Source organism: Nitratidesulfovibrio termitidis HI1 (assembly GCF_000504305.1).
Classification (GTDB): domain Bacteria; phylum Desulfobacterota; class Desulfovibrionia; order Desulfovibrionales; family Desulfovibrionaceae; genus Cupidesulfovibrio; species Cupidesulfovibrio termitidis.
Window position 1 is genome coordinate 1,763,806 of sequence record NZ_KI632512.1, and the last position, 57,671, is coordinate 1,821,476.

General features: G+C 67.6%; 50 protein-coding genes (2 of these 50 only partly in view). 26 read left to right on the forward strand and 24 right to left on the reverse strand.

The features are described from left to right. From DESTE_RS07205 to rplU, 7 genes are all read right to left on the reverse strand, one after another. Positions 1-1,049: the 5' portion of a PAS domain S-box protein gene (locus DESTE_RS07205; protein WP_035066462.1), read on the reverse strand. The gene continues 178 nt to the left of window position 1, outside the view; only the first 1,049 of its 1,227 coding nucleotides appear in the window; it begins with the start codon at positions 1,047-1,049; its stop codon lies beyond the left edge, outside the window. Further along, a complete protein-coding gene (locus DESTE_RS07210) occupies positions 1,018-2,370 on the reverse strand; it encodes a PAS domain-containing sensor histidine kinase (protein WP_035066464.1) in 1,353 nt (450 codons plus the stop codon). The genes DESTE_RS07205 and DESTE_RS07210 overlap by 32 nt, the downstream gene beginning before the upstream one ends. Positions 2,371-2,725: 355 nt before the next feature. Further along, on the reverse strand, positions 2,726-3,571 hold the full coding sequence (gene thiD / locus DESTE_RS07215) for a bifunctional hydroxymethylpyrimidine kinase/phosphomethylpyrimidine kinase (protein WP_035066466.1): 846 nt from the start codon (positions 3,569-3,571) through the stop codon (positions 2,726-2,728). Positions 3,572-3,825: 254 nt separating this feature from the next. Next, positions 3,826-5,013, reverse strand: a complete 1,188-nt coding sequence (gene proB, locus DESTE_RS07220; protein ID WP_051384360.1) for a glutamate 5-kinase — start codon at positions 5,011-5,013, stop codon at positions 3,826-3,828. 47 nt (positions 5,014-5,060) lie between these two features. Further along, the gene (gene obgE, locus DESTE_RS07225; protein ID WP_035069924.1) at positions 5,061-6,167 is read right to left on the reverse strand and encodes a GTPase ObgE; all 1,107 of its coding nucleotides are present in this window, start codon (positions 6,165-6,167) and stop codon (positions 5,061-5,063) included. Positions 6,168-6,645: 478 nt separating this feature from the next. After that, on the reverse strand, positions 6,646-6,915 hold the full coding sequence (gene rpmA / locus DESTE_RS07230; RefSeq protein WP_035066468.1) for a 50S ribosomal protein L27: 270 nt from the start codon (positions 6,913-6,915) through the stop codon (positions 6,646-6,648). A gap of 18 nt (positions 6,916-6,933) precedes the next feature. Further along, positions 6,934-7,242, reverse strand: a complete 309-nt coding sequence (rplU, locus tag DESTE_RS07235) for a 50S ribosomal protein L21 (protein ID WP_035066470.1) — start codon at positions 7,240-7,242, stop codon at positions 6,934-6,936. 815 nt (positions 7,243-8,057) lie between these two features. Here rplU and rfbA point away from each other — a divergent pair. Continuing rightward, complete coding sequence (gene rfbA, locus DESTE_RS07240) at positions 8,058-8,936, forward strand: glucose-1-phosphate thymidylyltransferase RfbA (protein WP_035066472.1); 879 nt, start codon at positions 8,058-8,060, stop codon at positions 8,934-8,936. 218 nt (positions 8,937-9,154) lie between these two features. Here the strand turns inward: rfbA and DESTE_RS18205 are convergent, their stop codons facing one another. After that, entirely contained in the window at positions 9,155-9,295 is a 141-nt protein-coding gene (locus tag DESTE_RS18205) for a hypothetical protein (RefSeq protein ID WP_198015339.1), read from the reverse strand. Positions 9,296-9,702: 407 nt separating this feature from the next. Here DESTE_RS18205 and rlmD point away from each other — a divergent pair, with 407 nt between their 5' ends. Further along, positions 9,703-11,136: a 23S rRNA (uracil(1939)-C(5))-methyltransferase RlmD gene (gene rlmD / locus DESTE_RS07245; RefSeq protein ID WP_035066474.1), complete on the forward strand. Its 1,434-nt coding sequence runs from the start codon at positions 9,703-9,705 to the stop codon at positions 11,134-11,136. Positions 11,137-11,311: 175 nt separating this feature from the next. Here the strand turns inward: rlmD and DESTE_RS07250 are convergent, their stop codons facing one another. After that, the gene (locus DESTE_RS07250; RefSeq protein WP_425411686.1) at positions 11,312-11,755 is read right to left on the reverse strand and encodes a cytochrome c family protein; all 444 of its coding nucleotides are present in this window, start codon (positions 11,753-11,755) and stop codon (positions 11,312-11,314) included. Between the two features lie 450 nt (positions 11,756-12,205). Then, entirely contained in the window at positions 12,206-12,667 is a 462-nt protein-coding gene (locus DESTE_RS07255) for a pyridoxamine 5'-phosphate oxidase family protein (protein WP_035066476.1), read from the reverse strand. Positions 12,668-12,934: 267 nt separating this feature from the next. Between DESTE_RS07255 and DESTE_RS07260 the strand changes: the two genes are divergently transcribed. The 10 genes from DESTE_RS07260 to DESTE_RS07305 all read left to right on the forward strand — a co-directional run bounded on the left by DESTE_RS07260 (position 12,935) and on the right by DESTE_RS07305 (position 19,835). Further along, positions 12,935-13,210, forward strand: coding sequence for an AtpZ/AtpI family protein (locus DESTE_RS07260; RefSeq protein WP_035066478.1), 276 nt, complete (start codon positions 12,935-12,937; stop codon positions 13,208-13,210). Beyond that, complete coding sequence (locus DESTE_RS07265; protein WP_035066480.1) at positions 13,182-13,616, forward strand: ATP synthase subunit I; 435 nt, start codon at positions 13,182-13,184, stop codon at positions 13,614-13,616. Before DESTE_RS07260 ends, DESTE_RS07265 begins: the two co-directional genes overlap by 29 nt. Before the next feature lie 3 nt (positions 13,617-13,619). After that, the gene (atpB, locus tag DESTE_RS07270) at positions 13,620-14,321 is read left to right on the forward strand and encodes a F0F1 ATP synthase subunit A (RefSeq protein ID WP_035066482.1); all 702 of its coding nucleotides are present in this window, start codon (positions 13,620-13,622) and stop codon (positions 14,319-14,321) included. Positions 14,322-14,461: 140 nt separating this feature from the next. Then, the gene (locus tag DESTE_RS07275; protein ID WP_007523853.1) at positions 14,462-14,791 is read left to right on the forward strand and encodes an ATP synthase F0 subunit C; all 330 of its coding nucleotides are present in this window, start codon (positions 14,462-14,464) and stop codon (positions 14,789-14,791) included. Between the two features lie 64 nt (positions 14,792-14,855). Next, positions 14,856-15,551: a redox-sensing transcriptional repressor Rex gene (locus DESTE_RS07280; protein WP_084559548.1), complete on the forward strand. Its 696-nt coding sequence runs from the start codon at positions 14,856-14,858 to the stop codon at positions 15,549-15,551. Positions 15,552-15,874: 323 nt separating this feature from the next. Further along, a complete protein-coding gene (locus DESTE_RS07285; RefSeq protein ID WP_051384361.1) occupies positions 15,875-16,762 on the forward strand; it encodes an SAM hydrolase/SAM-dependent halogenase family protein in 888 nt (295 codons plus the stop codon). Further along, positions 16,759-17,514: an adenosylcobinamide-GDP ribazoletransferase gene (locus DESTE_RS07290; protein WP_084559396.1), complete on the forward strand. Its 756-nt coding sequence runs from the start codon at positions 16,759-16,761 to the stop codon at positions 17,512-17,514. Before DESTE_RS07285 ends, DESTE_RS07290 begins: the two co-directional genes overlap by 4 nt. Positions 17,515-17,674: 160 nt before the next feature. After that, positions 17,675-18,115, forward strand: coding sequence for a flagellar export protein FliJ (gene fliJ, locus DESTE_RS07295; protein ID WP_035066486.1), 441 nt, complete (start codon positions 17,675-17,677; stop codon positions 18,113-18,115). Then, on the forward strand, positions 18,072-18,998 hold the full coding sequence (locus DESTE_RS07300; RefSeq protein WP_035066489.1) for a MotE family protein: 927 nt from the start codon (positions 18,072-18,074) through the stop codon (positions 18,996-18,998). Before fliJ ends, DESTE_RS07300 begins: the two co-directional genes overlap by 44 nt. Before the next feature lie 3 nt (positions 18,999-19,001). Next, entirely contained in the window at positions 19,002-19,835 is an 834-nt protein-coding gene (locus DESTE_RS07305) for a tRNA pseudouridine synthase A (RefSeq protein WP_035066490.1), read from the forward strand. A 103-nt stretch (positions 19,836-19,938) separates the two neighbouring features. Here DESTE_RS07305 and fliM read toward each other — a convergent pair whose 3' ends face one another. Together fliM and DESTE_RS07315 are read right to left on the reverse strand one after the other, a co-directional pair. Beyond that, entirely contained in the window at positions 19,939-20,919 is a 981-nt protein-coding gene (gene fliM, locus DESTE_RS07310; protein ID WP_035066492.1) for a flagellar motor switch protein FliM, read from the reverse strand. Positions 20,920-21,161: 242 nt separating this feature from the next. Continuing rightward, entirely contained in the window at positions 21,162-21,629 is a 468-nt protein-coding gene (locus DESTE_RS07315) for a hypothetical protein (protein WP_035066494.1), read from the reverse strand. Positions 21,630-21,959: 330 nt separating this feature from the next. Here DESTE_RS07315 and DESTE_RS07320 point away from each other — a divergent pair, with 330 nt between their 5' ends. From DESTE_RS07320 to DESTE_RS07340, 5 genes are all read left to right on the forward strand, one after another. Continuing rightward, positions 21,960-23,924, forward strand: a complete 1,965-nt coding sequence (locus tag DESTE_RS07320) for an ASKHA domain-containing protein (RefSeq protein WP_051384362.1) — start codon at positions 21,960-21,962, stop codon at positions 23,922-23,924. Positions 23,925-24,373: 449 nt separating this feature from the next. After that, complete coding sequence (locus tag DESTE_RS07325) at positions 24,374-27,265, forward strand: small ribosomal subunit Rsm22 family protein (protein WP_035066496.1); 2,892 nt, start codon at positions 24,374-24,376, stop codon at positions 27,263-27,265. A gap of 182 nt (positions 27,266-27,447) precedes the next feature. Then, a complete protein-coding gene (gene lipB, locus DESTE_RS07330; RefSeq protein ID WP_035066498.1) occupies positions 27,448-28,104 on the forward strand; it encodes a lipoyl(octanoyl) transferase LipB in 657 nt (218 codons plus the stop codon). Further along, positions 28,034-28,954, forward strand: coding sequence for a lipoyl synthase (lipA, locus tag DESTE_RS07335; RefSeq protein WP_035066500.1), 921 nt, complete (start codon positions 28,034-28,036; stop codon positions 28,952-28,954). The genes lipB and lipA overlap by 71 nt, the downstream gene beginning before the upstream one ends. A 208-nt stretch (positions 28,955-29,162) precedes the next feature. After that, the gene (locus DESTE_RS07340) at positions 29,163-30,758 is read left to right on the forward strand and encodes a sensor domain-containing diguanylate cyclase (RefSeq protein ID WP_051384363.1); all 1,596 of its coding nucleotides are present in this window, start codon (positions 29,163-29,165) and stop codon (positions 30,756-30,758) included. Between the two features lie 18 nt (positions 30,759-30,776). Here DESTE_RS07340 and DESTE_RS07345 read toward each other — a convergent pair whose 3' ends face one another. From DESTE_RS07345 to recD2, 3 genes are all read right to left on the reverse strand, one after another. Beyond that, positions 30,777-32,153, reverse strand: a complete 1,377-nt coding sequence (locus DESTE_RS07345; RefSeq protein WP_035066502.1) for a MiaB/RimO family radical SAM methylthiotransferase — start codon at positions 32,151-32,153, stop codon at positions 30,777-30,779. A 51-nt stretch (positions 32,154-32,204) separates the two neighbouring features. After that, a complete protein-coding gene (locus DESTE_RS07350; RefSeq protein ID WP_245590768.1) occupies positions 32,205-33,677 on the reverse strand; it encodes an NlpC/P60 family N-terminal domain-containing protein in 1,473 nt (490 codons plus the stop codon). A gap of 233 nt (positions 33,678-33,910) precedes the next feature. Then, entirely contained in the window at positions 33,911-36,097 is a 2,187-nt protein-coding gene (recD2, locus tag DESTE_RS07355; RefSeq protein WP_035069933.1) for an SF1B family DNA helicase RecD2, read from the reverse strand. 753 nt (positions 36,098-36,850) lie between these two features. Here recD2 and DESTE_RS07360 point away from each other — a divergent pair. Genes DESTE_RS07360 through DESTE_RS07370 form a run of 3 tightly spaced genes read left to right on the forward strand, consistent with a single transcriptional unit; the run spans position 36,851 to position 40,006 of the window. Beyond that, entirely contained in the window at positions 36,851-37,327 is a 477-nt protein-coding gene (locus tag DESTE_RS07360) for a FecR family protein (RefSeq protein ID WP_051384365.1), read from the forward strand. A 9-nt stretch (positions 37,328-37,336) separates the two neighbouring features. Beyond that, positions 37,337-37,921 (forward strand): OmpA family protein, encoded by a 585-nt coding sequence (locus DESTE_RS07365; RefSeq protein ID WP_035066504.1) that lies wholly within the window; start codon positions 37,337-37,339, stop codon positions 37,919-37,921. A 21-nt stretch (positions 37,922-37,942) separates the two neighbouring features. Continuing rightward, complete coding sequence (locus DESTE_RS07370; protein ID WP_035066506.1) at positions 37,943-40,006, forward strand: CHASE2 domain-containing protein; 2,064 nt, start codon at positions 37,943-37,945, stop codon at positions 40,004-40,006. 229 nt (positions 40,007-40,235) lie between these two features. On the opposite strand, the gene aroC is transcribed toward DESTE_RS07370, so the two are convergent. The 3 genes from aroC to aroL all read right to left on the reverse strand — a co-directional run bounded on the left by aroC (position 40,236) and on the right by aroL (position 42,497). Next, positions 40,236-41,297: a chorismate synthase gene (aroC, locus tag DESTE_RS07375; RefSeq protein WP_035066508.1), complete on the reverse strand. Its 1,062-nt coding sequence runs from the start codon at positions 41,295-41,297 to the stop codon at positions 40,236-40,238. A gap of 67 nt (positions 41,298-41,364) precedes the next feature. Beyond that, entirely contained in the window at positions 41,365-41,787 is a 423-nt protein-coding gene (locus tag DESTE_RS07380; RefSeq protein ID WP_012612540.1) for a universal stress protein, read from the reverse strand. 176 nt (positions 41,788-41,963) lie between these two features. Continuing rightward, the gene (gene aroL, locus DESTE_RS07385; protein WP_035066510.1) at positions 41,964-42,497 is read right to left on the reverse strand and encodes a shikimate kinase AroL; all 534 of its coding nucleotides are present in this window, start codon (positions 42,495-42,497) and stop codon (positions 41,964-41,966) included. A 443-nt stretch (positions 42,498-42,940) separates the two neighbouring features. Between aroL and DESTE_RS07390 the strand changes: the two genes are divergently transcribed. The 4 genes from DESTE_RS07390 (at position 42,941) to DESTE_RS07405 (ending at position 47,625) form a co-directional block, all read left to right on the forward strand. Next, positions 42,941-44,125 (forward strand): aminotransferase class I/II-fold pyridoxal phosphate-dependent enzyme, encoded by a 1,185-nt coding sequence (locus DESTE_RS07390; RefSeq protein WP_035066512.1) that lies wholly within the window; start codon positions 42,941-42,943, stop codon positions 44,123-44,125. A 31-nt stretch (positions 44,126-44,156) separates the two neighbouring features. Then, positions 44,157-45,455, forward strand: a complete 1,299-nt coding sequence (locus DESTE_RS07395; RefSeq protein WP_198015384.1) for a homoserine dehydrogenase — start codon at positions 44,157-44,159, stop codon at positions 45,453-45,455. A 430-nt stretch (positions 45,456-45,885) separates the two neighbouring features. Beyond that, positions 45,886-47,166: an alkaline phosphatase family protein gene (locus DESTE_RS07400; protein ID WP_035066513.1), complete on the forward strand. Its 1,281-nt coding sequence runs from the start codon at positions 45,886-45,888 to the stop codon at positions 47,164-47,166. 147 nt (positions 47,167-47,313) lie between these two features. After that, positions 47,314-47,625, forward strand: coding sequence for an Ada metal-binding domain-containing protein (locus DESTE_RS07405; protein WP_035066515.1), 312 nt, complete (start codon positions 47,314-47,316; stop codon positions 47,623-47,625). 24 nt (positions 47,626-47,649) lie between these two features. Here DESTE_RS07405 and DESTE_RS07410 read toward each other — a convergent pair whose 3' ends face one another. From DESTE_RS07410 to mltA, 5 genes are all read right to left on the reverse strand, one after another. Continuing rightward, entirely contained in the window at positions 47,650-48,087 is a 438-nt protein-coding gene (locus DESTE_RS07410) for an HMA2 domain-containing protein (RefSeq protein WP_035066517.1), read from the reverse strand. 51 nt (positions 48,088-48,138) lie between these two features. Then, positions 48,139-51,171, reverse strand: coding sequence for a heavy metal translocating P-type ATPase (locus DESTE_RS07415; RefSeq protein ID WP_035066519.1), 3,033 nt, complete (start codon positions 51,169-51,171; stop codon positions 48,139-48,141). Between the two features lie 65 nt (positions 51,172-51,236). Beyond that, complete coding sequence (locus DESTE_RS07420; RefSeq protein WP_035066520.1) at positions 51,237-51,515, reverse strand: hypothetical protein; 279 nt, start codon at positions 51,513-51,515, stop codon at positions 51,237-51,239. 1,122 nt (positions 51,516-52,637) lie between these two features. Then, positions 52,638-54,260: a sensor histidine kinase gene (locus tag DESTE_RS07425; protein WP_035066523.1), complete on the reverse strand. Its 1,623-nt coding sequence runs from the start codon at positions 54,258-54,260 to the stop codon at positions 52,638-52,640. A gap of 58 nt (positions 54,261-54,318) precedes the next feature. Then, positions 54,319-55,566 carry a murein transglycosylase A gene (gene mltA, locus DESTE_RS07430; protein WP_035066525.1) on the reverse strand — a complete coding sequence of 416 codons (1,248 nt, stop codon included), beginning with the start codon at positions 55,564-55,566 and terminating at the stop codon, positions 54,319-54,321. A 186-nt stretch (positions 55,567-55,752) separates the two neighbouring features. Here mltA and DESTE_RS07435 point away from each other — a divergent pair, with 186 nt between their 5' ends. Both DESTE_RS07435 and DESTE_RS07440 read left to right on the forward strand, forming a co-directional pair. Further along, positions 55,753-56,163 carry an acyl-CoA thioesterase gene (locus DESTE_RS07435; RefSeq protein WP_035066527.1) on the forward strand — a complete coding sequence of 137 codons (411 nt, stop codon included), beginning with the start codon at positions 55,753-55,755 and terminating at the stop codon, positions 56,161-56,163. 110 nt (positions 56,164-56,273) lie between these two features. Beyond that, on the forward strand, positions 56,274-57,095 hold the full coding sequence (locus DESTE_RS07440; protein ID WP_035066529.1) for an amidohydrolase family protein: 822 nt from the start codon (positions 56,274-56,276) through the stop codon (positions 57,093-57,095). Between the two features lie 97 nt (positions 57,096-57,192). On the opposite strand, the gene DESTE_RS07445 is transcribed toward DESTE_RS07440, so the two are convergent. Further along, positions 57,193-57,671 carry the 3' portion of a WcbI family polysaccharide biosynthesis putative acetyltransferase gene (locus DESTE_RS07445; RefSeq protein ID WP_035066531.1) on the reverse strand. It continues 475 nt past the right edge of the window, so 479 of the gene's 954 nt are visible here — the last part of the coding sequence; its start codon lies beyond the right edge, outside the window; its stop codon occupies positions 57,193-57,195.

The window sequence follows — 57,671 nt, forward strand, 5'->3', positions numbered from 1 at the left end:
CCGGACTGGTGCCCGCCTTCTCGCAGGAAGCGGTCGAGGGGCGTGGGGCCGCCGTCTTCGGACACGCAATCCGGGCAGCGCACCATGACGGCGCCGTCTACCTGCTCCGCCGTATCCGCCGGAATCGCCGCATCCACATGCCCCGGTCCGCACATCTGCCGCACCCACGAGGCGTTGGCCATGATCACGTTGCGCTCCAGGTCCAGCAGCACCACATGGTCGGGCATGGCGTCGATGGTGCTGCGCAGGATGCCGAGGGTGGTGCGCCAACGCTGCTCCGCCTCGATGCGGGCGGTGACGTCGACCACGATGCCCTCGTAGTGCCGCAGTTCGCCCGCCCAGTCGTGCACGGCGGTGCAATGCTCCGACACCCACAGCAGATCCCCGTCGCGCCCGTACACCTGCGAGACGAAACCCGTCACCGTGCCTTCGGCGCGCAGGCGGGCCAGCAGTTCCTGCCGCCGGCCCGGGGCCTCGTAGATCTGCGCGTCCATGGAGCGCACGCCCGAAACCAGCTCGCCCGGCCCGGACCAGCCCAGCATTTCGGCAAAGGCGCGGTTGGACACCAGGTACCGCCCTTCCGGGTCGGCCATGTAGATGCCCACCACGGCGTTGTCGAAGATGGAACGGTAGCGCTGCTCGCTGTCGCGCAACCGGGCATGCAGGCGGGTGTGATGGCGCACGATGCGCAGGTTCATGCGCAGGGCGTCGCCGGTGACCGGCTTGGACATGAAGCCAAGCGCGCCGCTGCCCGCCACCTGTTCCATGAGCTCGTGGTCCGTGGCCTCGGTGGCGCCGGTGACCAGAATGACCGGAATGTCGAAGTCGGCGGTGATGGCGCGGGTGGCCTCCACGCCGTTCATGTCTCCGGCCAGCCAGATGTCCATGAGCACGGCGTCGGGCCGTTCGTCGCGGGCCAGACGCACGGCCTCCTCGCCCATGGCGGCGGGGCCGATCACCACGTGTCCCTCGCGGACCAGCAGCCCGCACAGCAGGGCCGCTCCGACGGCATCGTCCTCAGCGACCAGCACGCGCAACGGCTGCGTCATCGCTCCCCCATGCGGTTGCGTCGCGCCCGCGCGCTTCGCTGTTGTCGTTCCACAACGGCCCCTCGCCGGGGGCTTGCCCCTGCTCGCGCGCCCATGTGGGCGCACGGTTCGGAGCGCCGGCGCGGATGTCGCCGGGCCCTGCACACGCGCCGGGCGCATCGGGAACATCTGTTACCGTGCCGTTGAAGGCGTTGCGCGGCAGGCGGACCCGGAATTCCGTCCAGCCCGACGGCGAGGTTTCAAAGCCCACCCGCCCCTTCAGGTAGTTCTGCGTCAGCAGGCGGATGCTGTAGGTGCCAAGCCCGCGCCCCGCCCCCTTGGTGGAAAACGAACGTTGAAATATCTGGCGCTGCACGTCGGGCCGGATGTAGCCGGGGTTGCGCACCCGAAAGGTGACGCACTCGCCGTCGCAATCACAGGCAAGCAGCACCTCGCCCTGCTCGGGGGTGGCTTCCAGGGCGTTCTTGACCAGGTTGCCCAGCACCCGGCCCAGCAGCGTGGAATCCGTGACCATGGCCGTGTCCGCGGCACAGGACAACACGGTAAGGGCACGGCCCCGCGCGGTGTCGTGCCCGGTGTACAGGTTGGCCACGTCGCGCAGCAGTTCCACCCCGTCCACCGGGTGCGGGTCCACCGGCAACTCGTCGGTCTCGGCGGCCAGCAGCAGTTTCTGGGTGACGATCTCTTCCACCAGCGCGTTGGAAAAGCGGTGCAGCAGCATGGTGTCGCCGCGCAGGTCCAGGGGCACTTCTTCCAGGATCATCTGGGCCAGGTTGCGCAACCCGCCCGCCGTGTTCAGGATGTCGTGGAAAAAGATGCGTTCCAGCGCGCGACGCCGCTTTTCGTGGCTGATGTCGTTGATCGCGAAGATGACGAACCGCTCGCCGTCCCGCTCGAACGGGGTGGCGCAGACCTTCAGGTCGTAGGCCAGCACGTCGTCGCCCTTGCGCTGGGTGATGCGGCATTCCTCCACCCGGCGCTCGTCGCCCAGGGCGCACAGCACCGCCTTTACCGCGCCACACTCGCGGCACCCGTCCGCCGTGCCGCAACCGCCGGGGCCTTCGCAGGCGTTCTCGCAGTGGAACAGCTCGCCGGGGCGCAGCCCCAGCAGGTTGGCGCCGTCGGACAGGGACAGCAGTTCCAGCAGGTTGCGGTTGACGAAAACGATCTGGCGGTGCCGGTTCAGGATCAGCACGATGTCCGTCACCGAATCGAGCAGGCTGACCAGGGTGGGGTCGCGGAACAGCCCGGCCTGGCGCAGCAGGTCGGCGTCGGGTGAACGCTCTGCGGGGGCGTGGAACGTGGGCAGGGGCGGGGTCATGCGTCGTCCTGTGGGCGTTCGGGGTGGCGCCGGGGGCGGGCGAGATGGCGCGCGGGGGGTCCGGACATGATCGAGGAGCGAGGCCAGGCGAGGCTTGCTGGCCGTGCGCGGGCCGGAAGCACCGTGAGAGCCTACCCCAGGTCCATGATATTTCCAAGTCGGCAGGCAGGACTGGCGGCGGCAGGAAACGGAGCAAGCCCGCGCGCGACCGGATGCGAGCCCGACTGAAGGATGCTGCCCCCCGGACAACGCAAAGGGCCGCCCAAGGGCGGCCCGGATACGGCAAACAGTTCTGACTCGCCTTTCGCAAAAAACGGAGACCGATAAGGGGGGGAGGGGGAGGCCGCAAGGCCAGCTAGAACTCGCGCAGGGTCAGCGGCGCGGCATGGTTGGGCGGGCCGAAGCCCCGGCCCGGGGTGTAGCTTTCGCGCAGGCACAGGTTCAGGTAGCGCTGGGCGCGCTGCACGGCGGGCAACAGTTCCATGCCGAGGCCGAGGCAGGTGGCGATGGCGGCGGACAGGGTGCAGCCGGTGCCATGGTTGTTGGGGGTATCCACGCGCGGCTGCGAAAGCGCGACGATGTCCGGCTGACCATCCGCGCCACCGGGCAGGCCCAGCCAGTCGATCAGGTCGCCGCTGCCCTCGAAGTGGCCGCCCTTCAGCAGCACGGCCTTCGGCCCCATGTCCAGGATACGGCGCACCGCCTCGCGGGCGTCGCTTTCCGTGGCGATGTCCATGCCCGCCAGCATTTCCGCCTCGGGCCGGTTGGGGGTCAGCAGATCGGCCAGGGGCAGGATGCGGCGCACCAGGGCTTGCACGGCGTCCTCGCGCAGCAGGCGGTGCCCGCTCTGGCTCACGGACACCGGGTCCACCACCAACGGAAAGTTCTTGCGGGCGTCCAGCACGTCGGCCACGGCCTCGATGATGGGCGCGGAGAACAGCATGCCCGTCTTGGCCCCGGCCACGGGAAAGCCGTCCAGCACGGTGGACAGTTGCAGGGCCACGAACTCCGCGTCCGGGGCGTGGATGCCGGTAACGCCAAGGCCGTTCTGCGCCGTGAGCGCGGTGATGACGCTCATGCCGAAACCGCCGAGGGCGGTCATGGCCTTGATGTCAGCCTGGATGCCCGCGCCGCCGCCGGAATCGGACCCGGCGATGGTCAGGATGCAGGGGGGCGTGGCGTGTTGTGCGTGTACGGTCATGCGGGGTTCCTCGTCGACAGGGCGAACAAACCGAAACATACCGTTATTCCGGGATAAAGTTCACGCCTTACAATGCATTTGCTGTTAATGTACCCGGCGCTGGCTTCACACTACAACGGGCTGTGCCCAAATTAGGATTTTTGTTCGTTGGCGAGGAAAACGAGCCGGCCATGAGGGAGTATACTCTTATCGTATTCGACCGACATGGCAGGCAAAGTTTGACGAAGCCAACGGGCAAAAGGACAATTTGGGCCCTACACCACGGCGTCCAGCAGCAAGTTATCGCGATGGATAACTTCCGGATAATGCGCGTCGCCCAGGATGGCCGCCACCTCGTGGCGCTTGTGCCCCATGATGCGCCGCAGTTCCGCCGCAGCATAGTTGGAAAGCCCCACCCCGATGACGGTGCCGTCCTGCGCGGCCACGCGCACCAGCGCGCCGGAGCCGAAGCCCCCTTCCACGCCGCACACCCCGCCGGGCAACAGACTTTTGCCGCCCTGCAGCAGGGCGCGGGCAGCGCCCTCGTCCACGGTGACGGTGCCGGCCGGGTCCGACTGGTAGGCCAGCCAGTACTTGCGGCGCGAAACGGTGCGGGCGTCCGCGCGCACCCAGGTGCCGATGGCTTCGCCCGCGAAGGCGCGGGCCAGCACGTCGGGTTCGCGCCCCGGCACGATGAGCGTGGGCACGCCGATCTGCGCGGCGCGCCGCGCGGACAACAGCTTGGAGTACATGCCCCCGGTGCCCACGGACGTCTTGCCGCCGCACAGTCCGTCCAGGTCCAGCCCGTGCACGTCGTCGATGCAGTCCATGACGCAGGCGTCCGGGTTGTCCTGGGGGTTTTCGGCAAACACGCCGCCCGCCGAGGTCAGGTTCACGAACAGGTCGGCTTCCACGATGTTCAGCAACAGGCTGGCCAGGCAGTCGTTGTCGCCGAACTTCAGGTCGTGCACGGCCACGGTGTCGTTCTCGTTGACCACGGGGATGGCCCCCCAGTCGAGCAGCGCGGCAAAGGTGTTGCGGGCGTTCAGAAAGCGGTTGCGGCTCTTCAGGTCGTCGCGGGTCAGCAGCACCTGCGCCGATATGCGCCCGCGCCGGGCAAAGGCTTCATCATAATGATGCATCAGGCGGCTCTGCCCGATGGCCGATGCCGCCTGACGGTGGGGCATGCCCGCGATCTCGCAGCAGCTGCGCAGCACGCCGCGCCCAGCCGCCACCGCGCCGGAAGACACCAGCACCACGCGCCGTCCGCCTTCCTGCACGGCGGAAAGCTGGTCCGCCAGCGATTCCACCATGGCCAGGTCCAGCCCTTCGCCGGTGGTCAGCACCGCGCTGCCCACCTTGACCACGACGCAACGCGCCTCCGCCAGCGCCCTGCGCCGTTCGGATTGCCAGTCGCCCGCCGTATCCGCCTGATCCCGCCTTGTCTCGTTCCGTCCGGACATGCCGTCGCTCCGTTGGGATGCGGGTGCGCCGCCAGCTTGCGCCGGGGCTATTCGCGCACCCAGATCACCTCGATGTCGCTTTCTTCCTCGTCGAATTCCTCGGTCTCGCGCAGGCGCACCAGGGCTTCATGGATGTCCAGTTCGTCACGCATGCGCCACATTTCGGCCACCACGTCCTCCACCCCTTCGCCGGTCAGCGCGGACATGAAGTGCACGGTGCGGCCATCGGCCTCGGCGCGGTCGCGCAGGGCCTGCACATCTTCGGGGTCGCGCAGGTCGATCTTGTTGACCACCTGCAACTGCACGCGCTGCCCAAGGTCGGAATCGAAGCGCACCAGTTCCTCGTTGATGAGATCGAAGCCGCTCCACGGCCCTTCGGGGCTGTCCAGCGACACGTCTTCCACGCTCAGGATGTGCACCAGAAACCGGGTGCGCTCCACATGCTTCAGGAAGCGGTGGCCAAGGCCCTGCCCGGTGTGCGCCCCCTCGATGAGGCCGGGAATGTCCGCGATGACCAGTCGCTGTTCGGGGTCGGCATCGTCGATCATCACGCCCAGGTTGGGGGTCAGCGTGGTGAACGGATAGGCCGCGATCTTGGGACGGGCCGCCGACACCTTGGAGATGAACGTGGACTTGCCCGCGTTGGGCAGGCCCAGCAGGCCCGCGTCGGCCAGGATCTTCAGCTCCAGCCGCAGCGAGCGGACCTCTCCGGCTTCGCCCTTCTGGGCAAAGCGCGGGGCGCGGTTGGTGGACGACTTGAAGTGCTCGTTGCCCTTGCCGCCGCGCCCGCCCTGCGCCACCACGAAGACGGTCTCCGGGTCGGAAAGGTCGCACAGCAGGGTTTCGCCGTCGTCGGTCACCTCGTAGATCTGGGTGCCCACGGGCAATTCCACCGTCAGGTCGTCGCCCTTGCGGCCGTAGCACTGGCTGCCCATGCCGCCCTGCCCGTTCTGCGCCTCGTAGGTGCGTTGCAGGCGGAAGTCGTAGAGCGACAACAACCGGTTGGAGGCGCGCAGAATGACGCTGCCGCCGTCGCCGCCGTCGCCCCCGTCGGGGCCGCCGCGCGGCACGAACTTTTCGCGGCGGAACGAAACGCAGCCGTTGCCGCCGTTGCCCGCGCGAACCGTAATGGTGGCTTCGTCGACGAAGCGCATGATGATGCCTGCCTTGAATACGGTGAATATGCGATGGATACGGCGCGCGGAATGTCCGCAGCGCCGGGGCAAAGCCGGAAGTGACCGGCCTGCCTGGATGCGACCGACGCAATGAACGCGACGGTCACCGAAAAAACCATGTCGAGCCAGCGCCCCGGCGGGTCTGCCCGCCTTTCGTGTCGGCATCTGCCTGGCAGGGCCTGACTGGCCCGATTGCTCTGGCCGATTGCTCTGGCCGATTGTCCGGATGACGGGTCTGGCCTGACAAGGCTGGCGAGGGGTCTGCAAGACGAAGCTGACAGACTGCCTGCATGCCGGGCACTGCCAGTGCAACGGAGCAACTGGGCGACGGGGCCGACCAGCCTGCCCTGTGCACTACACGAGGCCGTCAGCCAGAGCAAACACGAAAGGGGCGGAAGAACGCTACGCGACTTCCGCCCCGGAAATGCAAGCCGTGGACGTGTATGTGCGGCCTGGCCTACGCCTGGGCGGGCACCACGTGCACGCGGGTCTGGACCTTCTTCTTGCGGGTGTACTTTTCGTACTTCACGGTGCCCTCGACGGTGGCGAACAGGGTGTAGTCCCTGCCCATGCCCACGTTGTCGCCGGGGTGCACGCGGGTGCCCAGCTGACGAACCAGAATGTTGCCGGCCAGAACCTGCTCGCCGCCGAAGCGCTTCACGCCGCGGCGTTGTCCGGCGCTGTCGCGACCGTTGCGAGAGCTGCCGCCTGCTTTTTTATGTGCCATGACGTGTTCTCCTTGGCGCTAGGCCTGGATGGCCTTGATCTTCAGGGCCGTAAAGTCCTGACGGTGGCCCTGCTTCTTGCGGGAGTCGTTGCGGCGCCACTTCTTGAACACGATGAGCTTTTCGCCGCGACCGTGTTCGACCACCTCGGCGGTGACCTTCGCGCCTTCCACATAGGGAGCGCCGACGGAAAACGCGCCGCCGCCCAGCATCAGAACCTTATCGATGACAATTTCGCTGCCGGCTTCGGCCTCGAGCTTCTCGACGAAGATCTTGCCGCCTTCTTCGACGCGGAACTGTTTGCCACCCGTTTCAATAATCGCGTACATTAGTAACCTCCATGACGAGAGAGGGCTGACTTATCCTCATTCGGGGCAGGAAGTCAACCCCGGATTGCCACCCTGTGCGGCCGCGCCCCGGGAATATTCGTAAAATTCCGTCCGGGCGGCCACCAGCGGGCCGCATCCGTGCGCGAACGCGGGTCTTTTTTCCGCGCCACGCTCCCCGGCATGCGGGGCCGATGTCGATAGCACACGCCCACCCGGCCCGCAAGGTCGGGATTTCCCTCCGCCAGCAACGGTCACCGTGCCGCGCCCGTATTAGATTTTTCCCTTTCGTCAACGATACCGCGCGTCAGCAACCACTTACAGCCCGGCACGGCCAGCCCCCGTTAAATTTCTAACAGACGCTCCATGGTTCCGGGGATATACCTCTTCTCGAGTGTGTCTCGTCTCGCGTCCGGGGGGAACCCCGCACCAAGGCCCTCCCCCAAGGCTGTTCCCCCCGGACCACCAAAAAGCGCGAGCACACCGCAAAGCCCCCGGCGGGGCAACCAGACGGCACAGCCGTCTTTTTTTTGCCATGTCGGCGCACGCCGTCTTTCTTGTCGTTTCACCCGCCCCGCCTTTCGTGATGCCCGAACGCGAATGCGCCCGGTTCGCCAGACACGCTGGTAGCCCAGGGCCTCCATCTTGCCCGCACCTCGGCTGCACAGACAGATCCGGGGCGTTCGCCAAGCCCGCGTGGGCCAGCGCATCTTCTTCCCCCACCAGCCCCCGCCCCGCCCCCTTCCCTTCCCGCCCCGTCCCGGCTACCATGCCGCACTGCCGTGCCCTGCACGGCACCATCCTTCAAAGAGGTCGGCATGAAAGGCATCATTCTCGCCGGGGGTTCCGGCACGCGGCTCTATCCCATCACCATGGGCGTCTCCAAGCAGCTCATGCCGGTGTACGACAAGCCCATGATCTACTATCCGCTGTCGGTGCTGATGCTGGCGGGCATCCGCGAGATATGCATCATCACCACCCCGGCGGACCAGCCGCGCTTTCGCGAACTGCTGGGCGACGGCGCCCAACTGGGCCTTTCGTTCACCTACATCGAGCAGCCCCGGCCCGAAGGGCTGGCCCAGGCCTTTCTGCTGGCACGCGACTTTCTGGCCGGGGAACCCAGCTGCCTGATCCTTGGCGACAACCTGTTCTACGGCGACCGGCTGCCATCATTGCTGCGGCAGTGCGCCAGGCTGGAGCACGGCGGCGTGGTGTTCGGCTACAAGGTGCGCGACCCGGAACGCTACGGCGTGGTGGAGTTCGACACGGCGTGCAAGGTCATCAGCATCGAGGAAAAGCCCGCCGAGCCCAGGTCGCGCTTTGCCGTCACCGGCCTCTACTTCTATGACGGACGCGCGCCGGAACTGGCCGCGCAACTCGCCCCCTCGCCGCGCGGCGAACTGGAAATCACCGATCTGAACAACCTGTACCTGCGCGAAGGCAGCCTGTCGGTGGAATTTCTGGGGCGCGGCGTGGCCTGGCTGGATACCGGCACCTTCGAATCGCTGCATCAGGCGGCCTCGTTCGTGCGGGCCGTGCAGGACCGGCAGGGGCTGAAGATCGCCTGCATAGAAGAAATCGCCTGGCGCAAGGGCTACATCGACGACGCCGCCCTGCGCACGCTGGCCGCCCCCATGCTGAAGAACGACTATGGCCGCTACCTGATGGACATCATGGAAGACCGCCTGCGGGTGTGACGGCGTGTGCCCGTTGGGGTGACATCGAACAGGCGACAACGGCCCGGCAACAGCGGCCCAGCGAAAACCGACCGCAGTGCACAAAAGGGCCGCCCTTGCGGACGGCCCTGCGAAAACTGGCGATGCGCGCGCGGCGCACCATGAAACCTGCGCCACCCCGGCGGGGATAGCGCACGGCGCTGAAGAAACCCGGCGGGCAAGCCCGCTCCCGGTTCCTTCTAATGATGCATGTGGTCGCCCTTGCCGATACGGTAGAAGGCGGTAGCCACGATGACGCAGAAGTAGATGGCGATCAGGCTGACGCCCAGGAAGCCCTGCGGGCTCGAGTGCATCGCGTTGTGAATCAGTTCGCTCAGCATGTCCGAACTCCTTGTGCGGCACGGCAGCGGCACGCGGCCGTGCAAGACGACCGCCCCGCACCGGGCGGGGATTGACGTGAACACTCCAGGTCCGCAGATTACTTGCCGCTTTTCCGGCAAATGTCAAGCGCGTCGTGAATTCCCGCACAAGGAACGTACGCCGCAAGCCCCACGCGCACTTGCCTCCCGCGTCGTCCCGCTGTACATGGCCCGGCCCTGCCCCCGGCAGGAATGATACCGGGCACCAGCAGATCCGACCGGAGTATCCCCCCGGCGAACACCGGCCCGCACATTCCGTTCATTCCACCCATCCCGGATGCCGTGCATCGCCGGGCGGGCCAAAACAACCCTGCACGCACGGGCGGCCACCCTGACCGCCACATCCCCAACATATCCATGGAGACACCATGTCCGATACCACTCCCCGCCCCGGCGACCTTCTGGAACTGACCGTGGAAGGCCTTGCCGCTGGCGGCCGCGCCGTGTGCCGCCACGAAGGCCGCGTCGTGTTCGTGGCGGGCGGCCTGCCCGGCCAGCGCGTGCGCGCCAAGCTGACAACGGTTAAGCGCCGCTTTGCCGAGGCCACGCTGGACGCCGTGCTGGAACCCTCGCCCGTGCAGTGTGCCCCGTTCTGCGCCCACTTCGGCGAGTGCGGCGGCTGCGCCTGGCAGGATCTGCCCTACACCGAGCAACTGCGCTGGAAGGAGCGCTTCGTGGTTGACGCGCTGGGGCGCATCGGCGGCCTGCGCGACGCCAACGTGCTGCCCATCCTGGCCTCCCCCGCCGAGCGCGGCTTTCGCAACAAGATGGAATTCGCCTTCAGCCAGGACCGCGACGGCCAGTTGCATCTGGGCCTGCGCCGCCGCGCCTCGCGCGCGGTGGTGGACATAACGGAGTGCCACCTGCAAACGCCGCTTACGGTGCGCATCGTCGAGGCTGTGCGCGACCTTGCGCGCGAAAGCGGTCTGCCGGGCTGGGACGACCGCAGACAGGACGGCTTCTGGCGCTTTCTGGTGGTGCGTGAACCGGAACTTGGCCGCGATGCCGGTACCGCCGCCCCGGCGGAAGGCGAAAGCCCGCAGGGCCGCCAGTGCATGATCCAGTGCATCACCGGGCGGCACCCCGGCGCGGCGCAGGCCGTGTCCCGCCTGGCCGAGGCGCTGCGCGCCCGCTTCCCCGAGGTGACCGGCGTGGTGCATTCGCTGCGCCTGGACCCGGAGCAGATCGCCTACGGCGAACGGGTGCTGGCCGTGGACGGCGAAGCCGTGCTGACCGAACGCCTGGGCGGCAACGACCTGCTGCTGGGCCCCGACTCGTTCTTCCAGACCAACACCGCCGCGGCGGGCCTGCTGTACGACGAGGCACGCCGCATGGCCGCCGCCGGGCCGGACGACACGGTGTGGGATCTGTACTCCGGCGTGGGGGCCATCGCCCTGCACCTGGCCCGCACTGCCGGGGCGGTGCGCGGCTTCGAGATCACGCCCGAGGCGGTCAACGACGCCCGCGCCAATGCCTCGCGCAACAACATCCTGAACTGTTCCTTCGTCTCCGGCGACGTGCGCGCCAGCCTGCGCCGCGAACGGCCCGGCGAGGGTGTGTCGCCGCGCGTCGTGGTCATGGACCCGCCCCGCGCGGGCCTGCACGAGGATGTGGTGGAAGCCGTGGCCGCCCACCAGCCCGAGCGCATCGTGTACGTTTCGTGCAATCCGGCCACCATGGCTCGCGACGTGGCGCTGTTCACGGCGCGCGGATATGCGCTGCAAGAGGCGCGTCCGGTCGACCTGTTCCCCCATTCGCCCCACGTGGAATGCGTGGCCCTGCTGACCCGCACAGGGGAGTAGCTCGTCAGGGCACGGGGCGCAGTGCCGGGAAAGCTCGGGCATGTGCCCCAGCGGCAACACCGGAACGGCGCGAACTGCCCCCGCAGAAAAAACCACCCCCGCAGGAAAACGACGCCCGCCGCATGGTCAGCACCATGCGGCGGGCGTTGTCGTTTGCTGCACCTGCGCAGAAAGCCTAGTGCGCGCCGCCGTGCAGCAACGGCTTGAAGTTGAAGCTGCGCACCCGCTGCTCGTTGTGGCAGACCACGCAGCCTTCCATGGTGGGCTTGTCGATGAGCGAAACGTCGCCCCCAGATTCCACGTGGGCGGAACCGGGACCGTGGCAGACCTCGCACCCCGCGTCGGCCAGGTGGGGGGTGGCCTCGAAGCTGACGAACCCGCCCGGCTTGCCGTAGCCGGTGGTGTGGCAGGCGTAGCAGCCCTGCACTTCTTCCTTGCTCAGCTTGGAGGCCATGACCTTCACGCTGTGGGCGGAGTTGGATTTCTTGGCGTACTTGCGAAAGGTGGCGTGCTGGTCGGCATGGCAGGGGGCGCAGGCGTCGGTGCCCACGTAGCTGCGCGCTTCGGCGGCCAACGCCGTGGAGGTCAGCCGACCGGCAATGGGCAATGCCAGCAGCACGGCCAGCAAGACCGCCGTCAGGACCGCCGTCAGAATCGCCGTCAGGGGCCCGGACGGAATCAGGGACGGACTTCTGGACAAGACCGGGAACGGGGACCGGGGCCGGACTGCAGCCAGTGCAGCCAGTGCGGCCAGTGTGACCGAGATGAAAGGACGGGCTGAAGGCAGGCTGGAATTCGGACGGCGGCACACAACGGCAGGCACGGTCAGGCGCATGGCATCCCCCCAATGGCAGGTCCGGCGGGTTGACGTAGTGTCGGGCACGACGCGCATGGCGCGCCGTGGCGCATTGGTACCGCGTTACAATCGAACAGTCCAGCCTTCATGAATATTTTCGCACGCCTTCGGGGCACACTCCTTCGGGCGGCACGCCTTCCGGGTGCACGATTCTGGCCGTGGCCCGCACACAGACGCTTGCGCCCCCCTTGCTCATCGTGCGCTATGCGGGCGCTATGCGTGGCGCGAGGCGGTCATCCTGTCCGGCACCAGCCGGAAAAACGCCGTGCGGCCCACGGCTTCCTCATTGACCGGGGCATCCGGGGCCTGCACGGCGGTCAGCAGGGCACGCACCGCCACAGACACGTCGGCGGGGTCGTGCAACTCTTCGGGCCGCCCCCAGGCAAGCACGCTCAGGAAGCGCATGGAGAACTTGCACCCCGTGCCGTCCGCCGGCCTGACCACCTCCGCATAGGGCACGAACGAACAGCAGACCGTTCCGCCGCTCCGCAGCAGTTCCACCTTGTGGCCCTTGCGCGATGAATGGAAATAGATGGCCCCGTCCGCCACCCCGAACGACAACGGCACGGCATACGGTTCTGCGCCGTCGCACAGCGCCATGGTCATCCACGGGCTGGCGGCCACGCCCGCCCATATTTCCGCAGTGTCGGTCACTTCCCTGTCCTTGTGGCGCATGGTACCCCCGGTAGGGCGCGACTTGATCAGGTTCTGATCTGGTCCTGATCTGGTTCTGAGCAGGACCGCCGCGCGCAGTTGAATTGTTCAGGCAATCAGCAAACATGTCCGGCACTTCGGTGGGGAATTTTTTCACGAACTCCGCCCCGTCGCGTTGACGCCCACCGTCGGCTGTGGTAGACACGACCCGACTTGTGAACGTTTGCACGAAGTGCCCCCGGCAACCGCTCTTTTCCGAATGGGCGCGAAAGCCACGGGACGGTGCCTATGTTCTTCAATAATTGGTTCAAAATCAACGACAAGAAATACCTCGACGCCATTTCCACCGCCGGGGTCATCGGGCTGCACATGGTGTCGGCCACGGTGGTCGGCCTGGCAATGGGCTGGTACCTTGATCGTTGGTTGGGAACGAAGCCGTGGCTCACCGGGGTGTTCCTGATTCTCGGCATTGTCGCCGGGTTCAAGAACGTCTGGCTTGACTCGCGGAGGCTGCTCAAGGCCCAGGACAAGGAAGATGCTGAAAGGTTTGGCCCGAAAGACTGATGAATGGCTGTGGCGCAAGGGGTTCCGCTCGTCGGAAATCCGCCTGCTGCTGCGCTGCCAGATTCTGGTTTCGGGGGCGTCCTTGCTTGTCGGGGTTGCGTGCGCGCCTCTCTGGGACTGGGGGTTGTGGTTCGGCGTGGGGGCCGCGCTATCGACCTTCAATTTCTACGCCTTGGCCAAGTTCGTGCAGGGCATCGTTTTCATGCCGTACACGCGCGCCATGGCGGCCGGGCTCATGTTCAGATTCTACGGTCGGCTGCTGCTCACCGGTCTGGTCCTTTTCGGCCTGATCGTTTGGCTAAAGGTCTCTGTCTCCGCGCTGCTGGCGGGGCTGTCCACGTGCGTTCTCAGTATCGCCGCGTGGGGAATAGCCAGGGGCGCAGGACAAAAAGTGAAGGAGGCGTAGGGAATGGCTGGTGGATTGCCGCATCCGGTACTCTGGTCCACGCTGTTGCATGTGGATCAGGTCACCATCGGTGGAGCGACCGTCGAATTCAAGCATGTCTTCTACACGTGGTGTGCCATGGCCGTCCTGTTCAGCCTGGGCCTTGTGGTCCGCGGCGGGCTGAAACTGGTGCCCGGCGGCATACAGAACGTTTTCGAGGTGGTCATCGGGGGTCTTGAAGACTTCGTGGTGACCAACATCGGCGAGGATGGACGCAAGGTGTTTCCGCTGCTTGGCGGCATCTTCCTGTTCATTCTCTTCCAGAACCTGCTGGGGCTGGTCCCCGGCTGCGATGCGCCCACGGCCAACGTGAACACCAACGCGGCCATGGCCGTCTTCGTGTTCCTGTACTACAACTACCAGGGCATCAAGCGCTGGGGGCCGGGCTACATCAAGCATTTCATGGGTCCCATGTGGTGGCTCACGCCGCTGATGCTGCCGCTGGAACTCATCTCGCACACCGCGCGCCCGCTTTCGCTGACGCTGCGTCTGTTCGGGAACATCCGCGGTGAAGAAATCGTCATGGTGCTGTTCTTCCTGATGGCTCCCATCGTTGGCACCATTCCGGTGTACTTCCTGTTCCTGCTGGGCAAGGTCCTTCAGTCGTTCATCTTCTTCATGCTGACGATGATCTACCTGAAGGGCGCTTTCGAACACGCCCACTAGGGTCGGGCCTCATGGAGTCGCCGTCCGCGAAAAGCCGGAAAAAGACGGTTTTGCAGCAGGCGGATCAATGAGGGCTGAGCCTTAATCTCGAAGGGAATGGTCAACCGACCAAAACAACCATACGCAAAGAGGAGTTTGTCATGCGCAAGTTTCTGATGATCGCCCTGAACACCGTGGCCCTGATGTCCTTTGCCGCCCTTGCCTTCGCCGCCGATGGCAAGATGGACGCTGGCGCGCTTGGCCTGACCTGCCTCGCCGCCGCCATCGGCATGGCCATCGCCGCCGCCGGTTGCGGCCTCGGCCAGGGCATGGGCCTCAAGGCTGCCTGCGAAGGCACCGCGCGCAACCCCGAAGCGGGCGGCAAGATCATGGTTACCCTGATCCTGGGCCTGGCCTTCATCGAATCCCTCGCCATCTACGCCCTCGTGGTGAACCTGATCCTGCTCGTCGCCAACCCCTTCGTGGGCTAGTTCGCGAGCCTCGCTCCGACAGTACGGAAGGAGGCCGTTGCAAACGGCCTCCTTTTTCAGCATTATGGCGGTTCGCCGTACGACATCCGCCAAACGAGAGACCAATCAAGCCATGCAAACCCCCAAGAGCGAACACATTCCCCGCGCAACCATCCAGCGCCTTGCCGTATACGTGCAGGTGCTGGAAAACCTGCTGCGTGAAGGGACCGACGTCATCTCCTCCGAACCGTTGGCTAAGGCGTGCAACGTCAACGCATCGCAAATCCGCAAGGACCTTGCCTACTTCGGCGAGTTCGGCGTGCGTGGCGTGGGCTATTACGTCAAGAGCCTCATCGAATCCATCACCAGCGTTCTCGGAGTGAACCGTGAATGGAGCACCGTGCTTGTCGGGGTGGGCAACCTGGGCCGCGCGCTGCTGAACCACAAGGAATTCAAGCTGCGCGGCTTCCACATCGTGGGCGCCTTCGACTGCGACCCCTTCAAGATCGGCGAGGAAGTCTCCGGCCTTGAAGTGGTGTGCACCAAGCGGCTGAAGGAAAAGGTGGCCGACCTCGACGTGGAGATCGGCATCATCACCACCCCGCCGGAGCGCGCCCAGCGCGCCGCCAACCACCTTGTGGACGCGGGCATCAAGGGCATCCTCAACTTCGCGCCCGCGCGCATCACGGTGCCGGACGACGTGTTCGTGGAGTACGTGGACTTTTTCCACCACCTCTACGCGCTGTCGTTCAACATCACCTTCGACCGGGCCAACCGCTGATCCGCCAAGCTTCAATCACGCTCCGCAGCCGTTCACCGCTGCGCCATGGAACCCGCCTTCTGGCGGGTTCCGTAGTTGTGGCAGACACCAGCCAGGGAGAATGCCAGAGTGGCAGTGCTGGTGCGGACGGATGGGACTCGGCAAAGAAAACGGCGCCACAGCACGGAGATTCCTGCCTCCATGCCCCCCGCTTGTGGTCGTGCCCTGCCCGCGCTAGGGTACGACCATGCCGCCCGAAGGGTGTGCACTGGCGCGGTGCTCGATCCGCCAGCCTTGATGCCGCGCGCCAACCGTCCCGCCTCTCTCCAAAACACGGAGCGCCCATGGACACCCCCCATCGCCCATCCGCATCGGCCTGTCCCCCAACCGCAACGTCCACGTCGTCCACCCCCGGGTCCGTGTCCGGCAAACCCCGCGCCCATGCCCGCTGCTTCGCCCTGCTGACCGATTTCGGGCTGGACGACCCGTACGTGGGCCAGCTGAAAGGCGTACTGCACCGGCTGGCCCCCGCCGTGCCGGTCATCGACATTTCCCACGGGGTACCGCCCCACCGGGTGGAAACCGCCGCCTTCTTCCTTGCGGCCAGCCATCCGCACTTTCCTGCCGGGTCCATCTTCATCTGCGTGGTGGACCCCGGCGTGGGCACCCCGCGCGGCCTTGTCTCCATGGAAACCGGCGGACAGGTGATGCTGGCCCCGGACAACGGCCTGCTGCACCTGGCGGCGGAGGCCCGTCCCGACGCGGTGCTGCGCAAGCTGGACCCGGACCGCCTGCCCGACCCGCAAAGCGCCACCTTTCACGGGCGCGACGTGCTGGCCCCGCTGGCCGCGCGCCTGGCGGGCGGCGAATCCCTTGCCGCCTTCGGCGACCCGGTACTGCCCACGGATCTCGCCCGCCCCGCTTGGGCCGCACCCCGGCGCGAGTCCGACGGCGTGCATGCCGCCGTGCTGCACGCGGACCGCTTCGGCAACGTGGTGCTGAACCTCTCGCTGCGCGAATGGGACTGGCTGGCCGCCTGCCGTCTGCACCTGCCGGACGGCACCCTGATCGACATCGCCCGCGCCGCCACCTACGCGGGCATTCCCGCCGGGCGCACCGGGCTGGTGGCGGGCAGTCAGGGCTATCTGGAACTTGCGGCGGACAAGGCCTCCGCCGCCGAACGCCACTGGCTGCATCCGGGCACGGAAGTGCTGCTAGAGGATTGCCGGTGAAACTGGCCCCCCTGCTGGCCGCCCAATGGCGCGCCCTTGTCCTGTCCACGGGCTTCCTGACCCGGCTTGCTCCGGCCCGCGCCGCCACCGATGCGGAAATGGCCGCCGGTGTGGCCCATTACCCGCTGGTGGGCCTGCTGGCAGGGCTGGTATGCGCCGGGCCGTTCCTGCTGGGGCTGCTGGCCGGGCATCCCTGGGTGCAGGCCTTGGGGTATGCGGCCCTGCTGCTGTGGGCCACGCGTGGTCTGCACTGGGACGGATGGGCCGACCTGATGGACGCCTGGGGCAGTTCCGCCACCGGCGACCGGTTCTGGGACATCCTGAAGGACAGCCGCATCGGGGCCTTCGGGGTGCTGGGCCTCGTCTTTGGCGTGTCGGGGCAGGTGGTGCTGGCCCACGAGGTCATCACCATGGGCCGGGCCGGGGCGCTGGTGTGGGCTCCCGTGCTGGGGCGCGCCGCCTGCGTGGTGCTGGCGGCCTGCGTGCCGCCCGGCACCCGCTCTACCCTGGGTCGCCTGACATCCGCCGGGGCCACCCACATGGCCATGCTGTTCTGCGTCGGGGTGGCCGCCGCCACCGGCGTGGCCCTGGCCGGGCCGCCCGCCGTACTGGCCGCCGCCGTGCCATGTGCCTGCGCCGTGGCCTGGCTGGCTGCGCTGGCCCGACGCGAGGGCGGTCTTAACGGCGATTTTCTGGGGGCGTGCATCATTCTGGGCGAATTGTCCGCACTGCTGGGCACAATACTGGCGTAACCGGGCATCCTCGCGCCACGGCTCCCACGCCATCCAACACGTCCGACCAGATGCTTCAGGCGATCCGTTAGGCCCGGTATTTGCTAATCCGGGGTGGACCAGCCGCCGTACGACGACATTCCGACGCCGCGCCCCGGCCACGACCGAGAAAGGACCACGCATGCCCCCGTTCCGTTTCCGCCTGCAACAGGTTCTCGACTACCGGGAACAGTTGGAGGAGCAGGCCAAACTGGCCTTCGCCCGCGCCAAGGCCGCCCACGAGGCGCAGCAGCGCCAGGTGGAGGCGGTGCGCGCGGCCATTGCCGAAGCGGAACGGAAGCTGTACGAAGACGCGCGCCTCACGCGCGACGAACTCTGGCTGCAACGCAACTTCCTGCGCGGCCTGCGCGAAGACCTGACCCACGCCGAACTGCGCCTGCGCATGCTGGCCCAGATGATGGAACAGGCCCGCAGCGAACTGGTGAAAAAATCGCAGGAACGCAAACTGCTGGAAAAGCTCAAGGACAAACAGGCGGCCCGCCATGCGCACGACGAACTCCTCCGCGAACAGCGTACCTATGACGAAACCGCAACGCTTCGCTTCGAGCCTCCGTCTTTCTAGGCTCTGCCGCTGGCTGCTCACTGCCGCCGCCATCAAGGTGGCGCTGCTGGTGGCCTTTGCCCTGGAGCAGCCGTGGCCCTTCGCCACTGCCGATGCCCCGATCTCGGTATCCGACATGTCGGGCGCGTCGGGGGTCCCCGCCAGCATGCAGGCGGACGCTGCCGCGCGTACCGCACACGCCGGACGCAACGACGAATCCCAGCCTCTGGCGGCGGACATCGCCCGCGCCGTGGGCCTGACCGCTGCCGCCACGCCCGCCCCCGCTGGCAACGCCGCTGTCGGCGTCAATGACGCGCGGGGTCGCATGAACCGCGAGGGCGCCGCCTGGGCCGCCGAGGCGCAACCCGCCCCCGCCCAGACTCCTGCTCAGCCGGGCACCGCTCCCGCTGCCCCCGCCGCCCCGTCGTCCGCCCTGCCCGCGGCCGCCGGGCTGCCGGGGGCATCGTCCATGGGTTCGGGCAGCGCCGCCCCTGCCGCAGCACAGCCCGGCGCCCAAACCGGTCAGGCCACCCAGGCCGCGCTGGACGCCCTGAACCGCAAGCAGGACGATCTGAACCGCCGCGAGCAGGAACTGAAAAGTCTGGAACAGCAGGTGGACGCCAAGCTGGCCCAGATGCAGGACCTGGAGGCGCGCATCAAGACCATGCTCAAGGATGCGCAGGGCATGAAGGACGAAAAGCTGCGCCATCTGGTGGACGTGTATACCAACATGAAGGCCAAGCAGGCGGCGGCCGTGCTGGAAACCCTGGACGAGAAGATCGCCGTCAGGATTCTGGCGGGCATGCGCGGCAGACAGGCGGGCGAAATCCTGACCTACGTGCAGGCGGAAAAGGCCGCCAAGCTGTCCGAGGCGCTCACCCGCATGCAACTGCCCCTCGAATAGCGCATGGCCCGTCTCGCGCTTACCGTTTCCTACGTGGGCACCCGGCTGGCCGGGTGGCAGATCCAGGCCCGTACCGACCGCCCCCAGCCGCGCACGGTGCAGGGCGAACTGGAACGCATCGCCGAGCGCATCGTGGGCGCGCCGGTGCGGCTACACGGCGCGGGGCGTACCGATTCCGGCGTGCACGCGGAAGCGCAGGTGGCCCACATGGACGTGCCCGACCACCGGGCGGACCTGGACTGGCAGCGCGCCTTCAACGCCGGACTGCCCGACGACATTTCCGTGGCCGCAGTGGTCCGCGTGCCTGACGACTTCCACTCACGTTTCGACGCGCGCGGCAAGACCTACACCTACCGCCTGTGGCCCGAACGACGCTGGGCGCCGCCCCGGCTGGCCCCCTTCGCGTGGGCCACGGGGGCGCTGGATCTGGACGCCATGGACGCCGCCGCCGCGCACCTGCACGGCACGCACGACTTCGCCAGCTTTCAGAACACTGGCACCGACATCACCACCACCGTGCGCACCGTGACCAGGGTGGCACGCCGTTACGAGGGCGAAGCCCCGGTTCACCCCGCGCTGCCGGGGGCAATGCCCCTGTCGGACGCGGATGGCGACATGAACTGCATATCCGCAGGCCTGCGCGTCATCGCCTGGAACTTCGAGGCCGACGGCTTTCTCAAGCAGATGGTGCGCAACATGATGGGCCTGCTGGTGGCCGTGGGGCGCGGCAAGCTGCCCCCGGACGCCGTGCCCGCCATCCTGGCCGCCCGCGACCGCAAGGCGGCCCCCGCCACGGCCCCGGCGCAGGGGCTGACCCTGACCCGCGTGCATTATTAGGGGCTGTTCGCAGTCTTCCCCCACCGCCATCCCACACGACGCAAAACGGCGCACCCTTCCGGGCGCGCCGTTGTTCATTCCGCATGCCATATCGGACCGGGCGTCAGGTGTAGCGCGGCTCTTCTTCCTTGATGATCTGGAAGGCCTTGTTGGCCTTCACCGTGCCGGAAATGCCCCAGAACTTGGTCACCCCCTGCACGGTGCATTCCAGCAGGTCGTCGGTGTCGGTATCCAGCAGCAGCACGTCGCCCACCTGCAACCGCAACAGCTGGTTGCCGGTGATCTTGGACTCGCCGAAGTGAATCTTGAGGTTCACCGGGGTTTCCATCAGTCGCTCTTTCAGACGCGAAACCCAGGCGTGGTCCACTTCCAGCCGTTCGGTCTGGAAGCTGGCGTGCAGCTTGGAGCGGATGGGTTCGATGGTGGCGTACGGCAGGCAGATGACCATGGAGCCGATGGCCGTCTCCAGTTCCACCTCGAAGGTGATCACCACCACCACGTCGCTGGGCGGCACGATGGCCGCGAACTGGGGGTTGATCTCGGAGCGCACCAGTTCAAGGCTCACGTCGTGCACCGGACGCCACGATTCTTCCATGTTGTCCAGGGCGATCTTGATCACCCTGTCCACAATGGCCTGCTCGATGCGCGTGAATTCGCGGCCTTCGATCTTGGGCTGGCTGCCCGCGCCGCCGAAGAAATTTTCCACCAGGGCGAAGACCAGGCGCGAGTCCACCACGATGATGGCGTTGCCGCGCAGCGGTTCCATCTTGAAGATGTTGATGCTGGTGGGCACCGGCAGCGAACGCATGAAGTCGCCGAACTTGGTCATGTCGATGGAGATGGGGTTCAACTCCACCCGCTTGCGCACCGTGTTGGACAGCGCGTTGGTGCACAGCCGCGCAAACCGGTCATTGACGATTTCAAGAACCGGCATGCGACCGCGAATGATGCGGTCCTGGTTGGCGAGGTCGAACGGAACGATGCCCGAGTCGTCCTCGGGAATGTCGGTCTCGCTCTCTATCTCGCCGCCGGAAAGGCCGCGGAGCAGTGCATCGACCTCGTCCTGCGCCAGAATCTTGTTCATGGGGTGCGGGCTCCTCGCGCGTGAAATACTGAATGACCGGATAGTGGCAGCGACTGGGGGCGGGGTCAAGCGTCGCCCCGGCCAGAAGGCGCAACGGCACCGGAACGTGCCCCGCAACCAGGATAATCCTGCCGCCATCCGGCTTGATGCAAGATAAACGCCAAGCAAGGCACAACGGCCTGCACCGATACCAGATGCCCGACGGGCAAGAGGGAAGAAATGCCGCCCGGCGGGCCACCACGCTATTCGTCGGGCAGTTTGGGATAGCGAAGGCGCATGCGCTGCACCACGTCGGCCTTGACGTAGTCGAGCATGGTCACGATTTCGGAAAGCGGGTATTGCGCGCGGGTCTGCTCCCTGTAGCTGCGGGCCTTGGCCAGTTGCTCCGCGGTCAGCAACCGCTCGTGCAGCAACACGTCCAGAATGGAGCCGAACCGGCTTTCCTGCTGGCGCGCGTCGCGCTGCCTGCGGACCTCCACGGCCTCGCTGGCACGCTTGTCGGCCTCTGCCAGCCTGCGGCCCAGTTCGTACTCCACCACCTTGAGCTGCTGGATGTTCTCCTGCATCTTGCGCAGGTCCACGGACAACGCGCGCCGCCGGGCATGCAGTTGGCGCAGGCGTTCCTCGTGCGCGGCGCTGGAGCGCTGGTTGAAAACCAGCACCACCACCAGCAGCACAAAGCCGACCACCGCGCCAAGCACGATTTCCATGCGCCAACTCCTTTCGCCAAATCCGGGAATGATACTATAACCATACAGGACCATTGCTGAATGCGCAATGATTACCGAACTTGCGCCGCCCCTTACTTGCGCCGCCCCTTGATACGCCGGACGGCAGAGGGTCCTGCCGGGGCCGCGCCAAGACAGTGCCAAGGCCGCACCAGTCCCGCCCCAACTTCGCGCCTGTTCCACACCAATCCACGAAACACGAGCCATACGCGGATACCACCGAAACCGCAGGAACGCGGGCACTTGCCATATGCTGCGTCTTGGGGCAGTTGCAGGCAAGGAACCATCTTGGACGCCCTGGCAGGGAGCCGCATGTCCCCCCATTCTTCGTCAGAACAGCCGCCGCGCACCACCAAAAGCGCCACCGGACCGAGTACGCTGGCCACGCACCCTGCATCGGGCGCCGTGGCCGAGGTGACCCTGCCGGATGGACGCATCGTGCATCTGCCCCTGCCCGTGCAGGCGTCGTCCGTCGCAGGCCCGGCCAGCACCCTGGCCCAACTGGTGTGGCTGAGCGGCCAGGTGGACCCTCCCGCGCTGTGCTCCGGCCTTGGGCGCTGCGGTCGCTGCGCGGCGCGTTTCACGCGCGGCGCACCGGCACCCCACCCCGCCGACGAAGCCCATTTTTCTCCGCCAGAGCTGACCGACGGCTGGCGGCTGCTCTGCCGCCACGCCCCGACCGTGCCGGATCCATCGACACAACCATCGCCCCCTTCCCAGGAAATCGCCCCGGACGGAAACGCCGCCAGCACCGTGGGCGCGCGTTGCTGCATGGCCTTCACCCTGCCCGCCGGATCGGCCCCGCGCCGCTCGCGGGTGGCGGATGCGCCCCTGCCCGATGCATTCTGGCATGATGCGTCCCGGTCCGATGTGTCCGGGTCCGAACAATTCCCATCGACCGGAGCCACTCCGGCCCCGGCAACCGGTGCGCCCCTGCTGCTGGCCATCGACCTTGGCACCACCACCCTGCACTGGTCGGCCCTGACGCCGGATGGTCGCAGGGTGGCCCACGGCGCGGAACTGAACCCCCAGATGGGTGCGGGCAGCGAGGTCATGTCCCGCCTGGCCGTGGCCTCGTCACCGCAAGGGCTGGCCGCCCTGCATCGCCTTACCCTGGCCGCCGTGGCCCGCATTGCCGCCAGCCTGCCCGCCCCGGTACGCGCGTTGTGCGTGGCGGGCAACTCGGCCATGACCGCCATCCTGCTGGGGCGCGACGTGTCCGGCCTTGCCGCCGCCCCCTACCGCCTGGACTATGCGGGCGGCACCGTGGAAAGCCTGCCGGAACTGTCCGCCCTGGCTGGCGTTACCGACCTTGCCGACGTGGCCGACGCAACTGCCCCCGCCGTCGCGCCCGAGGTATGGATTCCCCCGCAGCCCGCACCCTTCGTGGGCGGTGACGTGGGGGCGGGCATGACGGCACTGCTGTACGGCGGACTCGCCGACATGACCGACCCTGCTCACGCAGCAACGTCCCTGTCGGCAGATGCCGAACCGGCGCACCCTGCCTTGCCCCGCTTTCCCTTCCTGCTGGCGGACCTGGGCACCAACGGAGAATTCGTGCTGGCCACCGGGCCGGACAGCGCGCTGGTGACCAGCGTGGCCCTTGGCCCCGCGCTGGAGGGCATCGGCCTGTCCTGCGGCGGGGTAGCCCAGCCGGGGGCCATTGTCGCCTTCACCCTCGGCCCCGCCGGGCTTGTGCCCACCGTGCTGCCGGAAGGCGACGACGCCCCCGTCGCTCCCACCCACCTGTGCGGCACGGGCTATCTTTCGCTGCTCCGGGTGCTGTTGCGCGCCGGACTGCTTGACGAAGACGGCCGCTTCGTGATGGAACCGCATTCCCCGCTGGCGCGCCGACTTGCCGCATCGCTGGTCGAAGTGCGCGGCGAACGACGCCTGCCCCTGCCAGGGGGCTTGCATCTTTCCGCGAGCGACGTAGAAGAGGTGTTGAAGGTGAAGGCCGCCTTCTCCCTGGCCTACGAGCGGCTGCTGACGGAAGCCGGCATGCCCGGAACGGCGCTGGACGCCGTGTACCTTGCCGGGGCGCTGGGCGAACATGCCCGCCCCGATGACCTCGAAACACTGGGATTTCTGCCCGCAGGGGTAGCCGGGCGCACGCGGGCCGTGGGCAACGCCTCGCTACGCGGGGCGGAACTGCTGCTGCTGCGGCCCGAACTGCGCGAGCGCATCAATGCATGGCGCACCGGCTGCCGGGTGGTGGACCTGACCACCGCCAGCGATTTTTCCGCCGCGTTCCTGCGCCACATGCGCTTTCGCTGACAGGACCACGGATCCGGCTCCACACGCGCCGCGACAGGCGGAGTGATCCGCAACGACACCAGTCGCCAACGTGCGGGCGGGATGCCGCAAGAGCCTCACAGACGCACCACGCAGGTGCACCAAGCCGCCCCGGTCCCCTGGTTCCCCGGTTTCACAAAACCACCAGGACCGCCAGCGGCCCCCGAACACCGGAAAGCCCGGTCGGCCACGTGCCCGCCCGCTTCCACCGATTCCGAGTACTCACGATCCGGGCGGCGCACTGCCGCAAACCGCCCGCACCAGCGCCCACGCTCCACGCCGGGCGCCACGACACCGGTCCCGCGCTCCGGCCCATGCTGCTGCCCATGGCATGGCATGACCGGCAGGCGCGCTGGCCGCGCCTCGCGCATCACCGCGCGGGGCAGCCCATGCATCGCCGGTTGCACCGGCACCCAACCAACGGACTTCGCATGCACCATCTTTTCGCCGCCCTGTCCCCGGAATACCGGCAGCGCCTGGAATCCCTTCCCACTGCGCTGGACACCGTGGCCCCGTTGCGCACCGCGCATCGCCGCGACCTGCCCATGGCCATCCGCGACCTGTCGCTGGTGCTCACCAGCGAGCGCGGGTCGCTCTCCGATCCCTACTGGGCGGCCCCTCGCCTGCTTTCCGCCTACCTGCGCTACTTCATGCCGTGGAACCTCGTGCGCCTTGGCCGCCTGCTGCCCTCGCTGGAACTGGTGGACCGCGAAGCCCTGCTGGAACGCCCGCTGATCCTCGACCTGGGCAGCGGCCCGCTGACCCTGCCGCTGGCCCTGTGGCTGGCCCGCCCCGACCTGCGCACCCTGCCGCTGACCTTCCTGTGCGCGGACATCGCCCCTCACCCGCTGGAAGTGGGCCGCGAACTGCTGCAGGTCATCGCGGGCGAGGAATCACCCTGGGCGCTGCGCACCCTGCGTGCCCCCATGGAATCGGCCCTGAAGGAGGCGCGCGGCGACGCGGCGCTGATCCTGGCGGGCAACGTGCTGAACGAACTGAAGCCCCGCCGCGACGAACCGCTGGAATTCCGCATGGAGGAACTGGCCGAGATGGCCGGGTCCGCACTGGCCCACGGGGGCCGCATCCTGGTCATCGAGCCGGGCACCCGCCTGGGTGCGCGCTACGTCACCCTGTTCCGCCGCGCAGCCATGGAGGTGGGGCTTGCCCCGCTGGCCCCCTGCCCCCACCACGACGAATGCCCCCTGCTGGAACAGGGCGGCGCGGGCGGCTGGTGCCACTTCACCTTCCCCATCCAGGGCGCGCCCACATGGCTGGAAGAACTGAGCCGCCGGGCCAAGCTGGAAAAGGGCACGGCCAGCCTGTCTTTCGTGCTGCTGGGTGAGGCGGACAAGGTGACCGCGCCGCGCAACACCATCCGCATCATTTCCGACGCCTTCCCGCTGCCCGGTCGCCGCGAACCCGTGCGCTACGCCTGCTCCGAACGGGGGCTGGCCCTGCTGCACGACGCGCGGCACGTGCATTCCGGCACGGCTATCGACATTACCTGGCCGGAAGTGGAACACCGCGACCGCAAGTCGGGCGCTCTGGAACTGGAATGGACCCCGCCCAGCCGGGACGGCAAGGCGACGGGCGCAGCCGGTACCGCAAGCGCTGCGGGCAAGACACCCAGAGGCAAGGCCGATCCGGGTGACCGGGGTGGAAAACCCATGCGCGGCAAGGCTGCCGGGCGTGGGACACAAATACTCGACGAGGGGGACGACACGCAGCCAGCCTTCCTGATGGAAGGCGCGCCGCAGTGGGATGCGCCCGTTGCCGCCGGAGCCGGGACCGAAGGCGAAGATGTCGACGGGCCTGATGCCCATGACGCATATGACGGGCACGACCCGTCCGAGCCCAACGGCAACCGCGCCGATGGACCTGACCACGGCGCGACCTACGGTCAGATGTTCGCCAACCAGCCCCACGGGGGCAGGGCCGCGCAACGGCGCGGCATGCCCCGTTTCGGCGCACGACGTGGGCGCATCCTTGACGACGGATTCGGCGAACCGTTCAGCGGCGGTGCTGCGGGCGACAGCGGCACGGGCTATGGTGCCCGCCGCCGGGGTGGACTGCCCGATGATTTCGGCAACCGCGCGGAACCGGGTGGACGCCGCAACGGGCGAACCGATCGCACGGGGCGTGACGGGGGCACCGGCATGCGCAAGACCGGACGAGGCGCCGGGCAACCCGACGGGCAGCGTGCTGACCGGAGAGAACGTCACCCCGACGGGCAGCGTGCTGACCGGAGACAGAGTCACCCTGACGGGCAACAGGGCAACCAGCGCGGCCAGTGGGCCAACCGCCGCCTCCGGCGCGACGAGCAGGCCAACGCCGGGCAAGGGCAGCATGGCCCCAACCCAACGGCCCAGCGCGCCCAGAATGCGTGGGACGACGCAGGCGATGGGACGCCATCCGCGCGGCAGGAACAGCATCAGGGCCGGGGGCAACGGCCAGCGCTCGGCGACCGCGACGGCCAGCAGCGCATCCAGGGCCGTTCGCAGCGCCCCTTCGGCAATGCCCGCCGCCAGAGGCCCGACGGCCCGCAGGAAGGACGACGCGAAGGCCGGGACGACAATGCCCGACAGCCGCGCCCCCAGCGGCAGGACGGCCATCAGGAACGCGGGCAGGAACGCCGCCCGAATCGGGTGGACCGCATGGAGCGGGGAGAACGGAACGAACGGGGCGGTGAACGCCACGACCGTTCCCAGCGCCACCCCGGTGCCCGTTCCGAGACCCCGCGCGACCGCAGGCCGGACCATCGGCAGGAGCGCCCCGCCGATGCCCGCCCCAATACCCGTCCGGATGCTCGGCCCGATGCACGGCCCGACGCCCCGCGCGATTTCGGAGGTCAGCAACGCCCCGACGAGGGCCGCAAGGGCAAGCCGCGCCGCCACTTCGACCGCGAAGGCAGGCCCGGCGGCCAGCAGGGCCGCGATGGCCGCGCGCCTCGCCGCCCTGATGAGCGTCGGCCAGATGAGCGTCGGCCAGATGAGCGTCGGCCTGATGAGCGTCGTCCGGAAGGGCGCGGCCCCGCACCCCGGCGCGACGACGGGCAGCAGCGTCCGCAGCAGGGGCGTCCGGGCAACCGGCCCGAACGCACGGGGCGTGGAGAACACGGTGAGCGCGGCGGCGACCAGCGCAACGCGCCCCGCAACGATCGTCGCCCTGGCGGGCAGGTCGAACAGCGCACGGACCGGCGGCCAGATCGTCCCGAACGTCCGGAACAGCGTCGGGATGACCGGCGGGACGATCGCCGAGACAACAGGCCGGACAACGCGGATCAGCATCACGCCCGGCGGCGCAAGCCCCGGCGCGACGACTAGCAGACGCGGGCAGACGCGCACGGATGCGTAAAGACGCGCACGGACGCGTAAGGACGCGCTCGGGGAACACCTCTCCGCAACCGCTTCCGCAACGCCGTTGCATTTACGCCACAGGCACGTCGCAAACTTCAAGGCCGGGGACGCCACCGCCCCCGGCCCTTCGCAACCGGAACACCACGCGCATGAACATCATCGACCTGGGCCTCATCCGCTACGCAGAGGCCGACGCCCTGCAACGGGCACGGCTGGAGGAAGTGGCGGCGGGGGCGGAAGAAACCCTGTACCTGCTGGAGCACCACCCGGTGATCACCCTTGGCCGCAACGGCGGGGGCGAAAACCTGCACGTGGGCCGCGAATGGCTGGCCGCGCAGTCCATAGACCTTGTGCAGTCCTCGCGCGGGGGCAACATCACCTGCCATTTCCCCGGCCAGCTGGTGGCCTACCCGGTGTTCCGGGTGGCCAAACGGCCCGGCGGCCTGCGCCAGATGTTCCACGATCTGGAAGAGGTGGTCATCACCACGCTGGCCCACTTCGGGCTGACCGCTGCCCGCTGGGAAGGCCGCCCCGGCGTATGGATCGAAAACCGCAAGATCTGCTCCATCGGCATGGCCGTGCGCCGCTGGACCTCGTACCACGGGTTCGCCCTGAACGTGGCCCGCGACCTGTCCCTTTTCGAAATGATCACCCTGTGCGGCCTGCCCGACGCGCAAGCCACGTCGCTGCACCGCGAACTGGGCGGCGATTCCCCATCCATGCAGGAGGTAAAGGATGTCTGTACCCGGCAATTCCGCGCCATCTTTGCGGATTCCGCCGTGGCTGCGGGTCAAGCTGCCCTGTAGCCACACCTACGGAGACACCCGTTCGCTGGTGGACGACCTGCGCCTGAACACCGTGTGTCAGAGCGCCAAGTGCCCGAACATGTTCGAGTGCTTCTCTTCGGGGACGGCCACGTTCCTCATCCTGGGCAACGTGTGCACGCGCAACTGCGCCTTCTGCAACATCACCCCCGGCCAGGCAGCGCCGCCCGACCCGGACGAACCCCGCCGCGTGGCCGAAGGCGCCGCGCGACTGGGCCTTTCGCACGTGGTGGTCACCTCCGTTACCCGCGACGACCTGCCAGACGGCGGCTCCGCCCACTTCGCGTCCACGGTGCGCGCCCTGCGCGCCGCCCTGCCCGCCGCGCAGAACGGCCAGCCCGCCACCATAGAGGTGCTGATACCCGACTTTCGCGGCAGCCGGGCCGCGCTGGGCGCCGTGCTGGACGCCGCGCCGGACATCATCAACCACAACGTGGAAACCCCTCCCGCGCACTACCCGCGCATCCGCCCGCAGGCCGACTACGCCCAGAGCCTGGAACTGCTGGCCCGCGTGCGCGCCGCCGGGGCCATTGCCAAAAGCGGGCTGATGGTGGGCCTGGGTGAAACCGACGACGAGGTGCGCGCCACCCTGGCCGACCTTGCCGCCACGGGCTGCCACATCGCCACCATCGGCCAGTACATGCGCCCCAGCCGCAACCACCCGCCCGTCGAACGCTACGTGCACCCCGATGTCTTCGAAAGCTACGCCGCCCACGGCCACGCCCTCGGCATCCCCCACGTGTTCTCCGCCCCCCTCGTGCGCAGTAGCTACAACGCCCGCGCCGCCTACGACGCCTTGCAGCAGTTGAGGAAAACCCCAACCCCGGCATGATTGTCCGTCCAGTTGTGCATGACACGACGCCCCGGCTTCTTCCATAGCCGGAGCGTTTTTCATTCAGGTATCAGCAGGCCCCTCACACAATTGCCTGCGCCGGGCAATACCGCATCACAAAAAGCCGTTCACCCCAATATAATATCACGGACAGACCGCGCAAAAAAATACATTCTTCCTGAGTAGTTCACTCCGCAAGGTCACAACCATGCCCATCACCATACGTCGGACATTACGCATATACACTACAATTCTCGTAGCCCTGCCGTTGTGTGTTTCGGCAGCGGTCTTCTATTTCTTCATGCGCGAAAACAGCATCCACGACGCGTACGAACGCATGACATGGGAAACAACAACCCTGAGCAATTCTTTGGAAATGTGGTCAAATGACCGTATAGGCGACATCGAGCACGTTGCCCTTTCCGCATCGCTCACGAAAAACGAGACCGATGGCATAGCATGGATTTTAAAGTCGTTCGTCAATTCGCACCGGGACTTTACGAGTATCGTGCTCATTGACAGCATGGGGAACATCACCCTCGGCAGCGAACCGGATATGCACGCATACATCGGAGACCGAAATTACTTCATCCGCGCCATGAAGGGTACCCCAACCATTTCTCAAGTATTGCAAAGCCGACTGACCGGAAAACCCATCCTCGTCATCGCGCATCCTGTCAGGGATGTTCAGGAACGCATTTATGGCGTTGTGGCCGGAGTGGTCAACATTGATACCCTGTTCCGCATGTTCGCCATCTCGGACAAGCGCAATCCGTGGTCACCGTTTCTGCTGGCTGCAGACAGTCGCACCCTTTTGCAGGACATGGGCAAGGGCCAGCCGTTTGCAGTGCCGCAAGATGCCGGAGGCGGCAGTTCTCCGCCCATCTACACAAACAACAATGGCGTTCTGGTCGTTGGCTCCAGCCAGTTGCTCAAGAACGACCAATGGCTTCTGGTACGCGAAAAGCCCATGGCAGAAATACTTGGCGGCATGCACCAGATACTGTTGACCCTTGCCGCCGCGTCGCTGACCTCTCTGTTGATCCTGAGGCCGCTCCTGATGCGTCTTTCCGCCTCCATCACAAGGCCCGTGCAAGCCATATCGGAAATGTCCACCCATATGCTGACTGGTGAGCACAACCAGACCTGCCCGGCTATCGATACCCGGCAGACGCCAGAGGAACTCGCCACACTTTATGGCAACTTTTGCCAGATGGCGGACAGGATATCCAGCTACGTGCACGAATTGGAGGTATATACGTCCACCGACGCCCTGACGGGCCTCGGCAACCGACGCAGCCTGGATGAAGAGGGCACCCGGATTGTCGAATCGTGCAGTCGGGCGAACAGCGAGTGCGCCTGCCTTGTGCTGGACATTGATCACTTCAAGAAGATCAATGACACTTACGGGCACCAGACGGGCGATATTGCGCTGCGCAACATAGCAGAGACAATCAGGAAAAATGCCAGAAAGGCAGATTTCACAGCGAGAATGGGGGGCGAGGAATTCGCCATCATATCGGCCAACACCACGCTGGAACAGGCCCTGGTGCTGGCCGAACGCGTGCGGGCAGACGTAGAGCGCGCGGTAGTGACGCATAAAGGCAACAGCTTTTCCATGACCATCAGCATCGGTGTTGCTCCTCTGTCTGACGGATGCGCCTTCGGCACCACCCTGCTTGAGAACATGATCGGCAAGGCCGACTGTGCTCTGTATAAGGCCAAGGCCAACGGCAGGAATCGCGTGGAAACATGGCAGGATGCCGATGCGGACACCGCCGCGGCATGCAACCGCCACGCGTAGCCAAGGCCACACCCCTTCCTACACCATCTCCACCAGCAGGCTGTCTCGCTCAACGCCAAGGGGACGCACAGCCACCAGATCGCCGGGGCCTTGATGCTGCCCGCCCTGTGCCGCCTGCGCAGCCAGCCGTCGCCCGCCGGTGAACCGGCACTCGGCGTAAAACTCGCACACGCCCTTCACGCCACGCGCACCCTCCGGGGCCACCAGCAGGCGCGGTTCATCCAGCAGGCGCTGCAGGAACGTGGCCTTCTTCGCCGCCACCGCGCCGCGCAGCTCCGCCGCCCGGCGCTTCTTCACCTCTTGCGGCAGTTGCCCCTCCATCACCGCCGCCGGGGTGCCCGGCCTGCGCGAATACGGAAACACGTGCGCATAGGTCAGCGGCAACGCCCTCACGAAATCCAGCGTCTCGCCAAACTCCGCGTCCGTCTCGCCGGGAAAGCCGGTCAGGATGTCCGCGCCAAGGCCGAACAGCGGCCACACCTCGGCCAACTCGCGCACGAAATCCAGCAGCGGCGCGGGCCGATAATGCCCCCGCCCCATGCGGCGCAACACGCCGGGGCTGCCGCTCTGCAACGAAAGGTGCAGTTGCGGGGCCACCAGACGGCTTTCGGCCAGCACGTCCAGCGCGCGCTCGCCAAGCTGGCCAGGCTCAAGCGAACTGATGCGCAGCCGCGCCCGCCCCGCCCACTGCGGGGCAAGCTCGCGCTCCAGAAAGGCCAGCAGCTCCCAGAAGTCCGGCCCGCCGCCGGGCAGGTCGCGCCCGTACTGGCGCAGGTTCACGCCGGAGACGATGAGTTCGCGAAACCCCGCATCCAGCAGGCGGCGCGCCTCCGCCAGCGCCTCGCGCGGGTCGCGGCTGCGTGCCGCGCCGCGCGCCAGCGGCACGATGCAGTAGGTGCAGCGGTGCGAACAGCCGTCCTGCACCTTGAGCACCGGGCGTGACCGGGTGAATCCGTCGATGCGGAAGGCCGGGAACGCGGCGGCGTCAACGGAAAGGTCGTCGCCCCCGTCGCTGCTGCCCCCCCCGCTGACCTCATGCGCCCCCGCCGCGCCTCGTCCCGGGTCGTAGCGCAACAGCGAGACCTTGGCCTGTTGCCCCACCACGTCGGCCACGCCGGGCAGCGCGGCAATATCGTCGCGCAGAACCTGCGCCGCGCAACCGGTAACCACGATGCGCCCCTGCGGCGCGGCCCGGTGCATGCGGGCCACGGCCTGCCGCACGTCGGCCACGGCGCGCGCGGTGACAGCGCACGAGTTGATCAGCAGCACGTCGGCATCGGCGGGGTCGGCGGCCTCGCGCCAACCACGCGCCAGCCATGCCTCGCGCACGGCCTCCGTCTCGTACTGGTTGATCTTGCAGCCCAGCGTCAGCGCGAAAAAGGCGTGCCCGCTCATGGGCGCTTCCCGTTCAGGCCACGCGGAATCCCCATTCCCCCCATCGGCACGCTACTGCCCCCCGCCGACGGGCAAACCGGCCCCGCTCGGCAGGCCAGCCCCGCCGGGCAGAATGGACATGCCCAGCATGCGGGCCACCAACCCGTCCGGGGTGGTCAGGTTGGGCAGTTCGGTGCCGGGCCGCAACGAGGTGACCACGGCGCGGCCCAGGATGAACCGGCCCTCCTGCCCGCGCTCGCCGTCCTCGCCGATGTTGCTGAACACGCGCAAGCCCCAGAGGTTGTGGAACATCACCGGGTGGCCGTCGTATTCGCCAAGGTACAGGGTAATGTGCCCCTTGAGCCAGAGCAGGGTCAGGAAGGGCACGCCCTGTGCGCGGATGATGGCTTCCTTGCCGTCGGGCGAGGCGCTGCCGAAATCCACGAACCGCCCGGCCCTGGCCTGCGACGCAGAGTTGCGCGGCAACCAGATGCCGAAGGGGGCGAACAGGTCGCGCAGGGTGGCCGAGCAGTCGCGGTCCTCGTACATGCCGCCCCAGCCGTAGGGCTGGCCCATCATGCGGTTGCCGATTTCGGCCATGCGCGCGGCGGAGATGACCAGCGGCTTCATGGCGGCGTACCCGGCGGGCAGGGTGGTTTGCCCCAGCACCGCGCGGCCATCGGCATCGCGCAGGGGCACCAGCACGGTAAGCCCGCCCGGCGATTCCACGGCCACGGGGAATACCGCGCCGATGTGCGCGATGGCGATGAACGTCTGGTTCGGGCTGGTCAGGGCCACGTCGTCGCGCAGCACGGCGGCATAGCGGCCATTCTGGTACAGGGCGCGGAAGGTGGGGTCGGCCAGGGCCACGTGCTCTGCGGGCACCCAGCCGGAGGCGAAGCCGGTTTCGCAGTACAGCCAGGCCCGGTCCAGCGACACGTGCGAGACGAACACCGGGGTGCCGGTCCACACGGCGGACCGCTGCAAATCGTCAAACGGGTAGCCCTGCCCGGCCTTGTCGGGATTGGCGAACGAGGGGCGCAGGGTGGGCAGTTCGCGCAGGGCGGTATTGCGCACGATGATGCCGCGCTCTGCCAGGGCCGGAAAGGATGCGGCGTCGCAGTTGGCCACCAGCGCGGCAAAACGGCTGGCGTCCCACGGCAGCAGGTTTTCGGCGTGGCCGCGCGTGCGTCCGTCCTTGGTCAGGTAGGGCGCGGTGCGGGCCACCTCGGCAATGGTGACCCCGGTGCGGGTCTGCAACCACGGGGCAAAGAAGCGGGTGTTCCAGCGCTCGTCCTGGGCGGCTTGCGTGGCGGCATCCAGCAGCGGGCTGTCACCGCCCGCGCGGGCGGCGTACACGGAAAGATCCTGCGGATGGCGTTCCAGTTCGGTGAAGCGCGGCGGCACGACCTCGCGCGGTCCGCGCCCGGCGCACCCGGACAGAAACAGCGCGGCCAGCATCAGCACGACCAACGCGGTAACAAAGGAACGCGCTGTACCGGACGATTGGCGGCGGGCATTCGCGGTGGACACTTTCTGCGACATCATCATTCTCCCTGTTCCGAACGGGCTTCCGGGATTTCTCCCCTTCTTCCATCCCGCACGGCGTGACGTGACCATGTTCCCACAGCCTCTGCCCTCACGCCCTACACCACAATTGAAAAGTTTGAAGGAGGGGATAGGGGTTCGGGGGAAGGGGAGGAAAATTTTCAAATTTTCCTCCCCTTCCCCCGATTCTTTTCTCTCCCATCCAAAATTCTTCCCGTCCCCTTCCGTCCTTACCCCACCCCCACACCCAACGCCAACCGCCGGGCAAGGCGGGTGTGGCGCTTGTGCATGCGGTTGTTCTTGACGGCCATGGCCAGGGCGCGCGGCTCGCCCACCAGCACCACCAAGCGCTTGCCGCGGGTGACGCCGGTGTAGATGAGGTTGCGTTGCAGCAGCATGTAGTGCTGGGTCAGCACGGGGATGACCACGGCGGGGTATTCGGACCCCTGCGACTTGTGCACGGAGATGGCGTAGGCGGGGACGATCTCGTCCAGTTCTTCCCAGGCGTAGGGCACGTTGCGCTCGTCAAAGCGCACGGTAAGCTGACGCTCCTTGGGGTCCACCAGGCAGATACGCCCGATGTCTCCGTTGAAGACGTCCTTGTCGTAGTTGTTGCGGATCTGCATCACCTTGTCGTCCAGACGGTACTGACGCTCGCCGCGCTGCACGCACAGGGTCTGGCCGTTCAGGGCCTGTTGCAGGCGCACGTTCAGGTTGCCCGCGCCCACCGCGCCCTTGTGCATGGGGGTCAGCACCTGGATGTCGTTGACGGGATGCAGGCCGAAGCGGCGCGGGATGTGGTCGCGCACCAGTTCCACAATCATCTCCACGGCCTTTTCGGGGTCGTCCTGCCGGATGAAATAGAAGTCGGACAACCGGTCGCGCGAGGATTCCAGCGGGGGCACCTCGCCGTGGTTGATGCGGTGGGCGTTGCAGATGATCTCGCTTTCGGCGGCCTGCCGGAACACCTCCACCAGTTCCACCACCGGCACCACGCCGGAGGCAATGACGTCACGCAGGACGTTGCCCGGCCCCACCGAGGGCAACTGGTGCACGTCGCCCACGAAGAGCAGCGTGGCGCCCAGCGGCACGGCCTTCAACAGGTGGTACATGAGCATGGTGTCCATCATGGACGCCTCGTCCACCACCAGCAGGCCGCAGGCAAGGGGGTTGTCCTCGTTGCGGGCGAAGCCGTCTTCCTTGGGGCTGTATTCCAGCAGGCGGTGGATGGTCTTGGATTCGCGCCCGCTGGTCTCGGACATGCGCTTGGCGGCGCGGCCCGTGGGCGCGGCCAGCAGGATCTTGGCGCGCGTTTCGGCAAAGACCTTGATGATGGCGTTGATGATGGTGGTCTTGCCGGTACCGGGGCCGCCGGTAAGCACCATGACCTTGGAACGGGTGGCGGTGCGCACGGCCTCCAGTTGCTCCGGCGCGAGGGTGATGGACAGCTTGGCCAGCACCTCGGTGATGACCGCCTCCGGGTCTTCGAAATGCACGGCTTTCGGCGAGCGCAGCACCCGTTGCAGGTAGTAGGCGATCTTGGTTTCGTAATGATGGTAGCGGGAAAGGAACACCCCGAGCTCGCCGTCCATTTCCTCGATGACAATGCGCTCCTCAATCTCCAGGGTGCGCAGGGCGTCTTCCACGAGGTCGGCGCGGATGTCCAGTTGGTCCGAGGTGTGGGTGATCAGCGCGTCGTGCGGCACATAGACGTGGCCGTCGTCGTTCAGGCGTTGCAGGGTGTACAGGGTGCCCGCCTCTGCCCGCAGTTCGCTGTCGCGCGAAAAACCCAGCTTTTCCGCCACGGTGTCGGCGGTATGAAAGCCGATGCCGTGGATGTCCATGGCCAGGCGGTAGGGATTCTCGCGGACTACGGAAAGCGCCTGCTGCCCGTAATGGCGGTAGATGCGCACGGCGTAGGCGGTGCTGACCCCGTGCGGCTGCAGGAACATGATCAGGTCGCGGATGCCCTGATGGTCGGACCAGCCCGCCTTGATGCGTTCCAGCGTCTTGCCGCCCACCCCGCTGACCCGCAGCAGCTTGTCCGGTTCCTCGTCCAGCACGCGGAAGGTGTCCTCGCCGAAGGCATCGACGATGCGCGCGGCCATGGATTCGCCCACGCCCTTGATGAGGCCGGAGCCGAGATAGTGGCGAATGCCCTCCACGGATGCGGGCAGCAGGTTCTCGTAGTTCTCCATGGAAAACTGCCGCCCGAAGCGCGGGTTGTTCACCCAGCGGCCCACCAGCTTCAGCGATGCCCCCGGCTGCGGCGAGACCATGTGCCCCACCACGCTGATCATGTCGCCCTTGGGCAGCGGGCGCAGGCGCAGCACGGTGTAGCCGTTTTCCTCGTTGTGGAAGATGACGCGGTCGAGCACGCCGGAAAGCTGTTCCGGGGCGTCCTGCGCCTCTTGCATGGCGGCCAGCATGGGCGCGACCTTGCCGGATGCGGCGGGGGCGGCTGGCTGGGGACCGGATGCCGCGCCAGCCTGCGGCCCCGTCGGGGTCTGCCGGGCGGCGGAACGGGAAAATCGGGAGGAACGCGGGTTGCGCGGGTCGTGCTGCATGAGATGTCCGGTTGGGGGGGCGAAAAGGGCGGGCCGGATGCGCAAGGATGCGCCGGAATGCCATGCCTTGGGTGGCACGCGCCGGTACGGCATGCGTTCGGGTGGCACCCGTTCGGGCAGATGCGGGGTGCGGCGCGAGCCGCCATGGCCCATATCGGCGGCAGTCGCAGGATGCCGACAGTTCTGCAACAGCCCCTAGCCGCTCATGCCGTACCCGTCAAGGATGGTGCGGCAGTCGGGCCGTCCGGCGGGGCGAAGCCGCATGGCCGACGACTCCGCGCGCCGGACACACGGCACGCACGGGACGTACGCCCCCTCTGCCGCCGCTTTACATGGTCTTTCAGCCTGCCTGCCGCGAAATCTAATTGTATCCCAAAAAAATGAATGCCAAAACGGGTATAGCGGGACAAACCCCGCATGCGTCCATGAGTCTGAGTGCCTGGGCGACGGCGCGTCGCCCTCGGGCACGCAGCCAGACATTCGGCCCAAACATGCGCCCATGCATGGGGCAGGTCCACCCGCCTTCGGCAGGACAGGCCGGATACGGACATGTTCCGCTCCTGCCGCATACGCGGATAAAACACGCCATACCGGGGGAATAGCATGCGCATCATACGTCTGCCTGTCCGCGTGCCGCTGGCACTGCCGACGCTGCTGGCCTCACTGACCCTGGTCCTCGTCCTTGGTGCATCCGTCACATGGGCGGAAGCGCCCGCCGCCAACTTCCGCTCGGTGTCCGGCACGGTCAGCGTGGAACGCGCGGGCGCAAGCTCGGTTCCCGCGCCGGGTGATCCGCTGCTGGTGGGCGACATCCTGCGCACCGGTCCGGACGGCAAGGCCGGAGTCAGCTTTCAGGACGGCTCACGCATCGCCGTGGGGCCGGGATCGGAACTGACGGTGCAGTCCTACCGCTTCGTGCCGCTGGAAAAGGACTACGACTTCGACGTGTACATGCAGCGCGGCGAGGCGGCCTATTCTTCCGGCCGGCTGGCCAAGCTGGCGCCCGATGCCGTCAGGTTCCGCACGCCGCAGGCCGCCGTGGGCGTGCGCGGCACCCGCTTTCTCATCCACGCCGAATAGGGGGGCACCATGCGTACGCTGTTATCCATCCTTTTGCTGTGTCTCGCGCTGGGGGCCTGCGCGCCCAAGACCACGGTAGTGCTGATGCCGGACGACGACGGCAGCGTGGGTCGGGTGGTGGTGAAGGCGGGCGGGGCCGAACAACCCCTGGCCGCCGCCAACGAATCCACCCAGGTGACCGACAAGCCCGCCCCGCCCACAGTGATGCCGCACCAGGAAATTGTCCGCATCTTTGGCAGCACGCTGGCCGCCATGCCGGAATCGCCCAAGAGCTTTCTGCTGTACTTCCCCACCGGCTCCACCGCGCCGGACCCCGCCTCGCTGCCGGCGCTGGACGAGGCCGCCGCCGACATCACCCGCCGCGCCGTAAGCAACGTTTCGGTCATCGGGCACAGCGACAGCGCGGGCGACCCCGCCGCCAACCAGAAGCTGTCCATGGCCCGGGCAGACGCCGTGCGCCGCATGCTGGAAGCGCGCGGAGTGCCCGGTGACGCCATGGCGCTTTCCGGCCACGGGGCCAACGACCCGCTGGTGCCCACCGCACCCGGCGTGGCCGAGGCCAGGAACAGGCGGGTGGAAATCCTGGTCCGCTAGAGTTTTCGGACACGGTATCTCATGTCCACGCCCGTCAAACCCGCATCCCGCCCGGCTGCCATTTCGCGCCAGCGGCTGGTGGCCGCCGTCACCGTGGCCGGGCTGCTGCTGGCAGTGCTGTTCTGCCTGGCAGAGCCAGAACTGGTGCAGCTTGCGGACAACCGCATCCTGGACGGGCTGACCCGCCGCATGGTGCACGACGCCGCGCCAGCGCACCCGGACAGGGTGGTCATCGTGGACATCGACGAGGAAAGCCTGGCCGTGGCGGGGCAGTGGCCGTGGCCGCGCTATCTCACCGGCGGCATCGTGCGTCGGGTGTCTGCCGCCCGGCCCATGGGGGTGGGAGTGGACGTCCTGTTCTCCGAACCGGACCGCACCTCCATCGCCACCATCCGCAACGCCTTTCGGCGCGACTTCGGGCTGGACATCGCCATCACCGGCGTGCCGCGCGGCATGGAGGACAACGACGCCTACTTCGGCAGCGTGCTTGCCGGGGCGGAAGCCGTGGGCGCGGTGATGCACCTGTTCGACCTTGTCACCCCGGACCCCGAAAACCTGCCGCGTCCCGTACACGTGACCGGAGAAACCACCGCCATCGACCCGGCGGAGGCCACCGGCATCCTGTGCAACACCGGCCCCATTCAGGCCGGGCTGGCCGCGTCCGGGTTCATCAACGTGGAAAAGGACGAGGATGGCAGCATTCGCCGCGTGCCCCTGCTGCACCGTTTTCAGGGGCAGTACTACCCCAGCCTGGCGCTTGCCCTGTTCATGCAGGCGCGCGATCTGCGCGAGGTACGCGTGGAAACGGACGCGCTGGGGCCGCTGCTGGTGGTGGGCACGGCGCGCATGCCGGTGGACCGGGCGGCGCGCATGCGGCTGCGCTTTTCCGGCGGCGCGCGGGCGCACCGTTTCGTCCCGGCGGCGGAGGTGCTGCGCGGCACGCACGACCCGGCCCTGTTCGAAGGCCGCATGGTCATCGTGGGGTCCAGCGCGGCACGGCTCAACGACCTGCACCACACCCCGGTATCGGCCAACTACCCCGGCACCGAAGTGCACGCCGTGGCCCTGGACAATCTGTTCGACGGCAACCCCCTGCGCGAGCCGGAACATGCGGCGGCATACCGGTTCGCTCCGTCGGCGCTGGTCATCCTGCTGGCCGGGCTGCTGTTCCTGCGGGCCGGGCCGTTGCAGGCGGGGGTCGCCACGCTGGCCGCTGCCCTGGTCATGCCTGCCACAGGATACGCGCTGTTCGCGTGGCGGGGCATTGCCCTGCCCATGGCCGCCCCGGTGCTGGCCGCGCTGGTGCAAGGGGCGCTGCTGTCCCTCGCGCTGTACGCGCGGGAGCGGCGCATGGCCTACGTGCGGCTGCGCCAACTGAACCACGCCCGGCAGATGACCCTGGAATCCATGACCGCCGTGGCCGAAAGCCGCGACGAGATCAGCGGCGCGCACATCAAGCGCACCCAGCACTACGTGCGGGCGCTGGCCGAAGCCCTGCGGGATATGGGCGGCAAGGAGACCTACCCCCAGCTGACCGAAGACTACATTGAACTGCTGTTCCACTCCGCGCCGCTGCACGACGTGGGCAAGGTGGCCGTGCCCGACAGCGTGCTGTTCAAGCCTGCCAAGCTCACCGAGGAGGAATACGCGGTAATCCGCCAGCACGTGCGCCACGGCCGGAACATCATCGCCAACGCCGCGCAGGGCATGGAGGACGACGCCTTCCTGCACCTGGCTGCAGAAATAGCCTGGAGCCACCACGAAAAATGGGACGGTTCCGGCTACATGGAAGGCCTTGCGGGCGAGGCCATTCCCCTTTCCGGCCGCCTGATGGCCCTGGCCGACGTGTACGACGCCCTGATCTGCGCCCGGCAGTACAAGCCCGCCTTCCCCCACGCCAGGGTGCGCGAGATGATCCTGCAAGGCCGGGGCACCCACTTCGACCCCGCCGTGGTGGACGCCTTCCTGCTGGCCGAAGAAGAATTCAAGCGCATCGCCACCACTTACCGCGACACCGAGCCCAGGCCCGTGTCCGTGCCGGGGCTGTCCGGCGCCGAGATGCTGCCGGGCGACCCCAGGCAGTGAGCTGCAAGACGCCCACGGCGGACGCTCCTTCCGGAACGTCCGCCGTGTTCTTTTTTTACTGCACGCAACAGCGGATGACTTTTGCGAAGTTCCCAGATTGAGGAGTTTTGCCTTTCCGGCGAGGAAAACGCGTTTTTTGCGAAGGGAGTGTACTCTTCTCGTACTCGACCGGAGCAAAAAACGCGTTTGACGACGCCGGAAGGCAAAAGAACCAATCTGGGGGCTTCGCTTAACCCATGCGACGCTGAAGGAGGAGACTGTCCGCCAACACCAGCGCCATCATGGCCTTCAGCACCGGCACCACGCGCGGGATGGCGCAGATGTCGTGGCGACCGCCCACGCGCAGCGGCGCGGGCCTGCCATTGGTATCGATGGTGATCTGTTCCTGCGCGATGGACGGGATGGGCTTCACCGACGCGCGCACCACGATGGGTTGCCCGTTGGAGATGCCACCCAGAATGCCCCCGGCATGGTTGGTGTGGAAGCCGCCGGGGATGATGGGGTCGTTGTTCTCGCTGCCGCGCAGGCGCGCCGCCTCAAGTCCGGCGCCTATCTCCACGGCCTTCACCGCGCCCACGGACATCAGGGCGTGGGCCAGCAGGGCGTCCAACTTGTCGAACACCGGTTCGCCGAGGCCTGCGGGCACGCCGGTGGCTTCCACCTGCACGATGCCGCCCAGGGTGTCGCCCTCGGCCCGCACGTCGTGAATCAGCGATTCCCACGCGGGCACCACGTCCGGGTCGGGCGAAAAGAACATCCGCTCCTGCGCGCCCGCCGGGTCCACGACATCGGCGGGCACGCTGCCGATCTCCACGGTGTAGGCGCGCACCTCGATATCGTGCATGGCCAGCAGGGCCAGCGCCACGGCGCCGCCCGCCACTCGGGAGACGGTTTCGCGCCCCGACGCCCTGCCGCCGCCGCGAAAGTCGCGCAGGCCGTACTTGGCGTCGTAGGTGATGTCCGCGTGGCCGGGGCGATACAGCTTGGCCAGGTCGCCGTAGTCACGCGAGCGCTGGTCTTCGTTGGCGATGTGGAAGCCGATGGGTGTGCCGGTGGTGACCCCTTCGAACACGCCGGAAAGCAGGCGCACGGTGTCCGATTCCTTGCGTGCCGTGCCTGCAAGGCCTGCGGATGCGCTGCCGGGGCGGCGCAGGTCCAGTTCGCGCTGGATGATCGATTCGTCCAGCGGCACCCCGGCGGGGCAGCCGTCCACCACACCGCCAAGGCCGGGGCCGTGCGATTCGCCGTAGGTGGTCAGCCGGAAGATGCGACCGAAGGTGTTGCCGCTCATGGATGCTCCTGTCTGCCGGGACGCGCGGGTTTATCCCGCGCTCTCCCGAAGGGCCCGAAAATGTTTGTCAGCGGATGACCATCACAGGACACGACGCCATCTGCAACACCCGGTGGGTGACGCTGCCCAGCAGCAACCCCTCCAGTTCCGAGTGCCCGCGCGACCCCATGATGATCAGGTCGCAGCGTTCGTAGTCGGCGGCGTCCACTATGGCCACCTCCACCTTGCCTTCCAGCACGCGGTCGGCAAAGGGCACGTTGCGCTCGCGCAGAAGGCGGCGACAGGGTTCCAGCACTTCCTCGGCCTGGGCCACCAGCGAATTGCGGGCCTGGTCGTAAGCCACCTGCCCGAGAATGGGGGGGATGGACATGCGGCAGATGAGCAGCACAACCTCTGCCCCCACCATCTTCGCAAAATCGGCGGCGTATTCCGCCGCGCGCTGCGAGTAGTCGGAACCATCCACGGGAACGAGTATCTTGCGGATCTGCATGGCGACCTCACGATGAACACTGCGATGGCATGGCCGCCGCGCCCTGCCACGGCGCGCGGGTATGCCACTATGCCCCCGTGGGGGCGGGCATGGCAAGGGGGCGCGGCGCTCCGGCGCCGCCCAAGGCCCAGGAAAACCGGGCACGTGCGCACCCGGTCCGCAGGGAAGCCCGTGTGCTACTTTTCCAGCAGGCCAGCCAACCGCGCCACCAGTGCCTGCACGTCATCCCCGGCGTCCAGCACCGCGTGGGCACATTCCCGGTACAGGGGTTCGCGCGCGGCCAGAACCTCGGCCACCTCGTCGGCAATGGGCCGCCCGGTCAGCGAGGGGCGCTGGGCGGCCAGCGGGTCGCGCGCAAGGCGACCGGCCAGCATGTCCACGCTGCCGCACAGGTAGGCCACAAAGCCCCCGTCGCGCAGCATGCGCCGGTTCTCTTCCGCCAGCACCATGCCGCCGCCGGTGGCCACCACCAGCCCGTCACGGCCAAGGGTGTCGCGCAGGGCCTCGGTTTCGCGCCGCCGGAATCCTTCCCAGCCTTCGCGCTCCACGATCTGCTCCACGGTCATGCCCGCCGTGGCCACCACCGTGGCGTCGGTATCCTCGAAATTCCACCCGACGCGGGCGGCCAGGGCCTTGCCCAGCGTGGTCTTGCCGCTGGCGCGCGGCCCCACCAGGTACACCCGCCGCGCGTGCCGCGTATCGTCGTTCATGCTTCCCCCGGCGCCGTTCGGCCAAACAGTCTACATTCATCGCAGCCAGGTCATGTTCATCGCAGCTAGGCGTATTGACCGGCATTTCTTTTTTGCAGTACAAACCACCGACACCGCAACCCACGGTGGCCTCGCCGCCTGTCAGAATACCTTGCCCGGACCGTTTGTCCGGGGCATTCGTTGGGGCTTTCCGTTCCGTGCACGGCGTCTACCAGACGCCCGCGCACCGGCACGCGGCGCACGCGCAATGTATACACGGCCATTCTCCACCACAAGAGTCATCGGCATGTCCCACCTCGACCGGACCGCTACCATCGCCACCACCGCCGCCGCTACCGCCGCGGCCGCCACCGCGGCAACCGCCGCTCGGTGACGCAGGCTTGCGCCGTTGGTTCGAGGCGGCGCTGCCGCCTCTTTTTGTTTCAAACACGGAGAACTTCGCCATGAATCAGTTTCCGCGCATGCACCGTCTGCCTCCCTATGTCTTTGCGACGGTGAACGAACTGAAGATGCAACTGCGCCGCCAGAACGTGGACATCGTCGACCTTGGCATGGGCAACCCCGACATCCCCACGCCCCAGCACATCGTGGACAAGCTGGTGGAAGCATCGGGCAAGGGCGTGAACCACCGCTACTCGGTGTCGCGCGGCATCCCCAACCTGCGCAAGGCCATCTGCGACTGGTACATGCGCCGCTTCGGCGTGTACCTGGACCCGGACACGGAAGCCGTGGCCACCATGGGCGCCAAGGAAGGGCTTTCGCACCTGTCGCTGGCCATGCTGTCGCCCGGCGACGTGGTGTTCGCGCCGGACCCCACCTACCCCATCCACACCTATGCCCCCATCATTGCCGGGGCCGACGTGCGGCGCATTCCCATCGGGCGCGGGCGCGACTTTTTCGAAGACCTGCTGGTGGCCACCCGCCAGACCTGGCCGCAGCCCAAGCTGCTGTTCATCAGCTACCCGCACAACCCCACCTGCGAGATAGCCGCGCCGGAATTCTTCCAGAAGGTCGTGGACTTCGCCAAGGAACACAAGATCTACGTCATCCACGACTTCGCCTACGCGGACCTGGCCTTTGACGGCCACATGCCGCCCAGCTTCATGCAGGCCGAAGGCGCAAAGGACGTGGGCGTGGAATTCTTCTCCATGTCCAAAAGCTACTCCATGGCCGGGTGGCGCATGGGCTTCTGCGTGGGCAACCGCGACCTGGTCTACGCGCTGACCCGCATCAAGAGCTACCTGGACTACGGCCACTTCCAGCCCATCCAGATTGCCGCCACCGTGGCCCTGAACGGCCCGCAGGAATGCGTGACCGAAATCGTGGACACCTACCGCAAGCGCCGCGACGTGCTCATCGAAGGCCTTGGCCGCGCTGGCTGGGACGTGCCGCCGCCCAAGGGCACCATGTTCGTGTGGGCCCAGATTCCCGAAGAATTCCGCGCCATGGGGTCCGTGGAATTCTCCAAGCTGCTGCTGAAGGAAGCCCATGTGGCCGTTTCTCCGGGGTTGGGCTTTGGCGCGCACGGCGACGACCACGTCCGCTTCGCCCTCATCGAGAACGAACACCGTACCAAGCAGGCCATGAAGGGCATCAAGAAGGTGCTCTCCGGGAGGGCGTGTGGGTAGCGAAAGCGACAAGCCGGGCGGCAAACGCCCCATGCCCCAGAAGCCGCTGCGTCCCCTGACCATAGGCATGGCAGGGTTCGGCACCGTGGGCAGCGGGCTTGCCCGCGTGCTGGACGAGAACCGCCAGTGGATCACCGAACGCACCGGGCGTGAAATGGTCATCAAGACCATTCTGGTGCGCGACCTGGCCAAGCCGCGCGCCTGGCCCGTGCCGCAGGGCGCAACCCTGACCGCCGACCCGGCAGTGCTCACCGACGACCCGGAAATCGACGTGCTGGTGGAACTGATGGGCGGCATCAAGGCCCCCCACGCCATCATCCAGCGCGCGCTGGAAGCGGGCAAGCACGTGGTCACCGCCAACAAGGCCCTGCTGGCCGAAGACGGCTACGACCTGTACCGCCTGGCCGAGCAGAAGAACGTGGGCCTGCACCACGAGGCCAGCGTGGCCGGGGGCATTCCCATCGTCCAGACGCTGAAGGAAAGCCTGGCGGGCAACCGCATCGGCTCGCTGGTCGGCATCCTGAACGGCACGGCCAACTACATCCTCTCCGAGATGACCAGCAACGGCCTGGACTTTGCCACCGCCCTCGCGCAGGCGCAGGAACTGGGCTACGCCGAGGCGGACCCCACGCTGGACATCGAAGGCCACGACACCGCCCACAAGCTGGTGCTGCTGATCCGCCTGGCCTACGGCATGGATTACCCCTACGCCGAACTGCCCGTGCAGGGCATTGCGGGCATCGACCGCATGGACATCGAGTTCGCGCGCGAACTGGGCTTTCGCATCAAGCTGCTGGCACAGGTACGCGAAGTGAACGGCAGGCTGGAAGCCGGGGTGTTCCCCACCCTGGTCAAGCACACCTTCCTCATCGCCCGGGTGGGCGGCGCATACAACGCCATCCGCCTGGAAGGCAACGCCGTGGGCCCCGTGTTCCTGCACGGGCTGGGCGCGGGCAGCCTGCCCACCGCCAGCGCCGTGCTGGCCGACCTGATGACCGTGGCGCGCGGCGCGGCCCCGCACAACACCGGCTTTCAGCGCCAGGTGCCGCCCCGCGCGGACATCCTGCCCCCGGCAGACGCCGAAAGCAGCTACTACGTGCGCGCCATGGTGCCGGACAACCCCGGCGTGCTGCGCGACCTGGCCGGGGCCATGGCCGACCACTCCATCAGCATCGCCCAGGCCATCCAGAAGGGGCAGCACCCCCAGGGCGTGCCGCTGGTGTTCATGACCCACGCCGCCAAGGCCAGCGCCATACAAGGCGCCATTGCCCAGGTGCAGGCGGCCGGGCTGCTACTTGCGCCGCCCATCTGCTACCGGGTGTTGCAGTAAGGATTGAAAAGGCAGGAAAGGGATAAATTCGCGGGGAAGGGGAACCTCTTGGAAGAGGTTCCCCTTCCCCGCACCCCATCCCCTCCAGAACTTTTTGATTGGGGATACAGGAGCAGTGAGGCGGCGGCCCAGCTTGCCCATACCTCCCCCCGACGCACTCTCCCGGCCTTTCTCTTGTTTTCTTTTCGAGCTGATGAACGGTCTTTCTTCCTTATACTCCGCGTCGGTCTTCCGACGCGGATGGCTGGTGCGGGCACGGTGCAAGGGATTACGATTTTTGTCGCCAGACAAGGCGCTTCGACGTTTCTTGAGCGCAGCGCACTTCCGTGCGTGAGCATCAAAAACGTTGAAGCAACGCAGTCTGGCGGCAAAAGGCGGATTCCGCTCGCAACGTGTCTGCGCTAACTCAAGCGCCACCACCAGTTCCGCCATGCACACGCCCCGCATCATCTGCATCCTCGACGGCATGGCCGACCTGCCCGCCAGCGACGGCCAGCCCACCCCACTGGCCGCCGCGCACACGCCCACCCTCGACCGCCTGGCCGCCACCGGCGCCGCCGGTCTCTGCCAGGTCATCCCCACCGGCGCGGAAGCCGGGTCCGATGCAGGCATCCCCGCCCTGCTCGGCTACGACCCGCTGCGCCACCCCGCCGCGCGCGGCCCCCTTGAAGCCCTGGCCGCCGGTCTGCCCCTTGCCCCCCGCGACAGGGCATGGCGCTGCAACGTGGTGGCGCTGGACGCCCATGGCCGCATGGCCGACCCCGCCGCCACGCTGCTCCCCGCCACGGAACACACCATTGCCCGCATCGTGCGCGAGGCCTTCCCGTCCCCGGCTTACATTACGGCCCACGGCGGCGGGTTTCGCTTCACGGTGGTGGAACGGGACGACGCCAGCCAAGCCGCCTCTCTGTCCTCTCCCGTCACCTCCTCGCCCGCCACGCCCGTCTCCGCCGCGCGCGGCATCTTCGCCCCCGCCGGACCGCAGGACGTCATCGGGCAATCCCCCACCGACGCCCTGCGCGACCTCGCCCGACACCACCCTGCCCTGCACGCGCGCATCACGGCGGTCAACGCGCAGCTTGCCGGTAGCACCGGGCCAGATGCCCCCCACAGCCTCGCCCTGTGGCCGTGGGGGTGCGGTCACCACCCCGACCTGCCGCCGTTTTCCGCCCGGTACGCCGCCGCCTCTTCGACGCTCCCCCGCGCGCCCCTCACCGCCGCCATGGTGGCGGCAGTGCCCCTGGCCCGCGGGCTGGCCCTGGCCGCAGGGCTTGCCGCGCCCGAAATCCCCGGCGTCACCGGCGGCGCGGATACCGACCTTGCCGCCAAAGCCGCCACGGCCCTTGCCCTGCTGGCGGACCACGCGGTGGTCTTCATCCATGTGGAAGGCCCGGACATGTGCGCCCATGCCCGCGACGCCCGCGCCAAATCCGCCCTGCTGTCCCGCATCGACGCGGAACTTGTCGCGCCCCTGCGCGCGGCCCGGCCCGACGCCCTGCTTTGCGTCACCTGCGACCATGTGACCCACTGCGGCGATGGCCGCCACCACCCGGACGCCGTGCCCTTCCTGCTGCACGGACCGGGCGCCCTGCCGCATCCCGCCGCCCGCTTCGACGAGGCCGCCTGCGCGGCCACGGACCTGCGCATTCCCTCCGGCCCCGCCCTGCTGGACCTGATCCTGCTGGCCGACACGGACAGGGGGGGCACGTAGCCCCCTCCACGCGCGAGCCTTCGCACCAGTCTCCCCCGCATCACACGCAAAAAGAGCGCCCGGTGGGACGCCCTTTTCCATGCATTCACTCTTGATCCGTTGCGCACATGCCCGCTTCGCGGTAGGGCCACTCCAAAGGAGGCCCGTATGCGCGCTACCCCGTCACTCTTCCGTTACGGCCCGTACCCGCTCGCGGTCCGCGCCGCAGCGGCGGTCCTGCTTACCCTGCTGCTGGCGCTGCCCCCAACGCTGGTTCTGACGGTGGCCGTCCTTTCCGCACAGTCCATACCAGCCGCACAGGCCGCGCAGAATGCCGCCTACCATGGCAACGTGCAGTCGCACATCTTTCACCGCCTGGGCTGCACCTACTACGCGTGCAAGGCCTGCACGGCGGTGTTCGCCACGCGGAAAGCAGCCCTGGACGCGGGTTTTCGCCCCTGCAAGGTGTGCAAGCCGTAGGGACTGCGGCCAAATCCGGATGGCCTAGGCCATGATGCGCTTGCGGTACGCATACAGATGGTAGGCATTGAAGGCCAGGAACAGCCCGCCCGCCACGATGTGCGCCCGCTCGCGTCCGGCCAGCCCGAACAGCACCAGCGCCGCCAGCGACCCGGCCATGCCCCGCTTGGAAATACGCATGGCCCCGGCCCTGGTCAGGCGGCGACAGCAGCACGGCTTCTTCGGGGCCTTCTGTTCCTCTGCGGCAAACGCTTCCAGCATCTTGGCCGCTTCCAGCAACTGCTCCTGCGTCACGGCATCCGGGTCGTATTCCACCAGCAGGCCGCCGGTGCGCGGGTTGGCCGTGGCGGAAAGCACACCCGGCGTCTCGCGCAGGGTGCCTTCGATGGCGGCGGCCGCCTCCGGATTGCGCAGTGCATCGCACCGGATGCGTACCCTGCCGTCGATGAAACTGCTGATCATGATCCACCTCTCCTTGCCGCGCCGGGCGCGGCCCTGCTGCGGATGCGTCCGTTATGCCGTGCCGGAGCCGCCAGTCTTGGGGCCAGCCTTGCCGGTGGCCCTGGTCCTGCTTTTGGCCGCCTTGGGTTCCGGGGACCCGGTTTCCGGGGACCTGACTGACGCGGCGGTTTTGACCGCCGCCGGAGCCTTGCCGCCCTTTGCGCCACCCTTGCCGGTTCGTTCCGGCGTGGTCTTCACCTCCGCCGTTGCTGCGGCGGCTTTGGACCGCGCGGGCTTCGCCGCTCCGGCGGTCGTGCCCGACTTGCCGGTCTTGACCGATTTGCCAGCCTTGGCCGCCCCCTTTGCAGGGGCCTTGCCCTGCGTCCCGGTGTCAGACTCGCCAGTCACACCAGCCGCGCCACCCGCACGAGCCGTGTCAGCCGCCTTGCCCTTGCCGGCCATGGAACCCACCGCCTTGGCAGCGCCCTGCACGGTAGCCTTCAGCGCAGCCTTGACGACGGAGCCCGCTCCCGCAACTCCTGCCGCAACCCGTGCGGCGGGCGAAACCACGGCAGCGACCGCCCCGGCAGCCGGGCCAGCGCCTGCCCTTTCGGCCACGCCAACGGGCAGCGCCATCACGCCCGGCGTGCGCTCCGCACCGCGCCGTCCTTCCGCCGCGCCATTGCCCAGCATGGGCCGCATGGCGTTCAGGGCCACGCCCACGGTGGTCAGGTTGTGCAGCAGGGCCAGCATGCCGGGCTGCGCCCGGCCCACCAGGCCAAGGGCCATGAAGGCCGAGTTCAGCCCCATGATGGACCCGAAGTTGACGTGGATGCGGCGCAGGGTTGCCTTTGCCAGGTGCCGGGCCACCAGCAGCTCCGCAAGGTCGTTGCCGGAAAGCACCACATCGGCCACTTCGCGGGCAAGGTCGGCCCCGTCGCGCAGGGAAACGCCCACGTCGGCGGCGGACAGGGCGGGCGAATCGTTGATGCCGTCGCCCACCATGACCACCTTGCCGCCCTCGGCCTGCAACTGCCGCACGATGTCGGCCTTGTCGGCGGGCAACACCTGGGCGCGCCATTCGTCCACGCCCACGGCGTTAGCCACCGCCGCCGCCGTCACCGGCCCGTCGCCGGTCAGCATGATGACGCGCTTCACGCCCTGCTCGCGCAGGCCGCGCACCACAGCTGCAGCCTCGGTCCGCAACGGGTCCTCTATGCACAGGATGCCCGCCAACTTGCCGCCGATGGCCAGGTGCAGGATGGAGTAGCCCTTGGCCGCCCATTCGTTGACCACGGGCAAAAATTCGTCCAGGGGCACGCCCTCGTCCTCGTGGACGAAGTGGCGGCTGCCCACCAGCACGCGCTTGCCGCGCAGGCGCGAGGCAATGCCGTGGGCCACCACGTATTCGACCTCTGCGTGTTCTTCCTGGTGGTCCAGCGCTTCCTGCTCGGCCTTGCGCACCACGGCGCGGGCCACGGGATGGGGAAAATGCTCTTCCAGGCAGGCGGCCAGGCGCAGCACGTCGTCGCGGCCATGCCCGTTCAACGAAATGACCTCGGCCACGCGGGGCCGCGCCTCGGTAAGGGTGCCCGTCTTGTCGAAGACCACGGTGTCGGCCCCGGCCAGCCCTTCGATGAACCGGCCCCCCTTGATGAGCACGCCGTGGCGCGCGCCTTCGCGCATGCCGGTCAGGATGGCCAACGGCGTGGCTAGGCGGATGGCGCACGAGTAATCCACCAGCAGCACCGACGCGGCGCGTGCCACGTCGCGGGTGACAGCCCACACCCCGCCCGCCAGCAGGAAGCTGTACGGCACGATGGCGTCGGCCAGGCGCTCCGCCTTGCCCTGCACGTTGGCCTTCAGGGCTTCCGACCGTTCGATGAAGCCCACGATCTGGTTGATGCGCGTTGCGGACCCCACGCCGGTGGGCCGGATGTCCAGCCTGCCTTCCTCCACCACCGTGCCCGCATAGACGGAAGCCCCGGCACGCCGGGCCACGGCCAGCGGTTCGCCGGTCATGGAGGTCTGGTTGACCATGGCCTCGCCCTCGGCCACCACACCGTCCACGGGGATGGACGAACCGGCCCGGACCACGACCAGGTCGTCGTCCACCAGGGCGGAAAGAGGTACCTGCACCTCTGCCTCGCCACGCTTCACCCACACGGTGTCCACGTCCACGGCCAGGCTTTCGGCCAAGCTTTCGCGCGACTTCTTGCGGGTCCATTCCTCCAGGAACTCGCCCACGGCGAACAGCGCGGTGATCAGCCCCACGGAGCGGAAGTCGCCCCGCGCCAGCGAAATGCCCAGCGCAGCAGCGTCCAGCACGTCCACGTTGAGACGACCGGAGACCAGCGACCGCCCACCCTTGAGCAGGAAGGGAAGCGCACGGAAGAAGGCGGAAACCATGCGCACGATGCGCGGCAGGAAGGGACGCAGGATCAGGTAGCGGACCAGACCGCCCGCGCCGGGTGCGGCGCCGGCCATGGCAAGCCCGTTCAACCCGGCTGCGCCCGATGCAGTTGCCGACAGGGCGGCAGCATCCGGCATCATGGTGTGAGGGGCCATGCCACCCATTCCGCGCAAACCGGCCATGCCGGGAGCCCCCGGCGGCAGGTGCGCACCCATGGGGCCGCGTGCCCGACGGGCAGGTCCGACGGTGGGACCGCTGTCGGTCGCGGACGGAGCGGCAGCCTTGCCTGCCCCCCTGCCTGCCCCCTTGCCGCCCCCGGCTCCGGGTTTGGCGCCGGATCTGGCATCAGGCTGGGCCTCGGCCCTGTCGGCCCTGTCGGCCCTGCCGCCGCTATCGGATGCCCCTCGCGCTCCGGCGTGGTGTTCGGCGGCTTCCGCCTTTCTGCCCGGCGTACGGCGCGGCGCGCCCCCGGCCACAAAGGTGCCCACCACGGCCAGCACCTCGCCTCGCGCGGCGGGGCGGGCGTAGCATACCAGCACGCTGCCGGTGGTGACGGTGGCGTGCGCTTCCGCAACGCCGTCAACGGCCACGATGCGGGCCACAAGGTCATACGCCCTGTCCTGGGAAAACGAACCGGGGGCGCAGCGCAGGCGCAGGCGCCCCGGCAGTTCGTGTGCTATGCGATAGTCCATGCGCCTCGTCCGTAGCGGATTTGGTCGGAGAGTGATCCGGGGCCTGCTTGGTCAGGTCCGGCTAGCTAGGCCTTGGCGGCGTCAGCAGCTTCGGGCGCGGCGGCTTCGGCGGCGTCCTTGCGTTGCTTGTGCACGTGTTCCGCCTCGGCCACGATGTCTTCCATGTGTTCCCGCACGGTTTCCGCGTAGGCGGACGCCTTGTCCTTCAGGTCAAAGCCGTGACTCAGCAGGTCGGCCATGGCCGGGCGGATGTCGAACTTGCCCCGGCCCAGCATCACCGCGCCCAGGGCGCCCAGCGCCACGCCGCCCACGAAATACAGCCCGTACTTGAGGTTCTCGTTCATTCCCGTCTCCTTGTGATGAGTGCGTCGTCACGCGTCCGGCCCATATGCGGCCAATGCCCGGCAGCCATCCTCGCCAGCCCTGTGCCGCGCGGGAAGCGCCACCTTAGTTGATATTGAAAATCGCTGTCAACATTCTGCTCCCGACCCGTTCGACCAAAGTCGACCGGGGCAGGCGGAAAATGCAGGTCTGCCAACGCTAGCATCCGTCACCAGATCGTGACAATATTTTTTGAATTTTGTGCCTGATTATCACGATCAACTTCAACCCACCGGTCTCTTTACACAACTAAAAGCGGCGCCCTTCACGCAGGTGAAGGGCGCCGGTATGGCATCGGCGGGGCAGGTCACGCCGGTCGGTCTGGCAGGGCTGGCCGGTGGGCCGGGTCGATGCAAAGAGGCGTTATTAGTGCTTCAATACCTTGGTATACATGAAGTACCCAATAAGTCCGAGCACGATGACGCCAACGACAATGGAACCGAGATCCGCGAAACTCATGGTGCCTCCTCGGGCCTGGCCCGACAGGATCGGCAGGCGGCTTCCGTCGTCCACCGGGTTTGCGCCGCCCCTTGGAGAAGGGCGCGGCGGCGCGTTACTGGGCGCCGCCGGGGCGGCACGTCTTCTGACCACGTGACGAACGAACACGAAACAGCCCCGTCGCACGCGGGTGCGAAACGGGGCGAAAAAACGGCCAGCGGGCAAGGCGACTGCGTCCGGGGGGCGTAGAAGACAGGAAGGAGAAAGGCTGACTGGACTCGGCGTGCTCGCATGGCCTGGCCTCCCGCGCGATCAGGGCGCAGAACGGAGATTTCGGCATGCATCGGCAGCATGGCGCTCATTGAGCGTCCGGTCGGTGCAAGGACATGCTCCGCCCGTCAGGCTGCCAAGTCAAGGCAAAACCGGGCAAATGAGAAAAAAAGTACATGGACTGACGTAAAAAGAGTGCTCCGCGTTCCAATTGTGACACATCCGCATCACGCTCCGCCCGCGAGCACCCGCCACACCTTCGGGAAATCCGCCATCAACCCGTCCGCCACGCTGACGCCGGAGCGCCGGACCGGTTGCCCGGCAGTCGGGCAGCCCACCTGCCCGGCCACTCCGCAGTCCGGCTGTCTGGCGAAGCACTACTCGTCGTTGGGGGCGATGAACGCGCCAGCCAGCCCCGGCCCACCCGCCAACGCGCTGGCGGCATCGGACGCGTCCGCCCCGTACGGCTCGGCCTCGCTTTCCTCGAAGCGCACCACGAAACTGGCGCCCGCAAGGCCGGATATCACCTCCAGCCGCCCCCCGAGTTGGGCCACCAGGCTGCCCACCAGTTGCATGCCCAGTGTCGTGCCACCGGCGGGGTCGAAGCCTTCCGGCAGCCCCACGCCATCGTCGGTGACGTGCACTTCCACCTGCCGCCCCTTGCGCCGGGCGGCAATGGAGATGCGCCCCGCATCACGGCTGGGGAAGGCATGTTTGATGGCGTTGGTGACCAGTTCGTTGAGAATCAGCCCGCAGGGGATGGCCGCCGACACCGGCAGGAACAGTGGCGGCAGCTCCAGCGCCAGTTCCACCTCGGCATCCACCGACGACAGCACCAGCTTGCGCGCCAGCCGCTCCACGTAGTCGGCCACGTTGACGCTGGCCAGGTCGTTGGCGCGATACAGTTCCTCGTGCGCCAGGGCCATGGAGGCCACGCGGTTGCGGCTTTCGATGAACCGCTCGCGGTCGGCGGCACCGTCGGCATAGGCGGCCTGCAGGTTCAGCAGGCTGACGATGAGTTGCAGGTTGTTCTTGACCCTGTGGTGCACCTCGCGCAGCAGGATTTCCTTTTCGCGCAGCGAGGCGCGTATGCCTTCCTCCGCCGCGCGGCGGGCCGTGACGTCCTCGGCCACACCAGCCACGCGGTAGACGTTGCCGTCACCGTCGCGCACGGGAAAGGCCCGGGCATGCACCCAGCGTACCCCGCCGTCGGGCCGTACGATGCGGAACTCCGCATCCACCGGCGTGGCCGAGGTGGCGATGCCCGACATGGCGGCACGCAGGCCCTGGCGATCATCGGGGTGCACGGTTTCCATGGCCGTGCCGTGCACCTGCATGGCGTCCCGCACCGGACGCCCCCAGACCGTTTCGTAGGCCGGAGAAAGATACAGCAGCCGGTCACGGACCAGATCGCGCACCCAGAACACCTCGCTGGTGTTCTCCATCAACTGGCGGAAGCGTTGCTCGCTTTCCGCCAGGGCCCGTTCGAATTCCCTGCGCTCGGCAATTTCGCGGCGCAGGCGGCGGTTGGCGTCTTCCAGATCCTCGGTGCGGCGGCGCACCAGGTCTTCCAGCGTTTCGCGGCGGCGCCCCTGTTCGCGCAGCAGTTCGGCCCGCAGCAGGCAGCGCACCAGCGCCCGGTCGAGCACGGCCATGTCCTCGATGGGCTTGATCACGAAGTCCCACGCGCCAAGACGCAGGGCCCGCGCCAGTTCCCGCACCTCGCTGGTGCCGGACACCACGATGACCGGCACCGTGGGATCCTGCGCGGCAATGCGGGGCAGCACCTCGGCCCCGCTCTTGCCGGGCATGCGCCAGTCCAGCAGCACCGCGTCTGAGCCGCGTTCGTCGAACAGCGTCAGCGCGTCGGCCCCGCCGTCCGCCTCGCGCACGGCATAGCCCGCCTCGCGCAGATAGCCGCATACGGCGGTGCGGGCCACCGGGTCGTCGTCCACCACCAGGATGGAAGGAATGCGTTCCGCGGGTTGGCGAGGGTCCATGCGATCTCCTGAAGCTGTTTCCGCGCGAGGCCGGGCGAAAGGACCGTCTGGACAGCCCCTAGCGGGGCAGCAGCAACCACGCTGGCCCCGGCGCATCGAGATGTCCGGCCACGGCGGCCGCACGGTCGCCCGCGCCGCAGAACAGGTCGATGCGATAGCCCTTGATGGCCCCGCCGGTATCCTGCGCAAGGCCAAGGCCGGTCACCGCGCCGCCGCCTGCCGGTTGCGGCACCGGGGCGGAAAAGGCCACCAGCGCGCCGGATGGCAGCACGGAACGGTCGGTGGCCAGGCTTACCCATGGGGTCAGCGGCCTGCCCGTGCACCCCAGCGGACCGCTGGCGCTGCCTTCCTCCATCCGGAAAAAGACGTAGCTGGGGTTGGTGTTCATGAGTTCCCGCGCCTGCGCGGGGTGACTTTCCAGCCACTGGCGGATGGCGGGCATGTTCACCCCGTCGGGCGGCAGCTCGCCCCGTTCCTTCAGGATGCGCCCGATGGACACGTAGGGCCGCCCGTTCTGCGCGGCGTACAGCACGCGGGCTTCGCTGCCGTCGGTAAAGCGGACCCTGCCGGAACCCTGCACCTGCAGGATGTACACGTCCACGGGGTCCGCCGCCCAGGCCAGTTCCAGCCCCTTGCCGCGCAACGCACCGGCGTCGATTTCCGCACGGTCGTAATAGGGCCGCAGCACGCGCCCCTTGGGGCCGTTCACCACCCGGTAGGTCATGCGCTGTTTGCCGGAACCGGAGCCGGTCACTTCCGTCACGCGCATGTCCGGCGGGGTGCGGTAGATGGGGTGCGTATAGCCGGGCGCGGGGGTGCGGCTGGCGCGCAGCACCGGCTCGTAGTAGCCGGTCCAGGCGGTGTCCACGCGCAGCCAGCGAAACCGCTGGGCCAGCAGGCCGGGATTGGCGTCCAGTTGGGGCAACAGGCCGGACAGCTGGCGCAGGGCGGCCATGAAGTCCGCGTTGGTCACGCGCAGTCCCATGCGGTCCAGCGCCACGCCTCCGGCGGGGCGGGTGGCCATGTAGGAAAGGCTTTGGGTCAGGGCCGGGGCAAGGTCGTTCCACGAGGCAAGCCCCTGGCTGCGCGGGTCCATGGCCGCGATGGCGGCGCGGATCTCGTCGGGCGCGGCTTCGGTGTAGGCGGGCAGCGGCGGCAGCGACAGGGCCGGACGCGCCGGTGCGGGGGCCTGCGCCGTAGTGGGGATTTCCGGCTCGGGGACCGCAATCCGGGGAGCATGCGCGGCGCAACCGGAAATGACCAGCGCCAGCAGCAGCGCCCCGGCGGCGCGGGCGCATGCAGGCACACAGGCCCCCCCGAATGCAGATGGGCCGGATGCGGCAGCGGATAAGACGGCAGAGGAAACAGCGGATGACACAATGGACACGTGCGAGCCCATGGAGCAGGACAGGCCGCGCACGGCTTTGGCTTTCACGCCAAAATGGCGTACGAATCGACACACCGCGCCACGCGGCAGGAGGTTGCGAAACATATGGACGGCTTTCCCGTGCCGGAAATCTGGTTGGCCCATCGCGTGTCCTACGGTGAAACGGACATGATGGGCGTTGTGTACTACGCGGAATACCTGCACTTCTTCGAACGCGCCCGCAGCGAATTCATCCGCTCGCGGGGCATGGGCTATGCCACCGTGGAAGAGCGCGGCATCATCCTGCCGGTGCGCGAGGCACGCTGCCGCTACCGCAGCCCGGCCAAATTCGACGACCTGATCCAGGTGCGCGCGGGCATCAGCGAATGGGGCCGCGCCTCGCTGACCTTCGTGTACGAGATTCGGGACGAGGGACGCAACAGGTTGCTTGCCGACGGCATGACCCAGCATGCCTGCGTCAACCCGCAAGGCAAGCCGGTACCGGTGCCCGACTGGCTGAAAGACCTGTTGAAATAACGGGCCATTCGGGCACTCACGCGAAATACGGCGCACAACTGCATGCACTTCACACGATGAATGTGCCTGCTCGCTTGACTGGTCAGTGGACCGGGCGTAGGGCAAGGCCCATGTTCCTCGACGTCCACACCCACGCTTTCCATCCCAAGATCGCGTCCAAGGTCCTGCAACAGCTGGAATCGCATTACGGCATCTCGCCCGTGGGCGAAGGCGTGGTGGAAGATCTGCTGCCCCGCGCCAAACGTGCCGGGCTGGACGGCGTGGTGGTGCACTGCGCCGCCACCGCCGCCGCGCAGGTGGTGCCCGCCAATGCCTTTGCCGTGGAATTGCAGCGCCACCACCCGGAAGTGGTGGCCTTCGGCACCGTGCACCCGGAATATCAGGACTGGGAACACCAGTTGGACCGGCTGCGCGCCGCAGGCATCCGGGGGCTGAAGCTGCACCCGGAATTCCAGGGCTTCCGTCTGGACGACCCGCGCCTGTTGCCCATCATCGAGGCGGCGCAGGACGACTTCGTGTTCATGTGCCACATCGGCGACAAGCTGCCCCCGGCGGAAAACCCCTCCTGCCCGTACAAGCTGGCCGCCCTGCTGGATGCCTTTCCGCGCGCCCGGTTCATCGCCGCGCACCTTGGCGGTTACCTGCACTGGAAGTACGCGCTGGAAGCGCTGGTGGGCCGCGAGGTGTGGATGGACACCTCCAGCAGCCTCTCGTTCATCGACGACGCCACCTTGCGCGCCATCTTCGACCGGCACGACCGCGAGCGCATCCTGTTCGGCAGCGACTACCCGCTGTTCGACCCCGCCGACGAATGCCACCGTCTGCAACGGCGGCTGGACCTTTCCGACGGCGAGATCGAGGTGCTGCTGTCCAGCGCGGCCACCCTGCTGGGGCTCAACGGGCAAACGAACGCCGCCGCGCCTTCCGCATAGCTGCGAGGCACGACGGCACGGCAGGCGGCACATCTGGTAACGCGCCGGGCGGCACGTCGGGCGTCTCACCGGCAGACAATGCCGTGGGCGCACGCGTCTACACCAGCTGCAGGTATCCGATGAAATTGTCGATGCCGCGCAGACGGCAGTCCGCGTAACGGCGCACGTAATCCTCGAAGGTCATGCGCCGCCCGTAGATGTTGTACGTGGCCTCCGCCCCGCCAAAGCTCAGCCCGTGATGGGCGGCCACCTGCGGGTGGATGGGCAGCTCGAATTCCGGGTACGGGTCGGTGAAGCCGTCGCGTACCGCCGGGGGCAGCGGGTCCATGCCCAGCGCCGCCAGCACGCCTTCCGCCACGTGCAGAACCAGCCGCCGGTTGGGGTGGTTGATGGTGGCGAACAGCCGCTCCTGCTTCCACAGGGACTTCACCAGTTCCACCGTGGGGGCCACCACGGCGGGGATGCCGCCCGGCAGTACATGCCCGGCTGCGTCATTACCCTGACCTTCATGGCCCCGGTCAACGCCATGGCCCCCCACCTTACCCCGGTCCCCTTCCGCGTCTGCCGCCACGCCCG

Bases quoted from the DNA above. Each gene is read 5' to 3' on its own strand.
- DESTE_RS07255 (WP_035066476.1), bottom strand. From the start codon at position 12,667: ATGCGCCACAAGGACAGGGAAGTGACCGACACTGCGGAAATATGGGCG.
- DESTE_RS07340 (WP_051384363.1), top strand. From the start codon at position 29,163: ATGCCCATCACCATACGTCGGACATTACGCATATACACTACAATTCTC.
- DESTE_RS07370 (WP_035066506.1), top strand. From the start codon at position 37,943: ATGTCCACGCCCGTCAAACCCGCATCCCGCCCGGCTGCCATTTCGCGC.
- obgE (WP_035069924.1), bottom strand. From the start codon at position 6,167: ATGCGCTTCGTCGACGAAGCCACCATTACGGTTCGCGCGGGCAACGGC.
- DESTE_RS07440 (WP_035066529.1), top strand. From the start codon at position 56,274: ATGTTCCTCGACGTCCACACCCACGCTTTCCATCCCAAGATCGCGTCC.
- fliJ (WP_035066486.1), top strand. From the start codon at position 17,675: ATGCCCCCGTTCCGTTTCCGCCTGCAACAGGTTCTCGACTACCGGGAA.
- DESTE_RS07415 (WP_035066519.1), bottom strand. From the start codon at position 51,171: ATGGACTATCGCATAGCACACGAACTGCCGGGGCGCCTGCGCCTGCGC.
- lipA (WP_035066500.1), top strand. From the start codon at position 28,034: ATGTCTGTACCCGGCAATTCCGCGCCATCTTTGCGGATTCCGCCGTGG.
- DESTE_RS07280 (WP_084559548.1), top strand. From the start codon at position 14,856: ATGGCGGTTCGCCGTACGACATCCGCCAAACGAGAGACCAATCAAGCC.
- DESTE_RS07405 (WP_035066515.1), top strand. From the start codon at position 47,314: ATGCGCGCTACCCCGTCACTCTTCCGTTACGGCCCGTACCCGCTCGCG.
- recD2 (WP_035069933.1), bottom strand. From the start codon at position 36,097: ATGCAAGAGGCGCAGGACGCCCCGGAACAGCTTTCCGGCGTGCTCGAC.
- DESTE_RS07400 (WP_035066513.1), top strand. From the start codon at position 45,886: ATGCACACGCCCCGCATCATCTGCATCCTCGACGGCATGGCCGACCTG.
- DESTE_RS07420 (WP_035066520.1), bottom strand. From the start codon at position 51,515: ATGAACGAGAACCTCAAGTACGGGCTGTATTTCGTGGGCGGCGTGGCG.
- fliM (WP_035066492.1), bottom strand. From the start codon at position 20,919: ATGAACAAGATTCTGGCGCAGGACGAGGTCGATGCACTGCTCCGCGGC.
- rlmD (WP_035066474.1), top strand. From the start codon at position 9,703: ATGTCCGATACCACTCCCCGCCCCGGCGACCTTCTGGAACTGACCGTG.
- lipB (WP_035066498.1), top strand. From the start codon at position 27,448: ATGAACATCATCGACCTGGGCCTCATCCGCTACGCAGAGGCCGACGCC.
- DESTE_RS07435 (WP_035066527.1), top strand. From the start codon at position 55,753: ATGGACGGCTTTCCCGTGCCGGAAATCTGGTTGGCCCATCGCGTGTCC.
- proB (WP_051384360.1), bottom strand. From the start codon at position 5,013: ATGTCCGGACGGAACGAGACAAGGCGGGATCAGGCGGATACGGCGGGC.
- DESTE_RS07315 (WP_035066494.1), bottom strand. From the start codon at position 21,629: ATGGAAATCGTGCTTGGCGCGGTGGTCGGCTTTGTGCTGCTGGTGGTG.
- DESTE_RS07210 (WP_035066464.1), bottom strand. From the start codon at position 2,370: ATGACCCCGCCCCTGCCCACGTTCCACGCCCCCGCAGAGCGTTCACCC.
- DESTE_RS07260 (WP_035066478.1), top strand. From the start codon at position 12,935: ATGTTCTTCAATAATTGGTTCAAAATCAACGACAAGAAATACCTCGAC.
- aroL (WP_035066510.1), bottom strand. From the start codon at position 42,497: ATGAACGACGATACGCGGCACGCGCGGCGGGTGTACCTGGTGGGGCCG.
- DESTE_RS07395 (WP_198015384.1), top strand. From the start codon at position 44,157: ATGCCCCAGAAGCCGCTGCGTCCCCTGACCATAGGCATGGCAGGGTTC.
- DESTE_RS07275 (WP_007523853.1), top strand. From the start codon at position 14,462: ATGCGCAAGTTTCTGATGATCGCCCTGAACACCGTGGCCCTGATGTCC.
- DESTE_RS18205 (WP_198015339.1), bottom strand. From the start codon at position 9,295: ATGCTGAGCGAACTGATTCACAACGCGATGCACTCGAGCCCGCAGGGC.
- DESTE_RS07345 (WP_035066502.1), bottom strand. From the start codon at position 32,153: ATGAGCGGGCACGCCTTTTTCGCGCTGACGCTGGGCTGCAAGATCAAC.
- DESTE_RS07390 (WP_035066512.1), top strand. From the start codon at position 42,941: ATGAATCAGTTTCCGCGCATGCACCGTCTGCCTCCCTATGTCTTTGCG.
- atpB (WP_035066482.1), top strand. From the start codon at position 13,620: ATGGCTGGTGGATTGCCGCATCCGGTACTCTGGTCCACGCTGTTGCAT.
- DESTE_RS07410 (WP_035066517.1), bottom strand. From the start codon at position 48,087: ATGATCAGCAGTTTCATCGACGGCAGGGTACGCATCCGGTGCGATGCA.
- DESTE_RS07425 (WP_035066523.1), bottom strand. From the start codon at position 54,260: ATGGACCCTCGCCAACCCGCGGAACGCATTCCTTCCATCCTGGTGGTG.
- DESTE_RS07285 (WP_051384361.1), top strand. From the start codon at position 15,875: ATGGACACCCCCCATCGCCCATCCGCATCGGCCTGTCCCCCAACCGCA.
- DESTE_RS07325 (WP_035066496.1), top strand. From the start codon at position 24,374: ATGCACCATCTTTTCGCCGCCCTGTCCCCGGAATACCGGCAGCGCCTG.
- DESTE_RS07365 (WP_035066504.1), top strand. From the start codon at position 37,337: ATGCGTACGCTGTTATCCATCCTTTTGCTGTGTCTCGCGCTGGGGGCC.
- aroC (WP_035066508.1), bottom strand. From the start codon at position 41,297: ATGAGCGGCAACACCTTCGGTCGCATCTTCCGGCTGACCACCTACGGC.
- DESTE_RS07300 (WP_035066489.1), top strand. From the start codon at position 18,072: ATGACGAAACCGCAACGCTTCGCTTCGAGCCTCCGTCTTTCTAGGCTC.
- rpmA (WP_035066468.1), bottom strand. From the start codon at position 6,915: ATGGCACATAAAAAAGCAGGCGGCAGCTCTCGCAACGGTCGCGACAGC.
- thiD (WP_035066466.1), bottom strand. From the start codon at position 3,571: ATGACCGTACACGCACAACACGCCACGCCCCCCTGCATCCTGACCATC.
- DESTE_RS07265 (WP_035066480.1), top strand. From the start codon at position 13,182: ATGCTGAAAGGTTTGGCCCGAAAGACTGATGAATGGCTGTGGCGCAAG.
- rplU (WP_035066470.1), bottom strand. From the start codon at position 7,242: ATGTACGCGATTATTGAAACGGGTGGCAAACAGTTCCGCGTCGAAGAA.
- DESTE_RS07350 (WP_245590768.1), bottom strand. From the start codon at position 33,677: ATGTCGCAGAAAGTGTCCACCGCGAATGCCCGCCGCCAATCGTCCGGT.
- DESTE_RS07305 (WP_035066490.1), top strand. From the start codon at position 19,002: ATGGCCCGTCTCGCGCTTACCGTTTCCTACGTGGGCACCCGGCTGGCC.
- DESTE_RS07360 (WP_051384365.1), top strand. From the start codon at position 36,851: ATGCGCATCATACGTCTGCCTGTCCGCGTGCCGCTGGCACTGCCGACG.
- DESTE_RS07380 (WP_012612540.1), bottom strand. From the start codon at position 41,787: ATGCAGATCCGCAAGATACTCGTTCCCGTGGATGGTTCCGACTACTCG.
- DESTE_RS07320 (WP_051384362.1), top strand. From the start codon at position 21,960: ATGTCCCCCCATTCTTCGTCAGAACAGCCGCCGCGCACCACCAAAAGC.
- rfbA (WP_035066472.1), top strand. From the start codon at position 8,058: ATGAAAGGCATCATTCTCGCCGGGGGTTCCGGCACGCGGCTCTATCCC.